This is a genomic window from Actinomadura coerulea, from assembly GCF_014208105.1.
Classification (GTDB): domain Bacteria; phylum Actinomycetota; class Actinomycetes; order Streptosporangiales; family Streptosporangiaceae; genus Spirillospora; species Spirillospora coerulea.
This window is the reverse complement of record NZ_JACHMQ010000001.1, coordinates 6,171,791-6,228,165: the sequence shown is the minus strand read 5'-3', so window position 1 is coordinate 6,228,165 and position 56,375 is coordinate 6,171,791. Positions and strand designations below refer to the sequence as shown.

Sequence of the window (56,375 nt, the reverse complement as noted above, 5' to 3'; positions counted from 1 at the left end):
CGCCCAGTGATCGACATCCGCCGGGGCCGGGAGCTGTGGCGGCGGCTGGACGTCACGGTGCGGGACCTGCCGTTCCCGCTCCTGCTGCTGGCCGGGTCGTTCGTCCCGGCGCTCCAGGCCCACGGGACGCAGGTGGGCGACCTTCCGGCCCGCCCGTTCGACGCGCTGGCCGTCCCGGTGATGCTCCTGACCTGCCTCCCGCTCGCCGTGCGCCGGCGCTGGCCGGCCCTCAGCATCGTGCTCGTGTCGCTCGGGTTCGCCGCCGAGCAGCTCCGCGCCTACCACTCGTTCACGGGCAGCGCCCTGGCGTTCGCGCTGGTGAGCGCGGGCGCCCACCTGGAGCGCCGCCGGTACGCCATCGCGGCGGGCCTCTCCGCGGCGTACGTGCCGCTGGCGGTCGCGCTCGACCGGATCGGCTCCCCCGAAGGCCTGGACGGCTTCGCCACGTTCTACCTGGGCGCCGTCTTCGCGTGGGGCGTCGGGGCGTGGCTGCGCTCCACCCGCGCCGTCGAGTCGGAACGCCGGCGCCGCGTCGCGGAGGCCACCCGGGCGGCCGAACGCACCCGCATCGCCCGCGAGCTCCACGACGTCGTGACCCACCACGTGACGGCGATGGTCGTCCAGGTGGAGGCGGCGAAGTACCTGACCGCCGCCCCCGACCGCCTCGACGAGACCCTGAGCGCGGTCGGCGACACCGGCAGGCGGGCCATCGCCGACCTGCGGCATCTGCTCGACCTGCTCAACCCCGACCACGGGACCGACGCCAGGATGCCGTCCGTCGGGGAGCTTCCCGCGCTCGTGGAGCAGACGCGCCGGGCCGGGCAGCCGATCGAGTTCACCGCGGCGGGCGAGCCGGCGGAGACGGCCGGCAGCGCCGAGGTCGTGGCCTACCGGGTCGTGCAGGAGTCCCTGACGAACGCCCTCAAATACGCCCACGGCAGCCGTACCGTGGTGCGGGTGCAGTACCGCGACAAGGAGATCAGCGTGGAGGTCGGCACCGACGCCTCCGGGGCGCCGGCCGCGTCCCCGGGCGGGAGCGGGCGGGGGCTCGCCGGGCTCCGCGACCGGGTCGGCGCCCTCGGCGGCGACTTCACCGCGGACCCGCGGCCGGACGGCGGCTTCGTCGTGCGGGCCCGCATCCCTTCGGGGAGTCCCTCGTGAGCACGCCGGTCCGGGTCCTGGTCGCCGACGACCAGGCGCTGATCCGCACCGGATTCGCGACGATCATCGACGCGCAGCCCGACCTGGAGGTGGTGGGCGAGTGCGGCGACGGCCGCGCCGCCGTCGACCTCGCCCGCCGGCTCGTCCCGGACATGGTGGTGATGGACGTCCGGATGCCGGTCCTCGACGGCATCGAGGCGACCCGCCTGCTGGCCGGCGCAGGGGTGGCCGACCCCGTCAAGGTGCTCGTGGTGACCACGTTCAACCTGGACGAGTACGTCTACCAGGCGCTGCGCGCGGGAGCGAGCGGCTTCCTGCTCAAGGACGCCCCGCCGGCGCAGCTGCTGCACGGCATCAGGACCGTCGCGGCCGGCGCCGCGCTGCTGGCGCCCGAGGTGACGCGGCAGCTGGTCGGCAGGTACGCGGCGCGGATCCGTCCCGTCGAGGGAACGCCGGCCGACGACGCGCTGACCCCCCGCGAGATGGACGTGCTGCGCCTCATGGCCGACGGCCTGTCCAACAGCGAGATCGCCGCGACTCTCGTACTCAGCCAGGAGACCGTCAAGACGTACGTCTCCCGCATCCTCACCAAACTCGACCTGCGCGACCGCGTCCAAGCGGTGGTCTACGCCTACCGCCGGGGCCTGGTGACCTGACCAGACGCCCCGCCCCTCGGCCCCCGGCGCGGGCGGCCGGTTCGGGAGCCGACGGTGCGGGACGTGGGCTCGGGACGGCGGTGCGCCCGGATCAGGACCGGTAGATCCCTCCCTCGACGGAGGGTAAACGTCAGCACCGTCCTCGCCAAGCTCGGCCTCCGCGACCGCATCCAGGCGGTGATCGCGGCCTATGAGGCGGGCCTGGTGGTGCCGGGCCGCGCGGCGTCTTCGGCGAGTCTGCGGCGGCGGAATTCTCGTGGGGTCTCGCCGTAGCGGCTTTTGAAGGCCGAGGAGAACCAGGTGGGCGTGAGGCCGGCGCGGGAGGCGATGTCGCTGATGCTGAGGCCGCCTTGGGCCGGATCCTGGAGGATGTCCCGGGCGCCGCGCAGCGTTTCCTCAAGGCGCAGGTCGCGGTAGGTGGTGCCGGTCTGGTGAAGGGCGTTGCGCAGGTGGCGCGGCGACCAGCCGAGCGCGCGGGCCGCGGCGGCGAGCGGAAGCTTGCCGGTGCCGAGGTTGTGCCGCACGTATTCGCGGACGAGTCGTGCGACGTCGGTGAGGTGGGCGTCCGGCGGACGCGTCTCCCTGACGGCGATCATGCAGAACAGCTCGGTCATCCGATCGCATACCGCGTGGAATTCGTGGGCGGACAGCGTGTCCTGTTCGGCATGCGTGCTTTCCATCAGGGCGCCGAGGATGCGGCCGAGACCGGTGTTCAGGTCCAGGACGAGACGCAGCGGTGCCGGCGAGTCGAGGTGGTTGTCGAGTTCGGAGCGCGGGACCTGGAACGCGTACGCCTGGGACTGCGGGACGGAGAGCCAGCAGGACTCGTCCATCCCCATGACGGAGGCGCGCCCCGGCGGGGTCCGAGTCTCGTCCTGGCCGTGCCTGACGGTGTAGACGCCCTGCTGCGGCATCACGATCCAGTAGTGCTCGTCGCCAGGGACCCTGCGGACGTGCGACGGCGTCCGGGCGGCGATCCGGTCCCCGCGCTGGTCCCAGCGCATCAGCCGGTAGCTGCCGCTCTCCTGGACGGTGAGGTCCGCGCGCCAGCTCCCCGGGTTCCGGAAGCTGTGGTCCATCGGCAGGATGCTGTTGCTGAGATCGCGCCAGGCGTCGGTGTCGCCGGTGGTCCAGGAGTGGTACCGCATGGGCCTACCTCCGCTGTGAGCCCGCACATGCCCGGTAACCCAACGTCCCCGCACGGTCGCTGTCAAGTCCCTTCCGCCGCCCGCCGGTCCTCTGTTTCCTGACGCCCGACTTCTGGTTCGGGGCAGGATCCGCGCGCGGATCTGGCCGGTGTGTCCGCGCCCGGTGATACTCGGTCCCGCCGCCGAAAGAAGATCCACCGGCGGGTGCGAGACGAAGGGGAATCCGTTGACGATGAGCCTGCCCGCGTTTCCCGCCCTCGACGAGAGCCCGCTCGACACCTGCATCCGGCTCCGGGCAATCGCGCCCGTGGTCGAGGTGCAGTTCCCCGGCGGCGTCCCGGCCTACCTCGCGCTGACCCACAGGGCCGCGCGCGAGATCCTCGCCGGGGACAACAGGACCTTCGCCCGCGACCCGAAGCACTGGCCGGCCCTGCACGACGGTTCGATCCCCGAGGACTGGCCGCTGCGCGCCATCGTCCAGGGCGACCACCTGTCCACCAAGGACGGCGACGACCACCGGAGGCTGCGGGGCCTGGTCGGCCGGGCGTTCACCCCCGGCCGGGTGCGGGGGATGGAACCGCGCATCCAGGAGATCATCGACGGGCTGCTGGACGACGTGGTGGCGGCCGGCGACGGCGTCGACCTGGTGCCCGCCTTCACCGAGGCGCTGCCGATGGCGGTGATCTGCGAGCTCTTCGGCGTGCCGGAGCCGGAGCGGGCACGGCTGCGGAAGTGGACGGCCGCTCTGCTGGCGCACACCACCCCTCCGGAGGAGGCGTTCGAGACCCAGCGGGCGCTCATGGCGTACCTGTACGAACTGGCGGAACGCAAGAGGCTCGAACCGGGTGACGACCTCACCTCGGGCCTGGTCCAGGCCCGGGACCGGGACGACAGGCTCACCACCGACGAACTGGTCGCCGTGCTGTGGCTGATGCTGGTCGCCGGCCACGAGACCACCGTCCACCTGCTGGGGCACGCCGTCGCCGCGCTGTCGGCGCATCCCGACCAGTTGGCGTTGGCCGTGGCCGAGGACCGCTGGGACGACGTGGTCGAGGAGACCCTGCGGTACCGCCACTCGGTGATGATGACCAGCTTCCGCTTCACGCTCACCGACGTGACGATCGCGGACGTGGTGATCCCCGAGGGCAGCGCGGTCGGAGTGGTGTACCAGGCGAGCGGCCTCGATCCGGAGCGGTACGGAGAGACCGCGGACCGGTTCGACATCACCCGCGAGCAGGGCGACGGCATCGGCTTCGGGCATGGTCCCCGCTACTGCATCGGCGCCCCGCTGGCCCGCCTGGAGAGCAGGCTCGCGCTCGCATCGCTGTACCGGCGGCTGCCCGGCCTCACCCTCGCGATCGACCCGGACGACATTCCCTACTCGCCGTCCTTCTTCACCGTCGGCCCGCTTTCGCTCCCCATCAGGCTCGGCGCCGAGGGTCCCTGACCCCTCAGTTGCACCGCGGAACGCCCTACATCAGGCAGGTCGTCAGCTGGAGCTTCCGGCCTGCCCGCCGCCCCATGTCCTTTCGGAGCTCGGTGGACGCCCACACCCTCACCCGTCGGCCAGCGCGATGAGTTCCGACGACTCCCCCCCCATCGACCTTGCAGAGCCTGGAGTGACCTCCGTGAAACCGACTGTGCACCTGTGCGGAAGCGTGCCGCTCGCCGATTCCGAGACCGTGTTCCGCGCGGCCGCGACCGCGCTCAACGGCCGGGTCCGGCGGATCCCGGACGGCGAGCCGGGTGAGCGGGGCAACTGGGTCGTCTGGCAGTTGCCGAAACTCTCCGCGCACCCGGACCTCGAAACGGTGCCGCCGCCCGGCCGGGAGTACGGGCCCACGATGCGGGTGCGGCCGAAGCCCGGCGTCGACCCGGCGTCGGTGACGTTCGAGCCGCTCGGGTACTCGGCGGCCGCACTCGACTCGTGGCAGGTGTTCACCCGCCTGCGCGCGGAGGGAGTCATCCCGCCGGACGTGCGGTTCCAGGTCAGCCTGCCGACACCGGTCGCCGTGGTCGCCGCGTTCGTCGCGGAGCACCACGCGGAGCTCGAGGCCGCCTACGAGGCCCGGCTACTGGCCGAGCTGGAGGAGATCCTGGCGGTGATCCCGCCCGAGGACCTGGCCGTCCAGTGGGACACCGCCGTCGAGTTCGCCGTCTTCGAGGAGGTCTACCCGGCCTGGTACGGCACCGACCATCCGACCCGCCTGGCCGAGACCGTGAAGCGCCTGGTCCGGCTCGGCAACGCGGTACCGGAGGAGGTCGAGCTGGGATACCACCTCTGCTACGGCGACTTCGAGCACACGCATTTCGTCGAGCCCGCCGACACGTCCACACTCGCCGCCGTCGCCGGGGGCATCGCCGAGGGCATCGGGCGGCTCCTGGACTGGGTGCACATGCCCGTGCCGCGCGACCGTGCCGACGAGGCGTACTTCGCGCCGCTGTCGGCCCTGTCGCTACCGGCGGAGACCACTCTGTTCCTCGGGCTCGTCCACGCCACGGACGGACTCGAAGGCGCCCGCGCGAGGATCGACGCGGCGCGCGGGACGGTGAAGAGGTTCGGCATCGCCACCGAATGCGGCATGGGCCGACGCCCGTCCGAACAGATCCCCGCCCTCCTCGCCCTGCACGCGGCGGTGGCCGACCTGCTCTAGCGGACGGCCCGTGATCGAGCCCGACACCAGGTCCCGCCCGGAAATGATCACCGCTCGCCTGCTCGACGGAGAGGGGTGCCGACGCACCCCGCCGGCGATGGCCCAGCCCACCGGGCTGGGCCATCGCTCTCACATGGCGCTCTGCGGGGTCTCACGGTCTCGATGCACGGCGGCCGGGTCAGGGGCGCAGCAGGGTCTTGATGGCACGGCGTTCGTCCATGGCCCGGTAGCCCTCGGCGGCGTCCTCCAAGGGGAGGTCGAGGTCGAACACGCGGCCGGGGTCGATCCGCCGGTCCAGGATGAGCTGGACGAGCTCGGGCAGGAACCGGCGGACGGGAGCCGGCCCGCCGTGCAGGTGGACGCCGGAGAAGAACAGCTCCTCGCCGGGGATGGCCACGCCGTGGGTGACGCCGACGTAGCCGACGTGCCCGCCGGGCCGCGTGGCGCGGACGGCCTGCATCATCGACTGCTGGGTGCCGACCGCCTCGATGGTCGAGTGGGCGCCCAGCCCGCCGGTGAGGTCCTTCAGCACCTTGACGCCCTCGTCGCCGCGTTCGGCGATGACGTCGGTGGCGCCGAACTCGGCGGCGAGCCTCTGCCGGTCGACGTGCCGGCTGAACACCACGATCCTCTCGGCCCCCAGCTGCCGGGCGGCGAGGACGCCGAGCAGGCCGACCGCGCCGTCGCCGACGACCGCGACGGTCTTGCCGGGACCGGCTTCGGCGGCGACCGCGGCGAACCAGCCGGTGCCGAGGACGTCCGAGGCGGCCAGGAGCGAGGGGACCAGGTCCGCGTCAGGGGTTCCGGGGACGGCGACCAGCGTGCCGTCGGCCAGGGGGACCCGAGCGTACTGCGCCTGGGTGCCGCCCACGGGCTCGGCGTTCACGCACCGGGACTGGTAGCCGGCCCGGCAGATCTCGCAGGTGTTGTCGGAGGCGAAGAACGACCCGACGACGAAGTCCCCGACCCTGACGTTCCGCACGTCCGCGCCGGTCTGCTCGACCACCCCGACGTACTCGTGCCCCATCGGCTGGTCGCTCACCTGGTCGGCGCCGCGGTAGGGCCACAGGTCCGACCCGCACACGCAGGCGGCCTCCACCTTGATGACGGCGTCGGTCGGCTTGGTGATCCGCGGGTCCTCCCGGTCCTCGACTCGCACGTCGCCCGGGGCGTGCATCACTACACCACGCATGGGTTCCTTTGCTCCTTCGTTGTCCGTGCAATCCGGATCTGCCATGGGGCCTCGGCCGGGCCTGGGCACCCGGCGATCCGGGACCGCGTCGGCGAGGTGGCCAGTACCCATGAAAAGGGCTGGCCAGCCGGGCTGGAAGGCACTGGTGACAGGTGTACCGGCAGGGCACCCCTCCTCCGAGCGGGGCCGCCTAGCCTGGAGAGCGTGGACAACCGCAGCCAGATCCGTGAGTTCCTGACCTCGCGCCGGGCCAAGATCACACCGGCGGACGCGGGGCTGCCCTCCTACGGCACCCGCCGCGTCCCCGGGCTGCGGCGCACCGAGGTCGCCCAGCTCGCCGGGGTCAGCGTCGAGTACTACTCCCGCCTGGAACGCGGCGACCTGTCAGGAGTCTCCGACCAGGTGCTGGACGCCCTGGCCCGCGCCCTGCGCCTGAACGACGACGACCGCACCCACCTGGAGGACCTCGCTCGCGCCGCCGGCCCCGTCCCGCGCCGCCGGCGCCGCCCCGCCGCCGGGGTACGGCCGAGCGTGCACCGCCTGCTGGACTCCATGACCGGGGCGCCCGCGATCGTGATGAACGGCCGCGGCGACATCCTGGCCGCCAACGCCCTCGGACGCGCCCTGTACGCGCCCATGATCGAGGCCGCCCGCGGCAAGGTCCCCAACCACGCCCGGTTCATCTTCCTGGACGACCGGTCGCGCGACTTCTGGGGCGACTGGGAACACGCCGCGGACACCACCGTCGCCCTCCTGCAAGCCCAGGCCGGCCGCGACCCCTACGACAAGGCCCTCACCGACCTGGTCGGCGAGCTGTCCACCCGCAGTGAGGACTTCCGCATCCGCTGGGCCCGCCACGATGTGCGCCAGTACCACGTCGGCACCAAGCCCTTCCGGCACCCCGTCGTGGGCGTCCTCGACCTCACCTACGAATCCCTCGACCTGCCGGCCGACGACCTCACCCTCGTCGCCTACGGCACCGAACCGGGAAGCGACGCAGAGGACAGGCTCCGGCTCCTCGCCAGCTGGGCCGCCGAAACCCCCGAGCCCCAGCGGGCGCGAACGGACCAGGCGTAACCGTCCCGGCGCATATCGTCGGCATATCGAAAAACCTATACGCCCCGGCAACGCCATGCCACTTTCACTTGTGGCATGTCACCAATACTGCCATCACCGCGAAAAGCACCCCGCAAGCTCTACTGGCTTATCGCGATCGGCCTGGTGGTCGTCATGGCGGCGATCGGCTCGGCCCTCGGCCATCGGACGCGGAATTCCTCGCAATCCTTGTCTCCGTCGTGGGTCTCCTCCCCCGCGTCACCATCTGACGTCCCTCGCCGCGAGCAGCGCGCCGGGCCCGGCGAGAACGCTCCTCGCTCCGGCCCCGGCGGTCGGGTCGGCAGAGGTGACGGCGTCGTCCCGGACGGTGTGACCGTCTTCGACGACGCGTTTCCCGCCGTGGCCAGACTCGATCGGCAACTCCTCGCGGCCCTCCGCCAAGCCGCGACGGACGCCGCGGACGACGGAACAAGGTTCTACGTCAACAGCGGCTGGCGTTCCCCGGCATATCAGAATCGGCTTCTTCGAGACGCGATCTCCAAGTACGGTTCCGAGGAGGAGGCCGCCCGATGGGTGGCCACCCCGTCGACCTCACTTCATGTGAAAGGCAAGGCGGTCGACATCGGGCACTCCGACGCCACGAAATGGCTATCGAAACACGGGGCCGAGTACGGGTTGTGCCAGATCTACAGGAACGAATCCTGGCACTACGAACTACGCACCAGTGCGATCGATCGTGGCTGCCCGCCCCTGTACGCCGACCCCACCCAGGACCCGAGAACCCGGCCGTGACCATCCCGGTTGACGCCCGTCACAGCAAATCGAGCTGGGGGGGTCCGCCCGGGAGGCGTCGTGGTCGAGCGCGGCTTCGCCGCCGCTCCGGGCGTCCGCGGCGGCAAGGCCCCACCAGGGCGGGACGGGTGCCGGTAGGTCACAATGCCGGTGTGACGCGGCTGCTCGATGATGGCGAACTGGCGAGGTCGTCGGTCGTGGCGAACTGCACGATGAACCGCGAGCGGTCGCTCAGCGGCACCAACGGTTACGGCAGAGAACTCGGCATCGACGTCATGGCCGAGATCAGCGCCCGCGCCAGGACCTCGCCGCCCGTGCGGTGGCTGGACCTGTGCTGCGGGAGCGGACGGGCGCCCGCCGAGGCGGCCGCGCTTCTGGCCGATCGCGGTCTGGCCGGACAGGTCGAGATCATCGGTCTCGACCTCGTCGACCATTTCGTCCCGGGCCCCTTCCCCGCGATGCTGCGCCTGGTCGGCGGCTCGGTGGTCGAATGGGTCCCCGACGGCCGCTTCGACCTGATCACGTGCGTGCACGGGCTGCACTACGTGGGCGACAAGCTCGGCGTCCTGCGCCGTATCGCGTCATGGCTCACCGACCAAGGCAGGTTCGTCGCCAACTTCGACGCCCGCTCGGTCCGCCGCGAGGACGGCACCTCCGCCGGCCGTCGCCTCACGGCGCAGTTGCGCGCGCAGGGGTTCGCCTACGACTCCGTCCGCCGCCGCGTCTCCCGCCACGGGTACGGGCAGGTGCGGTTCCCCTACCGCTATCTCGGAGCCGACGATCAAGCCGGCCCGAACTACACCGGCCAGGCCGCCGTCGACTCGGTTTACGAGCCTCTTCGATGAGGCTCCGGGGATGAATCGTCCTACCCGGCTGGTACATCTTCGGGCATGCGTCCTGAGGAGTTCCTGCGCACGGTGCTCGCCTTGCCGGAGGTCACCGAGCGCGAGGCGTTCTCGGATCTGACCGGCTTCCGGGTTCGCGGCAAGGGCTTCTGCTACCTCAACGAGAGCGAGGGCTTCGTCCTGCTCAAGGCCACTCGGGAGGAGCAGGCCGCCCTCATCGCCGAAGACCCGGGCACCTTCGCTCCATCGTGGGCGAGTGGGCGCTTCGCGTGGGTGGAGATCAAGCTCGCCACCGTCGAGCCCGAGGAACTGCGCGAACTGGTCACCGAAGCCTGGCGGCTGTCAGCCCCCAAACGCCTCGCCGCCGCGCTCCCCGCCTGAGCCCGGGGGGCCGCCACGAGTCGCTCACACGGGCGACCGCGTACCGGCCGCAGGCGTCAGTGTCAGCGGCGGGGCCTAGTGTTCTGCCATCTTGTACGCGGTCGCAGCCGGAGGTGTCGTGGTGGAGATCTCAGACGTGTTAGTCGACGAAGCGGCCGGGCCGATCGCCGCGGCCATACCGCTGATCGCCGGTCGGATTCCGGAGACACCGGCCGCCGCGCTCGGCCGGCTGCGGGTCGTCGCCGACGGCGCGGAGCCGCGTCGCCGATCGGCTCCCGGGCCTCGTCCCGCGGCCGGCTCGCACATGCGCGTCCAGCCCGGGCCGGACGGGTCGCCGGCCCTGGAGGCGCTCGGCGAGCTGCCGCCGTTGCTGGTCGAACGCCTGCTCGGCGCGCTGGAGCTGACCGTGCCGGAGCTGGACCTCGCCGGAGTCCCGGACCTGTCCGGCCTCCTCGGGAAGCCCCTGAACGGCGGTTTCGGCATCGGCGTCACGGAAGGGACGAGCGACGCGGTCCGCGGAGCGGCCCTCCTGGAGAGGATCCGGCCGGGCGCGGTGCCGCTCGTCGCCGCGCTGGCCCGCCGGCTGGCCGCGCACCCGCGCGTGGCCGCTCTCCTCGCGGTGGACACCGCGATCACGGGGGAGCGGGAGGTCGCCGCGGCGCATGGCGCGGCACGGCTCGCGCTGGCCGTGTCCGCCGCCGCCGCCGTCGTGCGGCGGGCGGGCGTCCAGCCCCCGGCGGCCGGACCGCCGGCGGTGCTCGGCGTCGCGATCGGCACCGCGGCCCTGCTGCTGCGCGAGGCTCCGATGCCTCCGGGTTACGCCGCCGCCGTCCTCGCCAAGACGCGGGCGGAGTACGTGCTGCCCCTCGGGGCCGGCGGCACGGCGGAGGTCAGGGGGCACCGGTTCGCTCTGCTGGAGGGCGACGGCGCCCCGGACGTCGATTTCGGCGACAACGGGCTGGTCGCGGTGGTCCCGGGCGGCGTGGTGATCCGCACCGGCGTGGAGAGCGGGCACGTGCGGTTCACGCTGCGCGTCCTGGAGGAGCCGCCGCCGGACGTCGCGACCGGCTGGGAGGAGATCGTCGAGGTCAGCTGGCGCGCGGCCGCGGGCGGCGCCTCCGTGGCGGGCGCCTCCGCGGGCGGCTTCGGGCCGGGTGGGCCGCCGCTGCGCGCGATCACTCCGCCCTGGCCCGGCGACTACCGGCTGCGGGTGCACGCGCGCGGTCGCGACGACACCGTCGAAACGGAGAACTACGAGCTGGTGGTGTGGCGGGCGCCCGCCGCACCCGCCGTCGTGCACGCCCGCACCGACCGGCTCGGTCACCGGCTGCGCGGCCAGCCTGAGCCGGTGCGTCACGAACCGCCCGAGGCCGCCTACCGGTGGCTGCGCGGGAGTTCCCTGGAGATGGCCGCGACGGTGACGGTGGTGACCGGGACGGACGTCGCGGACGTGCTGCGCGCCTTCGGTGCGGACCCGGACCGGCCGGAGTCGATGCGGGCCATGAACGAGGACCTGATGGCCCGGCGCTCGACCGATCCGTGGGTCGCGGTCCTGGACCGGGATGGAGCCGTGCTCGCCGTCGAGTACAACGGCTGGCAGGGCTCGACCAGGCCCGTACTGACCCGCGCGTCCGCCGGCGGCCGGGCCGCCAGTATGTACTGGAACGTCAACGCGGTGACCCGGCTGTCGTTCGCCGAGCACGGCGAGGTGCTGCTGTCGGAGGAGCCCTTCGGCGAGCTCGACGCGCCACCGCGGCTCACCGAGGCGCTCGCCGGTCTCGACTTCGCCGACTACCACCGCGACAAGACGATGCTGGGACTGGTCGCGGCAGGGCGATTCACCGGCCATGGCATCACCGCCGAAGACCTGGCCCGCGTGGAGGACGCCGACATCGGTTTCCGGATCGTTCCGCACCTGCCCCCGCTGTACCCGTACCGGGCGCGGTCCGGCGCCCCGCTCGGCACCGTCATCGAGGAACTGGCCGGGCTGCCCGAACCGGCGCTTCGGGACCTGGCCTGGTGGGCGGCGGCGGAGTCGGCCCGCTACGCGGGGCTCGGAGAAGACCCCGACGTCGCCGCCAGCGTCGCCGCTCGGGCCCTGACCGCCGACGCCCACCTGCGCGCCCGCCGCTCCCAGCTCGACGGCGGCGAGCACCCTTGGGTCTGGCGCGCTCTGCACCGCGCGACCAACCCGGACCCGCTCGCCGCGGTCGCGGACGGCGCCGACGCGGCACGCCACGCCGCGGGCCCGCACGCGGCGAACCTGGTCGCCGACTTCCGGACCAGGATCACGGCCCTCGCCAAGCCCTGACGGTCCTTCCGGCAGGGTCCCTTCAAATAGACATTGATGTCTGTTAGCGTGGCCTCTCGTCACGCGCGCCGGCTGAAAGGTCGTCCCGACCATGTCCGCTGAGCGGGCCGGTGTTCCCGGCACCGCCTGACCCCGCTGGAGCACCGATGCCGTCACACCAGAAAGACATGGCCGTTCAGCTGACCTGGGACAGTTCGCGGCGCGCTATAACATTGTCATGCCCAAGACGCCGGCGGGGACGCGCGAGAAGCTGATCGAGGCCGGGATGCGGCTGCTGGAGGAACGGGGGCCGGAGGCGCTGAACGCGCGGGGGCTCGCCGCGGAGGTCGGGGCGTCCACGATGGCCGTCTACACCCACTTCGGCGGGATGGCCGGGATGTACGAGGCGCTCGGCCGGGAGGCGTTCGCGCGCTTCGAGCGGTACCTGCGGCAGGTGCCCGACACCGACGACCCCGTGACCGACCTGCTGGTCCTCGGGCTGGCCTACCGGGCGTTCGCGGCGGCCAGCCCGCAGCGCTACCGGCTGATGTTCGGGCTCGCCTCGCCGGGGGCGCTGCCGTCGTTCGGGCACGACCTCACCGCCGAGGGCACGCCGGCGACCGCCGCCGAGCTGAACGACGCCTTCGCGCTGCTGCCCCGGCAGGTGCGGCGCGCCATGAACGCCGGGCGGATCCGCCGGGACGACCCGGTCCTCGTGGCCGGGCAGATCTGGTGCGTGATCCACGGCTACGTGCTGCTGGAGACCACGGGGGTGTTCGGCCGGGAGGGCCGCGGCGTCCTGCACGTGCTGGGGCCGCATGTGATCAATCTGCTGGTCGGGCTCGGGGACGAGCGCGAGGCCGCCGAGCGCTCCGCCGGGCAGGCGCTGCTGGGCGCCGAGGCGGCCGGGGCCGTCGCCTGCGAGCCGGCGCCCCGCCGGGGCCGGCGGCCGCGGCCCGCGCGGTGACGTGACGATCGCCACGCGGCCGGTCTGAACCAATCGCCGCATCGCGTCATCACATAAGGAACAACTACCCATTACAAAGTTATCCCATGGTCCGCGATGCTCCCCTTCACGCGCGGACCGTCCCTGATCAGCAGTTCGAAGAGATCGGTCTGATGATGGCGATGGCGATGACCTCGGGCACGATGCCGGACCAAGCCCCCCGCCCGCTCGACTTCACCGTGCTGGGCCCGGTCCGGGCCTGGCGCGGCGGTACCCGGCTCGACCTCGGCCCGCTCAGGCAGCAGGCCCTCCTGGCCGCGCTCCTGCTGCGCCCGGACATGACCGTGAGCCGGCGGGAGCTGCTCGACGGCGTCTGGGGCGTCGAGCCGCCCGGCTCCGGCAGCAAGATCGTGCCGGTGTACGTCCATCGGCTGCGCCGCTGCCTGGGCACGCTCGGCGAGCACGCGCAGGAGTCGGTGATCGCCCGGGAGCGGGGCGGCTACCGCTTCGTCAGCCGGGGGACGGCGGTCGACGTGATGCGACTCGACGAGACCGCGGACGGGGCGGCCGCCGCCAGGAGGTCCGGCGACCTGGCGGCCGCGGCGAGCGCCTGCGACGAGGCCCTCGGGCTGTTCCAGGGAGAGCCGCTGGCCGGGCTGCCCGGGCCGTTCGCGGAGGCGGAGCGCCTGCGGCTGGAGGAGCGCAGGCTCACCCTCCTGCAGGAGAAGGTCGAATGCCAGTTCCAGCTCGGCAGGTTCGTGGACGCCGTCGGCGAACTGCACGCCCTGATCCCCAAGCATCCGCACAGCGAGTCCCTGACCTCGCTGCTCATGCGGGCGCTGTACGGGAGCGGCCGCCAGGCCGACGCGCTGGCCGCGTACTCGCACCTGCGCCTCCGGCTGGTGGAGGACCTCGGGGTGGAGCCGGGCGATCGGCTGCGGCGCGTGCACGAGGCGGTGCTGCGCGGTGACGACGCGGCCCTTGACCTCGTTCCGCGCGACGGGGCCCGAGGCGGGGCGCGAGGCGGGGCGCGCGCGCGGGTCGTCCCCGCACGGCGCGTCCCCGACGAACTGCCCGCGGAGGTCGGGGAGCTGGTCGGACGGGAGGACGAGCTGGCGCTGCTCACCGGCCGGGGCGGGCCCGCGGTGGCGGTGGTGGACGGGGTCGCGGGCGCCGGCAAGACCGCGCTCGCGGTGCGCGCCGCGCGGGAGCTGCGCCGCGACCACCCGGACGGCTGCCTGTTCGTGGAGCTGCACGGGCACAGCGGACGGCGGGAGGCGGTGCCCCCGGAACGCGCGCTGCGCCGGCTGCTGCGGGCCGTCGGCGCCGGGCCCGCGTCCGGCGACCTGGACGAGCTCGCGGCGTCCTGGCGGAGCGCCACCGCCGGGCTGCGCCTGCTGCTGGTCCTCGACGACGCCTCCGGCGCCGACCAGGTGCGCCCGCTGCTCCCGGCAGGGGCGGGCAGCCGGGTGCTGGTCACCAGCCGCCGGCGGCTGGTCGGGCTGGACGCGGACCGCCGGGTCTCGCTGGGGGCGCTCACCCGGCAGGCGGCGGAGGCGCTGCTGACCCGGATCGTGGGCGCAGAGCGCGCCGCCGCCGAGCCGGTCGCCGTGCGGGAGCTCGCGGCCATGTGCGACCGGCTGCCCCTGGCGCTGTGCATCGCGGGTGCGCGCATCCAGAGCCGCCCGTCCTGGGCGATCGGGCATCTGGTGCGAAGAATGGCCGATGCTCGGCGGCGCCTGGGCGAGCTGACGGCGGAGGACCGGAGTGTGGAAGGGGCTTTCCGGCTCTCCTACGACCGGCTTCCCGCCGCCGAGCGGCGAGCGTTCCGCGCCTTGGGGGCGGCACCGGACGGCCGATCCGGCCATCGTGCTCTGGCGGCGGCCCTCGGCTGGGCGGCGCAGGGGGCAGAGCAGGCGCTGGAGAACCTGGTGGACGCCAATCTCGTGCAGCAGCCGTCCGTCCACCAGTACCGGCTGAACGGACTGCTCGCACTGTTCGCGCGAGAACTCGCCGCGGAGGAGCCGCAGGCCCTGGGCAGGGCGGGTCTGGTCGCCGTCGCAGGCGCGCCTTCACTCCTTTAGCCGCCGTTCACCTTTCCTTTCTCCGGCAGCACGCGCCGAACGGCCGCAGAGGCGTTCGGCGCGTTTTCGGCATGTCCGCGAAGTGCCGTCGAAAATAACAGGCGAGGCGGCCTCGATATTCGCCTGTCATCGTAATTTAAACGGGTCTCACTAGCGTCGCAGACAAGATCGTCGAATTGTCTGGGAGACCGAATGCGAAGTCGGAAGTTGCTCGTCCGCGCCGGCGCGACGCTGGTCGCGGCGGCCGCCACCGTGACGGCGGTGACGATGGGCGTCCAGGACCGGGAGGCCACGATCGCCTCGGCCGGCGCGAAGACCGAGGCCGGTAACGACGTGCGGGCCGCCGCCCTCCAGGAGCGCGTGGCCAGGCTCCAGTCCGAGCACCACCTGCCCGGGGTTATCGGGATGGTCCGCAGCGGCGCCGACACCCAGTACGCCGCGGCCGGTCACGGCGACATGTTCATGCGCGTGCCGGCCGACCCGAAGGCGAAGGTCCGCATCGGCAGCAACACCAAGGCGTTCGTGTCCACGGTCCTGCTGCAACTGGAGGCCGAGGGCAAGCTGTCGATGAACGACACCGTGGACCGGTGGCTGCCCGGCCTGGTCGCGGCGAACGGCAACGACGGCCGCAAGATCACGATCCGGCAGCTGCTCAACCACACCAGCGGGCTCCCCGACTACATCAACAACCTGCGGATCTCGGGGTCCTACGTCGCCGACATCAACCCCTACGAGAAGTGGGACCCGCGCGTGCTGGTGAAGGCCGCCACGGCCAACAAGCAGCTGTCGGCGCCCGGCACCAAGTTCAACTACTCCAACGCCAACTACGTCCTCGGCGGAATGATCATCCAGGCCGCGACCGGGCACCACCCGGCCGTCGAGGTGACCAACCGGATCATCAAGCCGCTCGGCCTCACCGACACCACGTTCCCCGAGGCCGACCCCAAGCTGTACGGGAACTGGCTGCACGGCTACTTCACCATCCGGGACATCTCGTTCTCCAACGTCCAGATGTTCGGCGCGGCGGGCGCCATGGTCTCCACCCAGGAGGACCTCGCCGACTTCACCCGCGCGCTCGCCTCGGGCCGCCTGCTGCCTCCCGCGCAGCAGCGCGAGCTCCAGCAGACCGTGTCCCCGGAGAAGCCCTACGGCCTCGGTGTGATCATGATGAAGACCCCGTGCGGCACCGCGTACTCGCACAACGGCGCCGTGCTCGGCTACTTCAGCCAGTGGTTGACGAGCCCGGACGGCAAGGACCAGGTCGTCGTGGCCACCAACCGCTACAACATGATCCCCGACAAGGCGGGCACCGCGATCGTCACGGCGGCACAGGACGCCTACTGCGCGCTGAGGGGCGAGTGATGAGCTCCGGACTGCACGCAAGGAAGCCGTTGAGGCGCTACCGCGGACCGGCCGTCGCGGTCGCGGTGGCCGGAGCGGTCGCGGCCGCCGCCGCGGTGCCGCTGCTGAACACGGGCGGGCCGGTCGACGCGGCGCGGACGTCCGAGGCCATGTCCTGCACCCCGATCAAGCTGATCGTCGTGCCCGGGACCTGGGAGACCACGTCGGCCGCCGACCCGAACACGCCCGTCGGCATGCTCCGCGGCGTCACCGAGCCGCTGGAACGGCGGTTCGGGAACCGGATCTCCTCCTACTGGGTCGGCTACAACGCGACCGCGTTCGACCAGGGCAAGACCTACAACGACTCCAAGCAGACCGGGATCGACGCCGCCCGCAAGGCGATGACGGACATCTCCCGGGACTGCCCCGGCACCCGGTTCGTCGGGCTCGGCTTCAGCCAGGGCGCGGACGTCAACGGCGACGTCGCCGCCCAGATCGGGGCCGGGAAGGGACCGGTCCCGGCCGCCTCCTACCTCGCGGGCGGGGGCGTGGCCGACCCCGGCAGGGGGACCAAGGGCGAGGTGAACCTCGGTGACCCGCTCCCCGGCACCCGGGGCCTCGCCGGGCCGCGGCCGGGAGGCTTCGGCGAGCTGTCGGGACGGGTCGCGAACGTGTGCCTCAAGGGCGACCTGTACTGCGCCCTGCCGGAGGAGAACGAGCTCACCGCAACCCTCGGCACCGTGCTGAGCCGTGTCGGCATCGCCAACCTGCAAGGCTCGGCGGAGCGCGAGCTCTCCACCGACCTCGGCACCGTCAACGGCAGGCCCGCCGACCTCACCGCCGTCCCCAACGGCGTGAAGACGCTGACCGGCCAGGCGCGCGGCAAGGACACCACCGGGGCGGCCCGCACGGCCGGCGACCTGGCGAGGCTCGTCGGCCCGCTGCAGGCGCTCACCCGCGCGGTCGCGAACCCCGTCGTGGTGAACACGCTGCTGAACTCCCCACCGGGCTCGCAGAACCAGATCGCGGGCCAGGTGCTCCAGGCGCTGTCCAAGACCGACCTGGTGGGGCTCGCCAACGAGCTCGACGCGGTGCAGGCCGCCGCGAAGGCGGGGGACACGGCCGCGCTGGCGCGGGCGGCCCTCGCCGCCGCCGCCAAGGCCGCGCCGCTGACCGGGCTGCCCGCCGACCAGGTCGCCAAGGTCACCAAGGTCATCCAGGGGCTCCAGCCCGTCGCCCTGCTGGCCCAGGCGAGCAACGTCATCGGCGGGATCAGCCGGATCGACTACCGCGGGATCCAGCGCGCCGCGCGGGCCGTCCCCGTGTACGCCCAGCGGGGCGACACGCGCGGGGTCTACCGTTCGCTCGTCGCGATCGAGGACCGGCTGATGCCGCTGGCCGAGACCGCCAACCGGGTCGACCTCACCCCGCTCGCCGCGCTGCTGGCGATGTGGCCGCCCGGCTCCCCCGAGCGCGCCGTCGGGGAGGCGCTGGCGATCCTCGACCGCGCCGACTGGGTCCGGATCACCCGCGACCTGCGCGCCATCCAGAACATGCTGGACGACTTCGACCCGAAGCGGCCTCCGACCATCGACCCGGCCGACCCGGTCAAGTCGCTCAACGCCTTCTTCGGCGTCGACCTGCTCTCCCTGGTCCCCCAGATCACCGACCTGACCGAGCATGGTCTGGACGTCGCCGGCGTGCCGCTGCCGAAGGGCACGCTCGACCGGCTGCTGAAGACCCGGCTCAACCCGGGCAACCTGGTCAAGGAGGGCCTGGACGCGGCCGTGTTCTACGGAACGCGGCGGCACGTGATGTACGGCACCGAGCCCGTCGACGGGAGCGGGCGCCCCGCGTTGGAGGTCTTGGAGAGCTGGCTCGCCGAGCGCATCGAGGCCGCCTGACCCTCATCGTCCGCACAGCGGTTCCGACCGCCGGCAGGCCGGGTGACGCCCGGCCTGCCGGCGGCGTCATGACACGAGGAGACCGCCCGCGGACAGGGCCACTGCCTCGTCCGCGGGCGGTCGGGCGGAGACGGGCGCCGTCCGGGGACGGCGCCCGGTCCCGCTCAGGAGAGCATGTTGATCTTGAACTGCATGATCCGGTAGTTCCTCGGGTCGTACCACTGGCTGACGATGATGTGGAAGTTGCCGAACGTCGACCCGGGGACGACGAAGCCGCCGTAGGGGCTGGCGACGAGGTTGGCCGCCTCCGCTCCGGGGGCGGACGGCAGGATCATCGTCTGCTCCAGCGTCCGCGTCAGGTCCGAGGTCGGGAGCGGGAAGACCATCGCCCGGATCGACAGCGGGTTCATGTTCAACCAGGTGAGGACGTACTTGCCGTCCATGGCGCGGAAGCAGATCTCGCCCCACTTGCGGACGCCGAAGACCGTGGTCGGAGGCGCCCCCCAGCGCCAGCCGCCGTCCGCGTAGCCCCAGGGCTCGTAGGCGCCCGGGTCGCCGAGCCTCTCCTTGCGCACCCGGTGGAGCAGCATCCCCGAGTCCCGGTCGCGGTTGAAGACCGACGACAGGACGTAGCACCACCCGTCGTCGGCGACCGCGTAGGTCTTCTGCTGGAACTGGCCGCCGTGCAGATCGCCCGGCCACTGGCACAGGTACTCCCACGTCTCGCCGTTGTCGGTCGAGCGCCAGAAGTCCGTGTGGTGGGTGTCGTAGATGACTCCGCGCATGAGGTGCATGTACATGACGCCGTCCACGACGAAGGCGTCGGACGGGATCGCCGTCGTGGCCTTGTCGCCGACGGGGTTGTGCGGCTCGTGGACCAGGGCCCTGGCGTGGCCTCCGCCGACGCTCCCGTCGATGCGCAGGTTGTTCACGTCGCCGTTGCCGGAGCGCAGGCCCACCGGGGCGCGCCAGTCGTCGGCGGGCTCGCCCGGGTTCGGCACGTGGTCGCCGTTGAAGGTGTCGCCGCAGACGAACAGCATGGTGCCGTCCGGGCACCGCACGGGGATCCCGAGGTCGGTCCAGGGCGAGGCGAACGGGCCGGTCTCGACCGGGCCGCTCAGGTTCTTCACCTTGGTCGCGAGCGTCGGGCTGGACGGGTCGCCCGGCCCGCCGGCCGTCATCACCCTGGCCTGCCGCCCGTCCTGGCTGAACCCGACCCATCCCGCGCCGACGGCCCCCGCGCCGAGGGCGGCGCCGGCGCCCATCCGGAGGAGCTTGCGGCGGGAGAGACCGCCGGCGGCCGTGCCCTTGTCGTCCGATGGACGTGTCATCTGGCGATGCCTTTCAGGTCGACTCTCGTGCATGGAGATGCCCTTGGCGCCGCGGCCCTTGGCGAGGATCGGCAGATCCCGGTCGTCCGGCGACAAGCTCAGAAGAACATCAGTGTCTGTTTTACCGTAGGACGAGAAGAGTCGCCAGAGAATCACGATCAGTAATCCGGTCCCTCCGGCGGTCGAGCGGTCCGGCGAAAGACCGCCGCGGGACCGCAGCCCGGTGACCAGGCGAAACGCGTCGGCCCGCCGTCCGCCGGAAAAGTTTTCGAGAAAATCCGGCCGGGCTGTCGAAACCGCGTCTCCCCGTTCGAAGTGTCGGCAGAGGGCCGAGAGGGGCAGCAGGAGCCGGGCCCCCGGCGCGCCGTGCCCGGCCGCGCCTGAACCCCCGACCACCCGTCCGTCCGACACCGTCATCGAAGGAGAGCACCATGCGATACATGATCATCCTCAGGGCCACCGACCTGCCCGGCACGCCGCCGCCCGCCGATCTGATGGAGGCCATCGCCAAGCTCGGCGAGGAGGCGACCCGGTCCGGAGCCCTCCTGGACACCGCCGGGCTGGCGCCCAGTTCGGAGGGGGCACGGATCACCCTCGCCGGGGGCGCGCTGAACGTCATGGACGGCCCGTTCGCCGAGGCCAAGGAGCTGATCAGCTACTCCCTGTTCGAAGTCCGGTCCAAGGAGGAGGCCATGGAGTGGACGTCCCGCTTTCTGAAGGTCCACCGCGACCACTGGAAGGGCTGGGAAGGCGAGGCGGACGTGCTGCGCGTGATGGGCCCGGAGGACTTCGCCGCCCCTGAGTGACCGCGTCCACCGGCTCACCGAGCCGTGCGCCCCCGGCCGGGTTCCGGCCGGGGGCGCACGCGTCGGCGGACGGGTGCGGCGGCGGTCGCCGGGGTGGTTGGATCGGGCCATGACGGGTGGCGACTCGCACCGGACGGTCGAGGCGGTCTGGCGGATCGAGTCCGCGCAGGTGGTCGCGGGTCTGGCCAGGCTGGTCAACGATGTCGGCCTGGCCGAGGAACTGGCTCAGGACGCCCTGGTCAGCGCGCTGGAGCAGTGGCCGCGAACCGGCGTGCCCGACAACCCGGGCGCATGGCTCATGCTCACGGCCAGGCACAAGGCGATCGACCTGATCCGCCGCAACGCCCGGTACGCCGACAAGCTCGCGGAGATCGGCCGCGACCTGGAGGTCCGCCGGGAGTCGGCCGAGGCGGAACTGGACGACGCCCTCGACGACCACATCGGCGACGACCTGCTGCGCCTGCTGTTCACCGCCTGCCATCCCGTGCTGCGGCCCGAGGGGCGGGTGGCGCTGACCCTGCGACTGCTGGGCGGCCTGACGACGCAGGAGATCGCACGGGCCTTCCTCGTCCCGGAGCCGACCGTGGGACAGCGGATCTTCCGGGCCAAGCGCGCCCTCGCCGACGGGCGGGTGCCGATCGAGCTGCCCCCGCCGGACGAACTGCCCGCCCGGCTCGCGTCCGTCCTGGAGGTCGTCTACCTGGTCTTCAACGAGGGCTACTCGGCGACCGCCGGCGACGACTGGACGCGTCCGGCGCTGTGCGAGGAGGCGCTGCGCCTGGGCCGCCTCCTGGCCGGCCTCATGCCCGGCGAGGCCGAGGTGCACGGGCTGGTCGCCCTGATGGAGATCCAGGCGTCCCGGATCCGCGCCAGGACGGGCCCGGACGGCGAGCCCGTCCTGCTCCTCGACCAGGACCGGAGCCGCTGGGACCGCCTGCTCGTCAACCGGGGGCTCGCCGCCCTCGCGCGTGCCGAGGCCCTCGGCACGCTCGGCCCGTACGGGCTGCAGGCCGCGATCGCCGCCTGCCACGCCCGCGCGGCCGCCGCCGAGGACACCGACTGGGAGCGGATGGCCGCCCTGTACCGGGTGCTCGCCCACCTCGCCCCGTCCCCGGTGGTGGAGCTGAACCGCGCGGTCGCGGTGGGCATGGCGTACGGCCCGGCCCGGGGCCTGGAGATCGCGGACGCCCTGCTGGAGGAGCGCTCCCTCGGGAACTATCCGCAGCTGCCCGCCGTGCGCGGCGACCTGCTGGAGAAGCTGGGCCGCCTCGACGAGGCCCGCGAGGAGTTCCGGCGCGCCGCCGGGCTCACCCGCAACGAGCGCGAGCAGGCCCTGTACCTCGCCCGCGCCCAGCGGTGACCGCACCGGGGCCGGTACTCCGATCGCCGGTCACCGGGCGCCCGACCGACCGGAGACCGGAGCTCCCCGTCCGGATCATCGGTGGATGCCGAAAGTGTGCGCGACGTGGGGGGTGTCGACCAGGGTGTGGGGCGCCAGGGCGTGGTAGGCCCAGACGTGCACCCACGCGTTGCCGGTGCGCACGGTCAGCCACGCCTTCACCATGCCGGGGCCGAAGTAGGTGAGCAGCAGGAAGGCGATCGAGACGGCCGCCTCCCGGGGGGAGCCGTACTCCGTCCAGGAGTCGCTCACGTGCAGCGCCGCGTAGGCCAGTCCGCCGAAGATCACGGTGGTCGCGACCGAGCCGGTCAGCCTGGCGAACCGGGGGATGAGGATCGCGTAGACGAAGACCATCGTCGGCAGGACCGTCCCCGCCATGTAGAGGACGAAGGTGAGCGGCGCGCCCAGCAGCAGCTGCCGGGCGCCGAGGCCGAAGATCTCCGGCCGCAGCGCGGCGGTCTGCACGGCCGCCTCGACCAGCAGCACGACGACGATGAGGCGCAGGTCGCCGCGCCGGTCGGCGGAGACGAGGTTGAGCGCCCGGGCGCTGTAGCGGCGCCGGAAGTACACCAGCGGCGCGACCGCGAACACCACCAGGTTGTAACCGGCCCAGGCGATCGCCTCGGCCCGCGTGACGTGGTCGTTCGTCTCGTTCATCGAGCCGGCCAGGTGCAGGCCGAACGGGTGCCAGCCGAACGCCCGTCCCACCGCGAACCCGAGGGCGAGCCCGCCCGCGCCGTAGGCGATGAGCAGCAGAGTCTCGCGGAGCGCGGTGGCGCGCTCGGGGGCGCGGTCCGCCAGGTCGGGCCTGGACCGGCGCCGGGTGAGGAGGAAGACCAGGCCCATGACGAGGAAGACCTCGGCGAGCCGGACGTTGAGGTCGACCAGGTGGGCGGACGTGGTGCGCTCCCCGGCGTCGTGCAGGTCGAGCGGGAGCCTGCGGCCGGCCAGGACCAGCACCAGCGCGTTCACCGCCGCCCATCCCAGGGCGGCCGACCATGCGGCGCGGCTGCGGAGCAGGGACCGGATCGTGCCGCCGCCCGACGACGGGCCTGTGCCGGGCAGGGGTCGCGAGGGGGATCTCAGGCGCATCGGGCGGTCTCCGTTCGACGTTTACTAGTACAACTGTGCTACTTCCCGGCGGATAGTAGCACGACTGTGCTACTAATGGGGGATGCCTCGAGTGGTGGACGGTGAGCAGCGGCGCCTGGACGTGGCTGCGGCGGTGTTGCGGGTGGTCCTGCGCGACGGTCTGGACCGGGCCTCGGTTCGCAACGTGGCGAGCGAGGCCGGGCTGTCGATGGGTTCGCTGCGGCACTACTTCGCCACGCAGTCCGAGCTGCTGGCGTTCACCCTGCGCGCGATCATCGAGCGGATCCAGCGGCGCATGGCGGCGCTGCCCCCCGAACCCGATCAGCGCCGCCGGGCCGAACTGGTGCTCGCCGAACTGCTGCCGATGGACGAGGAGCGGGCCGTCGAGAACCGGGTATGGCTGGCCTTCACCGCCCGCGCGATGGTCGATCCGGAGCTGCGGGCCCTGCAGAGCGAGGGATACGGCCTCCTGCGCGAGGGCTGCCGCTCCCTCGTGCGCTCGCTGGACGTTCCCGAACCCGCCGTGGAGTACGAGACCGACCGGCTGCACGCCCTCGTCGACGGCCTGGCCGTCCACGCCGCGACCCATCCCCACCAGACCACCCCGGCGCGGATGCGCGAGATCATCGCCTCCCACCTCGCCGGGCTCGGCCGTCCCGCCGGGGCCGCCTGACCGGCCGACGGCCCCGCGGGGCGTTTCGGGGTCAGGCCAGGTCCAGGTTCTGGGGGACGTCGCCGGGGGTCAGGTCGCGCCTCAGGCGGACGAAGCGGGCCGCGTGGCGCCAGCGGCCGTGTTCCACGGCGGCGTCCACGCTGATCTCCGCGACGGTGTCCGGGGCGACGCGGGTGTAGTGGACCGGGCCCCTGGTCGCGGGGAGGCCGCCGGCCCAGCCCGCGGGCAGGGGCTCCGGCCAGGGGTGGTCGGCGCCCGCCCGGGAGAGGGCGCCGGCCAGTTCCGCGCGCGCCCGGGGGGTGAGGGGCGCGGTCCGGGCGACCACACGCAGCACCCCGGCGGTCGTGTACCTGCCCAGAAGCAGGGACTCCGGCCGTTCGAGCGTGCCGGTCACGCCGCCGATGAGCGCCTCGGTCGTCGTCCGGTGCTTGATCTTCCACCAGCCGCGCCTCCCCTCCTTGTAGGGGTCGCCCGCGGCCTTCACGACCAGGCCCTCGATGCCCTGGGCGACGAGGATCTCGAACCACAGGCGGGCTTCCCCCACGTCGCGCAGCTGCGGGCAGAGGACGACGCGGGAGCTGCCGGGGAGGTCGCGCAGCAGCCGCTCCAGCTCGGTACGGCGGGCGGAGAGGGGGGCGGAGCGGTGGTCCTTTCCGCCGGTCTCCAGGACGTCGAAGACCACGTAGTGGCACGGCTCGGTGATCGGGGCGCCGGTGCGGCGGGTGACGTGGCGGCGCTGGAGGGCCGAGAAGTCCAGGCGGCCGTCGCTTCCCCAGCGGACGATCTCGCCGTCCACCACCGTGCCGGGCGGGAGGGTTCCGGAGACCGCGGAGACGATCTCGGGGAAGGCCGCGTCCAGCCGCTTGAGACGGCGTGACCAGAGCTGGACATCGCCTTCCTCGTCCACGCGGGCGACGCAGCGGAACCCGTCGAACTTGGGTTCGTAGCGGCAGCCGCCTGAACAGGCTCCCTCCCGCGGGATATGGTCGATCGCGGTCGCGGCCATAGGGGCGACGGGTCCCTGGATGCGCACCCCCACCCCCGATCGCGGTTCCCGTCCGAGGTACCCGCCGGGGGCGCGGCGAGTGCCGTTCCGGACGAGTTTGGGCAGGTCATTGCCTCACGCTGGCCCCCGCCGGTGGCGGGGGTCGCACAAGGCCGAACGAGCTGTAACGTTCTGCGTGATCTCCGCGCTGAATGATCACCGGGGTCGGAACGTGAACGGGGAAGCATGCTCAAGCGCACAGTGATCGGGACGTCGCTCGCCGCCGTGGCGGTGGCGGGAACGGTGGTCTGGACGGTCTCGTCCACGTCGACGGCGACGACCGCGTCCGCGACCCGGCCGGGCCCTGGCCGTGTCCACGCACGCCCGCTGGCGGACCTCGCCACCGCGGCCGCCGCGGGCCAGAAGGCCAAGGGGCTGCCCGCCGCGGAGACCGAGCCCTTCAGCCTGGTCGGCGTCACCTGGAACAAGCCCCGCGAGGAGCTCAGGGGAACCGTCCGGCTCCGCACGCGGGACGCGAAGACCGGCCGCTGGTCGGGGTGGCGCGCCCTGGAGCCCGAACTGGCCGATGCCCCCGACCGGGGCGGACGCGGCGGGACGAACGGGCTGTGGGTCGGCCCGTCCAACGGCGTCGACGTGCGCGTGACCGGGCAGAAGGGCCGCACGCTGCCGGAGGGCCTGCGCGTCGACCTGGTCGACCCGGGCGCCTCCGCGGCCGCGCCGACGCCCCGTGCGGCGGGGCGGGGCGGCGGTACCGGGATGCAGCTGGTGGCGGCGACCACGCCCCTCGCCGGGCCCGTCACCGCTCCGAAGCCGGCCATCGTGGCGCGGGCCGGATGGGGCGCGGACGAATCCCTCGTCAAGGAGCCGCCGGACTACGACGCTTCGGTCAAGGCCGCGTTCGTCCATCACACCGACACGGGCAACGGGTACTCCTGCACCGAGTCGCCGTCGGTGATCCGGTCGGTGTTCCTGTACCACGTGCAGAGCCAGGGCTGGAACGACATCGGCTACAACTTCCTCGTCGACAAGTGCGGCACGGCCTTCGAGGGGCGGGCCGGGGGCGCCGACCGCCCCGTCCACGGCGCCCACACCTACGGGTTCAACACCGACACCACCGGGATCGCCGTCCTCGGCACCTACACGGCCGCGAACGACCCGGACGTCCCCGGCGTCGCGCCCACCAAGGCCGCCCTGGACGGCGTCGCGAAGATCGCCGCGTGGAAGCTCGGGCTGACCGGGGTCGACCCGACGGCGAAGACGACGCTGACGTCGGCCGCCCCCGACGGGACGGGCGGGAAGTACCCCTACGGGCAGAAGGTCGAGTTCAACACGATCTCCGGTCACCGCGACGGGTTCGCGACCGCGTGCCCGGGCGCGCAGCTCTACTCCGCGCTCCCCGCCGTCCGGACGGCCGCCAAGCAGATCACCACTCCCGCCCTGAGCGCCACCGTGACCGGCGCCACCGCCGCGGGGGGCCGCTACTACACCAAGAGCACGGCCACGCTGAACTGGACGCCGGCCGAGGGCGCGACCTACACCGTCAGCGTGGACGGCACGACCGCCGCGACGCCGGCCGCGGGCGCCGCCTCGGCCACGGTGACCCTCGCGCCCGGGACGCACTCGGTCCAGCTGAACGCGGTCCTCGCCGACGGGACGACCTCGGCCTCCCCCGTCTTCACGATCGTCGCCGACACGACGCGGCCCGTCATCTCGTCCGAGGCGCTCTCCCTGCGCAAGGCGACGGTCAACAGCGGCGCGTGGCCCGTCTGGCTCACCTGGAAGGCCAGTGACAACGGCCTTCTCAGCTCGCTGAAGGCCACGTCGCCCGCGGCCAAGACGTTCGCCGCCACCACCACGCAGTGGGCCGCGGTCTCCAAGCCGGGCACGACCCAGACCTGGACGCTGGCCGCCACGGACGCCGCGGGCAACGCCGGAACCTCCAGCCTGAGCCGCTACACCGGCGGCCAGACCGAGGGCGCCGCGCGCCGCACCGGCACCTGGGGCGTCAGCACGACCAGCTCCTACCTGGGCGGTCGCGGCATGTACAGCAAGTACCGGGGCGCGAGCGCGAGCTGGACGTTCACCGGGCGCACCGCGGGCCTGATCTTCAAGCGCGCCTCCTACCTCGGCGCCGTGTACGTCTACGTGGACGGCACCAAGATCGGCACGCTGGACACCCGGGCGTCGACCACGGCCTACCGCCAGCTGATGTGGACGCGCACCTGGAGCACCAGCGGCACGCACACCATCAAGATCGTCGTGGCGGGCACCTCGGGCCGTCCCATGGTCGGCATCGACGGCCTCGTCTACCTCCGCTGACCCCGGCAGGGCGGTCCCGGCCCCGGCGGGCCGGAACCGGGGCCGCCCTAGAGTGTGAGGGGTGACAGACCGGTCGTGGCGTGATCGAGTGATCGCGGAGTGCCTGGCCAAGCCGGGCGCGGTGGAGGACTACCCGTTCGGCGACGAGGTGGCCGTCTTCAAGGTCGCCGGGCGGATGTTCGCGCTGGTGCCGCTGGGCGCGTCGCCGCCCAGCGTCAGCCTCAAGTGCGACCCGGACCTGGCCGAGGAGCTCCGCGCCCGGCACGCCGCGGTCACGCCCGGCTACCACCTCAACAAGCGGCACTGGAACACCGTCGTCCTCGACGGCTCGGTGCCCGGCGAGGAGGTGGGGGAGCTGGTCGACCACTCCTACGACCTCGTGGTCGCGAAGCTCACCCGCGCCCAGCGCTCCGGCCTCTGAGCCATTCCCCGATCAGGGGATCGAATCGGTCTTTACCTGCCGGAGCCTTTGAATGCACAGAGTCCGGTTTTAGGCGACCTTACCATTTTTCCCCATTTATCCGGTTCTTGTGGTTACCGTTTGCAAGGGCCGGACTTATGTTGCGAATTCGCGTAATCCGTGTACGGTATTCCCCGTGGCGATCATCAGACGCCACGCGACAAACCACAGAAGGAAAACCATCATGTCCAAGATCTGGACCCCGGGCGCCAATGCGTCCGGCTTCGACCCCCGCAGCATCAGGCGCGGGCTCGACGAGTACCTCCGCCGGTGCGAGGCGGAGCTGATCGAAATCCGCCGCGACCTCCACGCGCACCCGGAGATCGCGTTCGAGGAATTCCGCACGACCCAGATCATCGTCGACTTCCTGACGGCGATCGGCCTCCGGCCGCGGGTCCTGCCCAACGGCACCGGCGTCATCTGCGACGTCCGCGGAGGCGACGGGCCGATGATCGCGCTGCGCGCGGACATCGACGCACTGCCCCAGCACGACACCAAGCTCGTCCCCTACCGCTCGACGGTGGAGGGCGCGGCGCACAACTGCGGCCACGACGTCCACACCACCATGCTGCTGGGCACGGCGCACTTCCTGGCGATGCTGGCCGAGACCGGTTGGCTCCGCGGCACGGTCAGGCTCATCTTCCAGCCCGCCGAGGAGCTCCCCGGCGGCGCGCGGAGCGTGATCGCCGCCGGCGGTCTGGACGGGGTGCGGCGCATCTTCGCGCTGCACTGCGACCCGGCGCAGGAGGTCGGCTTCCTCGGTCTGCGGACCGGGGCGATCACGGCGTCCTACGACAAGATCCGGGTGGACGTCACCGGGGCCGGCGGGCACACCGCACGGCCGCACCTGACGGGCGATCTGATCACGGCCATGGGGGCCATCCAGGTCGGCCTGCCGGCGGTGCTGGCACGCGAGATCGACTCGCGTTCCGCCCACGTGCTGGCCTGGGGCCGCGTCCAAGCGGGCTCGGCGGCGAACGCGATCCCCACCCAGGGTCTCCTGGAGGGGACGCTCCGCTGCCTGGACCCGCAGGACCGGCGCTTCGCCCTGGCCGAGCTGGAAAGGCTGCTCGGTCATCTGGCGGGGCTCTACAAGGTCGGGGCCGAGCTGGAGAGCTCGATCGACCTGCCGCCCACGATCAACGAGGCGACGAGCGTGGAGATCCTCCGGTACGCCGGGGGTCTGGCGCTCGGCGACGACAAGATCGCCCCCACCGGTCAGAGCATCGGCGGGGAGGACTTCTCCCTCTACGTCGAACAGGTCGACGGCGCCCTCGGGCGCTTCGGCGTGCGCAAGCCCGGCACGCCGAAGTACGACCTGCACCAGGGCGGTTACGACGTCGACGAGGACTGCATCACGCTCGGCGTCGACCTGGAAGTGCACATGGCGCTGGCGGCCCTGGACCACGCGTGGTCTGAGGTCTGACGCACCGAACGGCCGTGATCGACCATGCGTCGGTCACGGCCATGGGGGCCCGGTTCACGCCGGGCCCCTTCACGTTTCCTTCGCAAATTTCTCGTGGCGGACCGATGAATCGGTGAGACCCCCGCGGTACACACCTCGACCGATCCGGTTCGAGAAGGGAATCACGCGATGCACAGCGACGAGACGGCAGTCCGCGAAGTGTTCGAGCGGCTGTACAAGGCTTGGGGCGACGGCGACGCCGACGCGTTCGCCGACTTCTACGTCGAGGACGCGACCGTGGTGATGCCCGGTGTGTTCAACCGGGGCCGCGAGGCGGTTCGCGGCTACATGGCCGCCGCGTTCGACGGGCCGCTCAAGGGGTCACGGGCCGTGGACGAGCCGCAGGACGTCCGCGTGTACGGCGACACCGCGATCGTCGTCAGCAGGGCGGGCATCATCATGGCCGGGGAGCAGGAGTTCCCGCCCGAACGCGAGCGGCTCGCCACCTGGGTGCTGTCGCGCCGGGACGGGCGCTGGCTCGTCGCCGCCTACGCCAACGCGCCCGCCCGCTGACAGGAGGACCACCGTGGACGAGGATCTCGGCGCCTACCGTCGCGAACTGCTGGTGCACTGCTACCGGATGGTCGGCTCGGTGCACGAGGCGGAGGACCTCGTCCAGGAGACGATGCTGCGCGCGTGGCGGTCCCGGGACCGCTACGAGCCGCGCCTGGCGTCCGTCCGCACCTGGCTCTACAAGATCGCGACGAACGTGTGCCTGACGGCGCTGCGGGGGCGGGCCCGGCGCCCGCTCCCGTCCGGGCTCGGGGGGCCGAGCGAGGACCCGGACGCGCCGCTGACCCCGGCGTTCGAGGTGCCGTGGCTGCAGCCGTTCCCGGACGCGCTGCTCGACGACCCCGCATCGCGCGTCGTGCGGCGCGGCAGCCTGCGCCTGGCGCTGGTGGCGGCGATGCAGGCGCTGCCGCCGAGGCAGCGGGCCGTGCTGATCCTGCGGGACGTCCTGGAGTTCGGCGCGGCCGAGGCCGCGGAGCTGCTGGGCACGTCGCCGGCCGCGGTGAACAGCGCCCTGCAGCGCGCCCGGGCGGGGGTGTCGGGCGTCGCGGCGGAGGAGGAGATCACCGAGCCGGACGACGCGGAGGTCGCCGCCGTCCTCGACCGCTACGTGAGGTCGTTCGAGGCCGCCGACGTCGACGGGCTGGTGGCGCTGCTGACCGACGACGCCGTCATGGAGATGCCGCCCGTGCCGCTCTGGTATCGGGGGCGCCGCGACTACGGGCGGTTCATGGCGCGGGTCTTCGCGATGGCCGGCACCGACTGGCGGATGGCGCGGACGTCCGCCAACGGGCAGCCGGCCCTTGTCGCCTACCGGCGGTCCGAGGGCGCGTACCGGCTGCACACCCTGCAGGTCTTCACCGTGACGCCGCGGGGGGTGGCGCGCAACGTCGTCTTCCAGGACGCGCGGGTGTTCGCCGCTTTCGATCTGCCGGAGACCTTCGGCGGGTGATGTCGATTCCGGGGCCGCGGCTTCGACCTCCTTTCAGAAGACCTGGAAGGAGCACATCATGGACCTCGCCCAGACGCTCACCAGCAGCGCCCGCCCGATCTGGCTGACCGGGGCCGCCGCGGCGCTGGCCGGATCCGTCGCCACGGAGCTGTTCGGGCTGGCCGCCCGCGCGGCCGGCGTCCCGATGGAGGCCGGCGGAGTCGGCGCCGACGCCACCGAACCGATCATGGTCGGGATGTTCGCGATGGGGACGGTCATCTGCACGTTCTGGGGGACGGTCCTCGCCATGCTCCTCGCGCGGTTCGCCAGGAGGCCGTCCCGGACGTTCGTGCGGGCCGCCGTTGCGCTGACGGTCCTGTCGTTCACGACGCCCGTCGCCGCGGGCGCCACGGCGACCTCGACGAAGGTGATGCTGTGCGCCGCACACGTCCTGGCCGCGGCGGTCATCATCCCGATGTTCGCCCGCCGCCTCCCGACCGCGCACGACTGAGGTGGCGTGACCGGGAAGTGACCGGGCTGACAGCGCAGAGGGGGAGCGTGGACATGTCCAGGCGGAATGCCGCCTCACATGGGAAGACCCACGCGTCCGGGCATAGGGGCGCTGGCCGTAGCGAAGGGAACTGAGATGCGTCTGACGGGGAAGAGCCGGCGAGCGGCGATCATGATCTCCGCACTCGTGATCGCGGCGGGCGGTCTCACCGAGGGAACGGCTTCGAGCGCACGAGCCGCGTCGTCAGCCTCGGTCGGGGCCCCGGCGAAATCTGCGGCCACAGCAAGGGAGGCCTGCCATGGAGAGGGGTCGGTCCCCCTCGGGGCGGGCTGGATCCACATCAGGGCCAACACAGCCGTCGCGGGACATCCCGGGTACAGGCAGCACTACAAGGGATTCGTCGCGAACGCAGGCAAGGCCACCTCCATCGCCGTTCAGGTCAAGGGATGGGAGGGCAGCGAGCTGAAGTGGTACGGGCTGGGTGCGACGGACAACAAATTCGAGGGGCATGTGCCTTGGGGCTACAGCCTGGCCACACCCGAGATCAGAGTGCTGAACACCGGCTTCAAGGTCGACCCATTCGTTCGGTACAACTGCTGAGGAAGCGTCTGCAAGCACCCCCGCCAATCTGCCCCCTCCCGTCGCTGCCTCCGGAGCGTGAGCGTCTTCGGCAACGCGCTCCGGAGGGACGTCGACGGGCCCCGGGTGCGGCCGGCCGCACGCGCACGGGCCCCGCCGCAGGCGAGCCCGCGGTGGCGCAGTCAGCCCCGCGACGCGGCGTCGGGGATGCGGTCGAGGACGGGCAGCGGGGTCAGGCCGTAGGCGTAGTAGTCGGTCGTGTCGGCGCCGGAGGCGCGGGCGGCGGCGGCCTTGGCGGCCAGGTGGTCGGCCGAGGCCGTGTCGGGACGGCCGGGGCGCAGGACGGCGCGGAGCGTGGTGTCCGGGCCCAGCACGGCCCGGTAGGCGGCCACGTCCTCGGCCACGCGGGCGGTGTCGTGGGCGTAGCAGAGGATGGCGTAGGACGGGACGGCCGAGCCGAGCGCGGCGGGGTCGACGCCGATCCGCCAGGCGGACGCGGCGGCCGGGGCGCCGGTGGGACGTCCGTCCGCGTAGCCGAGGACGGCGCCGGTGAGGTCGAGGAACGCCAGCTGCGAGCCCTCGGCGGCGACGGCCGCGGCGACCTCGGCGGCCAGGGACGTGACGATCGGCGAGCGGGCGCGGGCGTACTCGGTGAGGACCTCAGGGATGTCGGAGGCGGGCGGGCCACCGTCCAGGACGTCCCCGGCCAAGCGGGCCGCGGCGTCGCGGGCCTTCTCGGCGTCCGGGAGAAAGGCCAGGCAATGCCGGCAGAAGCACAGGCCCAAGGCGAACTCGGCGGCAGAGCCGAGTTCGACGAAAGAGCGTTCGTGGTGGTAGCCGTGGCCGAACGTCCCGAAGTGGAGGGATTCCGCGACGACGGAGTCCACGCCTTGGCGGGCGATGGCGCGGCCCAACGCGATGGCATATGCGCGGACGTCCGGGTGGGACGGGCATAGGTCGGCGGGCGCGGCACGGTCACCGAAACAGCTCTCTTGTGTGACGTCCGGGAAGGCCAGGCCGAGCGTGGTGTTGTGCAGGAAAACGCCCCAGCCGTGCAGCGCGACACCAAGGGCGCGGGTCTCGGCCCTGAGCGCCCGTATGGGCTCTTGGTCGGCGCCCCTCTGCACCGGGGGCACCAGCCGAAGCCCGTCGAAGACGTCGCCCAAGGGGAAATGGACGCCGTCGTGGCGGAACGTCACGCGCGTTGCGCCGTGCGGTGTCACGTCACGGGCGCGGTGGTACGCGGCGCCGATCGTGATGGAGGAGGCGCCGTGGGAGAGGATCCGCGCGGCGTCGGCGCCGCGCAGATCCTCCACCATGGTGAAGAGGGACGAGTCCATCAGCTCTTCTTGTAGGCGACGAAGTCGATCTCGACGAGGATGTTCATCAGCTGCGAGCCCACGGTGGTGCGCACCGGGTAGGGCTTGCTGAAGTGCTCCCGGTAGACCTCGTCGTAGGCGGCGAAGTCGCGGTGGAGGTCCTGGAGGTGGACGGTCGACTTCACCACGTCGTCCAGGCCGAGGCCGTGCTCGGCCAGGATCGCGGCCAGGTTGGCGAGGGTCTGCCGGGTCTGCGTGGCGACGTCCGTGCCGACGATCTCGCCGGTCTTCGGGTCGAGCGGCCCCATCCCGGACGTGTACACGAAGTCGCCGACCACGAGCCCCTGCGAGTAGGTGCCGACGGGCGGGGCCGAGTCCGCGCTGCGAATCTCGCGCTTGCTCATATCTGTCTCCTTATCGGGTGACGTCGTTCTCCGCGGTCTTCAAGAGTTCCAGGTCGGCGCGGCCGGGCAGGCCCTCCCAGTCGCCGCGGACGGTGACGGCGTAGGCGCCCGCGGCCGTGGCGGTGGCCAGGCGGTCGGCGACGGGCAGGCCGCGCACGAACTCGGCGAGGTAGCCGGCGGCGAACGCGTCCCCGGCGCCGACCGGGTCCACGACGGGGACCCGGTGGGCGGGCTGGACGTGCAGCCGCCCCTCGCAGAGCGCGACCGCCCCGGCGGCGCCCCGCTTGACGAGGACGTCGCGGGGGCCGAGCGCGGCCAGGGCGGCGGCGAGCGCGGCCGGGTCGTCGCCGGGCACGACGAGGCGGGCCTCCTGCTCGGTCGCGAACACCAGGTCGGCGCGCTTGACCAGGGTGTGCAGGCATTCCCCGGCCTCGGCGGGCGTCCACAGCGCCGACCGGTAGTTGAGGTCGAGGGAGACGGGGACGCCGGCGTCCCGCGCGGTCTCGACGGCGTCGTCCAGGGCCTGGCGGGCGGTGTCGCTGATGGCGGCGGTGATGCCGGTGACGTGCAGGACGCGCGCGGCCCGGATCAGGTCGTGCGGGACGTCGGACGGGCGCAGCCGGGAGCCGGCGCTGCCCGTCCGGTAGTACTGGACGCGGGTGAGCGTGCCCGAGCGGCGCTCCTTGAACAGCAGCGCGGTGGGGGCGGTCCCGTCCACCACCGTGTGGTCGAGCCGGACGCCCTCCCCGGCGAGCGCCGTGGTGATCAGCCGGCCGAACTCGTCGTCGCCGACGCGGCCGAACCATGCCGCGCTGCCGCCGAGCCGCGCCAGCCCGATCGCCGTGTTCGACTCGGCGCCGCCGATGCCGAGGTCGAGGGAGCGGGCGTGCCGCATCGGCCCGACGGCGGGGTTCTCCAGCCGCGCCATGGTCTCGCCGAACGTGACGAGGTCGGGGCTCATCGGGCCGCCACCCCCGGGGCCGCCGCGGCGAGCAGCGCCCGCGCCCGGTCGGCCAGGGCGGTGAGGGAGCCGCCGTCGAGGGCGTCGCCGATGAGGGAGCCCCCGGCGCCGACCGCGACCGCCCCGGCCGCGATGTAGCCGGCGGCGGTGTCCGGGCCGATGCCGCCCGTCGGCAGCAGCCGCACGTCGCGGAACGGCTCGGCGAGGTCGCGCAGGTAGCGCGGCCCGAACGCGTTCGCGGGGAAGATCTTGACGGCGGTGGCGCCGAGGTCCCAGGCGCGGGCGACCTCGTTCGGGGTGAGGGCGCCCGGGTAGTAGCGCAGGCCCCGGTCGCGGGCCGCGCCGGCGACCTCTTCGCGGGTGTCGGGGGCGACGAGGAAGGAGGCGCCGGCGTCCGCCGCGGCCTCCGCCTCCGCGCGGGTGCGGACCGTTCCGGCGCCGATCTCGACGTCCGCGGGCAGCCGGTCGCGGGCCGCGCGCAGGCCGTCCAGCGCGCCCGGGGTGTTGAGGGTGACCTCCAGGCAGCGGACGCCGGCGGCGACCAGCGCGTCCAGGACGTCGGCGACGCGGTCGGCGCGGCGGCCGCGCACGACCGCGACCACGCCGGTCGCGGTCAGCGCGGGTCCCGGCGCCAGACGGGGGATCATGGGGTTCCCTTCTCGGAGGTACCGTCTCAGAAGTACGTGCGGATCAGGTCGACCACCGTGTGGTCGTCGTCCACGACGGGGATGACCTGCCACTTGTCGAAGGCCGTGCAGGGGTGGGAGATCCCGAAGCAGATCAGGTCCCCCGGACGCACGGAGGCGCCGCCCGTCGCGACGTAGGCGTGGTGGTCGTTGGTGTCGGTGACGCGCAAGCCGTCCGCCGGGGTGGTCGTCCCGTCGGCCTTGCGGATCCGCAGCGGGACGGGCAGGCCCGCGTCGTAGGGGGCCTCCCGCTTGCCCATCCCGGCGATCGCGAGGCCGGGTTCGGGGACGGACGTGACCTGCGCCCAGATCTCCAGCGCGGCGTCCAGCGAGCCGGGGACGCGGTTGAACGGCGTCCGCTCGGTGTAGATGCCGTCGTCGTGGGAGACGTAGGCGCCGCTGCGCAGCACCACGGTGAGGTCGTGGCCGGGCAGCCAGTCGCCCGCGAGCGTCTCGGCGACCTGGTCGAAGTAGGCGCTGCCGCCCGCGGTGACGACGACGTCGCGGGGGAGAAGCGGGGACAGCTCGACGGTCGCGTCGCGCAGCGCGCCGAGGTAGGCGCCCGCCGCCGCGACGTCCGGCAGCCCGCCCTCGTACCCGGCGACGCCGGCGAGTTCCGTGCCGGGCGCGCCGGCGACGGCGCGGGCGACGGCGGCCAGTTCCTCGACGGTGCGGCAGCCGGTGCGGCCGTTCGGGTGACCGAGCTCGACGAGCACCCGGAACGGGCGCTCCCCGGCGGCCGCGGAGATCGCCGCGACGCCCTCGGCGGAGTCGGCGTACAGCAGGAACTCCATGCCGCGGTCGATCTCGCCGCCGAGCCAGCGCAGCGCGGTCGGGTCGAGCAGCTCGTTGGCCAGCAGGACGCGGGGGACGCCGAACGTCCGGTAGGCGAGGACCTGGTTGGCGGTCGCGGCGGTGATGCCCCAGGCGCCCGCGTCCAGCTGGGCCTGGGACAGCGTCGGGGCCATGGACGTCTTGCCGTGCGGCGCGAACGCGAGCGCGTGCTCCCGGCAGAACGCGGCGAGCGCCGCGATGTTGTGGTCCAGGGCCGACCGCCGCGCCACCATCAGCGGCCAGGTGAACGGCCCGCCGAACAGCGGGTGCCGGGCGGCGGCGAACTCCTCCAGGGGGACGGGCGGACCGGGCAGCCAGAGGCCCTTGGTCCGCCAGTCGACGTGCTCGCCGGGAATGGTGAGGCTCACGGCTGGTTCCCTTCGTGCGGGTCGTGGCGCGTTCTGTCGGGACGGCGGCGGGACGGACGGGACGAGCCGAGCACGCGGGAGATCTCCAGGCCCGCCCGCTCGACCATGGGCCCGACCTCCCGCACCCGCGCCGGGGTCATCCGGGACGTCAGCCCGGAGACGCTGAGCGCCCCCACGGCCCGGTCGGTGTGGTCGAAGATCGGCGCGGCGACGCAGCGGACCTCGGGCTCGTTCTCCCGGTCGTCCACGGCGTACCCGGAAAGCCGTACCCGCTCCAGCTCGGCGGCGAGCCGCACCGGGTCGGTGATCGTCCGTTCGGTGCGCGCGGGCATCCCGGCCGCGACGACCGTCTGGAAGTCGTCCTCGCCGAGCCAGGCGAGGATGGCCTTGCCGACGGCCGTCCGGTAGGCGGGCATCCGCAGCCCGACCCGGGACGCCATCCGGACGTTGTGCTCGTTCTCCACCTTGTCGATGTAGACGACGTCGGGGGCCTCGTAGACGACGAGGTGGCACGTCTCCCCCACGAGGTGCTGGAGGCGGCGCAGCGGGTCGGCGGCGACCGACCGCATGTCCAGCGTCGACAGGTACGCCTGGCCGAGCCGCAGCGCGCCGTGCCCGAGCCGGAACCAGCCGGACTCGCGGTCGCGGGTGAGCAGGTCGCCGTCGATGAGCGGCTGCGCGAGCCGCAGCACGGTGCTCTTGCTGATGCCGAGGTCGTCGGCGATGCGGGTCAGCGACACCCCGCGCGCGTCGGCGTGGTCGCGGACGTGGTCGAGGACGGCGAGCGCGCGGCGCAGCGACGACGACTGGTTCCTCGGTTTCGCCTGGTCGGTCGTCATGTGGTGCTCCCCGGGAGCAGGCCGCGGCGCAGGACGTCCCGCGCGGCGCGCAGGTGCCGCCCGGCGCGGGCGAGCGAGATCTCGTGGTGGCCCGGCAGCAGCATGTCGACCTCCAGCCCCGCGAGCCGCTCCAGGCTCGCGGCGTAGTCGGGGACGCGCGAGTCGTGCAGGTTCTGCAGCGAGATCCGCCCGCCGGTGAAGACGCAGTCCCCCGAGAACAGCGCGCGGCCCTCGGGCGCGTCGAGCAGGTAGCAGGTGTGCCCGTCGGCGTGCCCGGGGGTGGCGACGGCCTGGAGGGCGACGCCGCCGCCGAGGTCGACGCGCTCCCCGTCCGCGATGGGGCGGACCGCCGGGCACGCCGGGAACGCGTAGCCCTCGGGGTAGACCCCGGCGGCCTTGCCGCGGTCGACGCTGAGCTTCTCCTCGTCGCCCGAGGCGATCCAGTCGCTCGCCGGTGCCCCCGCGCGAACGGCGAGCCCCTCCACGCTCCGGGCGAGCCCGGCGGCGCCGCCCGCGTGGTCGGCGTGCCCGTGGGTGAGCAGCAGGTGCCGCTCCCCCGCCGGCCCCGCCGCCGCGAGCATCCGCCGGGCGAGCAGCCCGGCGGACACCCCGGCGCCCGCGTCGACCAGTGCCGCGCCCCGCGACCCCCGCACGAGGTAGACGTGGCAGTCGAGCGGGTCGGTGAGGTCGAACCCGGCGGCCCCGCTGCCGACGAGCTCGACGTGCTGCGTCAGCCTCATGACCGCCCTCCGCCGAGGGAGCGGACGGTGTCGGCGACGAGGCGGGCGGCGAGATCCACGTCCGCCAGCGCGACCGACTCGTCGGCGGAGTGGGCGTCGCCGATGGAGCCGGGGCCGAAGACGACCGAGGGGATGCCGGCGCGGGCGAGCTTGCTGGCGTCGGTCCCGAACGGCATGCCCTGGACGGTCGCGGGACGTCCCGCCGCCTCCAGGGCGCGGACCAGAGCGGCCGGGACCGGGCTGGTGGCGGGCGTGTCGAGGGCGTAGTCGACGGTGAACGGCTCGTCCACCTCGACGCGGCCCGGGATGAGCGCGGCCAGCTCGGCGCGGTCGCGGCGCCACACGTCGAGGGGGTCCTCGCCGGGCAGGGTGCGGCGGTCGACGTCGATCTCGCAGCGGCCCGGCACGGTGTTCGGGCCCTCGCCGCCCCGGATCCGGGTGACGCAGCGGGTCGCCGTCCCGAGCAGCGGGTGCGGCGGGACGTCCGGCGCCGCCGCGCCGATGTGGTCGATCACGCGGGTCATGAGGGCGACCGCGTTGACGGCCTCGTCCGGCCGGGAGCTGTGCCCGGCCGTCCCCAGCGCGCGGACGGTGTAGCGGACGCAGCCCTTGTGCGCGGTGGCGGGGACGAGCCCGGTCGGCTCCCCCACGACGGCCCCGGCGATCGGCGCGTCCCCGAGGTCGGAGATGAGGCCGAGGACGCCCCGGTAGGCGTGCTCCTCGTCCACGACCCCGGCGAGGACGACCCCGAACGGCGGCGGGTCGCCGGCCGCCAGCTCGGCCGCCGCGAGCATGAACGCGGCGAGCGGCCCCTTGGCGTCGCAGGCGCCGCGCCCGTACAGGCGGCCGTCCCGGACCGTCCCGGCGAACGGGTCGACGGTCATGCCGGTGGTCTCGACCGTGTCGAGGTGCGACTCCAGCAGCACCATGCGGGGATCGCGTCCCGGCACGGTCGCGACGACGTTGGGACGTCCCGGCAGCACCTCCCGGAGTTCCGCCTTCACGCCGCGCGCCTCGAGCCAGCCGCGCACGTACCCGGCGACGGCGGCCTCCCCGAACCCGGGACCGGACCCGGCGCGCGGGTTGACGCTGGCGATGCCGACCATCGCCTTGAGCAGCTCCCCCGAGCGCGTCATCAGGACCGCCGTTCCCGCGCGTAGGCGAGCAGCAGCGCGATGATGAGCAGGCCGAGGACGATCTGCCGGACGCCCTCCGAGACGTTCCACGCGGCCAGCAGCGCGGTCAGCAGCGTCAGCAGCAGCGCGCCCGCGACCGTGCCGAGGACGTGCCCGCGCCCGCCGAGGATGGACGTCCCGCCGAGCACGACCGACGCGATCGACAGCAGCTGGTACGGGTTGCCCATGGTGAGCGAGCTGGTGGAGGTGAACCCGAGCAGCACCAGGCCCGACACCCCGGCGAGCAGCGCGCACGCCCCGTAGGCAATGAACGCGGTGCGGGCGAGCGGGACGCCGGAAGCGCGCGACGCCCGCTCCCCGTTGCCGAGCGCGAAGACCCACCGTCCGGCGCGGGAGGCGTGCAGCAGCCACGCGGCGGCGGCGGTGATGCCGAGCCACAGGACGAACGCGAGCGGGACGCCCACGACGCGGTCGTTGGCGAGGGACGCCAGCATGGGGACCTTCGCCGACTTCGGCGACCCGTTGGTGTAGACCAGCAGCGCGCCGGCGACGATCGTGCCGGTGGCCAGCGTCATCACCATCGGCGGCACCCGCAGCCAGGTCACCCCGGCGGCGTTGGCGAGCCCGACCAGCAGGCTCGCGAGGAGGGCGACGGCGACGCCCGCGGGTCCGCCCGAGCCGGACGCGACCTGCGCGCACACCACCGCCGACAGCGCGACGACGCCCGACACCGACAGGTCGATGCCGCTCATCATGATCACGAGTGTCTGGCCGACGGCGACGATGCCGAGGAACGCGGCGGTCTGCACCAGGTAGCGGACGCTGGAGACGCTGTCGAACCCCTTGGCGAACAGAACCGCGGCGATCCAGGTCACGATCAGCACGCCGAACGCCCAGGCGGCGCGGTTGTCCCGCAGGGCCGCCGCCGGACGGCGGGCGCCCGCGGTGCGCGAGAGCGCTGCCATCAGTCCGTCCTCTCCCTGGTCGCGAAGGTCTTGACCGCGATCGCCACGATCAGCACCGCGCCCTGCATGATCAGTTGGTAGAACGGCGAGAGCCCGGTGAACAGCAGCAGGTTGGTGAGCAGGCCGATGAGCAACGCGGCCAGCACGGTCGCGCGCATCTGCCCGACGCCGCCGAAGAAGCTGACCCCGGCGAGCACCGACGCGGCGATCGAGTTGAGCGTGTACGGGGTGCCGATCGTGGCGTCCCCGGAGCCGGTCTGGATCGCGAGGCCGATGCCCGCGAGGCCGACGAAGACGCCCGCGAGCGCGTAGGCGGAGATCTTCACCTTGCGGGTGCCGATGCCGCTGGCGTAGGCGCCGTGCTCGTTGCCGCCGACCGCGTACAGCGACAGCCCGAACCGGGTCGTCCGCACGAGCTTCCAGGCCAGCAGCACCAGGGCGATCGCCACGAACGGCAGCGCGAGGCCGTTCCAGCCGTTGTTGTAGGCCTTGACCAGGCCGGACGGGACGCTCCCGCCGGGCTGGGGGAGGACCACGAGCGTGACGCCGCCCCACAGGAACGACGCCGCCAGCGTCACGATGATCGGCGGCAGCCCGGCGTAGGCGACGAGCACGCCGTTCGCGGCGCCGGTCGCGGCGGCGGCGGCCAGGGCCAGGCCCGCGGCGACGAGCACGCCGTCCTCGGCGCGCACGGCGAACACCGCCATCGCGAGGGACAGCACCGCGCCGAGCGACAGGTCGATGCCGCCCGCCAGCATGACGGTGCTCTGCCCCATCGCCGCCAGGATCAGCGGCAGGAACTGCGCCGACAGGATCGTGATCGACGCGGGGGTGAACACCTGCGAGTCGTAGTGGCTGTAGACGGCCAGCAGCACGACCAGCAGCGCGCCGAGGCCCGTCACGTCCAGGTTGCCGCGCAGCGCGGCGGTGAGGCGGTCAGGCATGCGCCACCGTCCCGGTGACGGAGGCGCGGACGAGCCGCTCCTCGGTGAGGCCGCCGCCGGAGAGCCGGTCCACGACCGCGCCCTCGTACATGACGGCGACCTCGTCGCACAGGCCGACGAGTTCCATGGTGTCTCCCGAGGTGACGAGGACCGCCACGCCGCTGTCGGCCAGCCGGCGGAGCAGGTGGTAGATCTCTCGCTTGGTGCCGACGTCGATGCCGCGGGTCGGCTCGGCCAGCAGCAGCACCCTCGGCTCCGAGGGCAGCCAGCGGGCCAGGGCGACCTTCTGCTGGTTGCCGCCCGACAGCCGGCGCGCCTCCTGCTCGGGGCCGGTCACCTTGATCCGCATCCGCTCGACGAGGTCGGCGACGAGCCGGTCCTCGGCGCGGCGGTCGACGGTGGTGAGCCTGCGGCCGGGCGTCACGACGCCGAGGTTGGTGAGGGCAAGGTTGGCCCGGACGGTCTGCCCCACGTGCAGGCCCTCGACCTTGCGGTCCTCCGGGACGTAGGCGACGCGGCGGCGGATCGCCTCGCGCGGGGACGCCAGGCGCGCGGGGCGCCCGTCCACCTCGACCCGGCCGGTGTGCCGGACGAGCCCGAACAGGGCGCGCAGCACCGCCCGCTGCCCCTGCCCCTGGAGGCCGCCGAGGCCGATGATCCGGCCGGGTTCGAGGTCGAGGTCGACGCCGGCGCAGGCGCCGGGGACGGTCAGCCCCCGCGCGCTCAGCACCGGCCCGCCCGCGGGGACGGGGGTCGCGTCCCCCGCGGAGCCCTTCGCGACCTGTCGCCCGGCGGCGATCTCCCGCTCGGAGGGGATCGCCGCGGCGTCGCCGCCCGCGGGGGCGGCCCCCGCCCCGGCCTTCGGCGGGAACAGGTCGGACAGCTCCCGGCCGATCATCAGGTGCACGATGTCGTCGTGGCCGGTCTCCGCGCGCTCGCGGGTGGCCATGACCTCGCCGTCCTTGAGGACGGTCAGCCGGTCGGCGACGGCGAACAGCTCGCCCATCCGGTGGCTGACCATGATCACCGACGAGCCGGCCGCGCGCAGCTCGTCCACGACCTTGAACACGCACGCGACCTGGTCGTCGTCCAGGGCGGACGTCGCCTCGTCCAGGATCAGCAGGCGCGGGGACGAGGCGAGCGCCTTGGCCAGCTCGACGAGCTGCTGCTGCCCGAGCGGGAGGCGTCCCGCCCGGGTCAGCGGGTCGGCGTGCAGGCCGACGCGCTCCAGCAGCGGCCGGGCGCGCCGGGCCAGGTCGCGGCGCAGGACGAGCCCGCGCCGCGCCGGCCACTGGCCGAGGAACACGTTCTCGGCGACGGTCTGGTGCGGGTTGAGGCTGAGCTCCTGGTGCACCGAGCCGATCCCGACGGCCCGCGCGCGGTGCGGGGACCAGGCGCCGGCCGGCGCGCCGTCGTAGACCACGCGTCCGGAGTCGGGCGACAGGAGTCCCGTGATCAGCGAGAGCACGGTGCTCTTGCCCGCGCCGTTCTCGCCCACCAGGGCGAGCACCTCACCGGCGCGGACGTCGAAGCTCACCTCGTTCAGCACGCGGTTGCCCGCGAAGGACTTGGAGACCCGCTCGACGGCCAGGAGTGTCATCGCTACTTGCCGATCAGCTTGTCGATCTCGGACTGCGGCAGCGTCTGGATCGGGTAGGAGTCGTCGGGCTGGTCCGCCTTGACGTACTCGTTCAGGTTCTCGTCTGTGATCTTGGGCAGCGGGACCATGATCTGGTTCGGCACCGTCGCGCCGCCGGCCTTGGCGACCGCCGCGCGCAGCGCGATGACGCCGAGGTAGTTCGGCTGGGCGGTGGACAGCGAGGAGAACCCGCCGGCCTTGTTGTCGTTCCAGAGCTTGAGGAACCCGTTGTAGTTCTCACCGGTGATCGGGACGAGCTTCTTCTTCTGCTTGACGAGCGTCTGGAGCGCGGCGGCCGAGAGGGCCCCGCCCTGCGAGAACACGCCGTCGATGTCGGGGTTGGCGGAGTAGGCGGAGGCGAACGCCTGCGCGGCCGGCGCGAGGTTGTACTCGCTGTGCACGTTGGAGACGACCTTGACGCCCGGGTACTGCTTGAGGCCCTCCTGGGCGCCCTGCCAGCGCTCCTCGCTGACCGCGACCCCGGCCGGGCCGTTGAACGCGATGATCTTGCCCTTGCCGCCCAGCTTCTCCCCGAGCCACCGGCCCATCATCCGGCCCCACTCCTTCTGGTCCGTGCCGACGCGCACGACCTTGTCGGAGGTGACCAGGCTGTCGAAGTTGGCGACCGTGATCCCGGCGCCCGCGGCCTGCTCCAGCGCCGGGTTCAGCGCGGTGGACGACCCGGCGTCGACGAGGATCACGTCGTACTTCTGCTGGATCATCGCCCGGATCTGGGCGATCTGCTGGGAGGTGTCGCCGTTGGCGTTGAAGACCTGGTAGTCGGCGACCTTGCCGTCCTTCTTCAGCTGGGCGACGTCGTCCTTGAGCATCTTGTCGGTCTGCTGCATCCACGACGGGGTCAGGTAGATCGTGGACCAGCCCACCTTGAGGGCCTTGGCCTTGCCGGCGGAGGCGGACGACCCGCCGTCGCCGGAATCGACGCCGCACGCTGCGGTGGCGGCCAGCGTGCCCAGCGCCGTGACGGCCACGGCGGCGCGCGTGAACCTACCGATCATGAGGGACTCCTTGTGCTGGTCCGGGCCCGGACGGGCCTCGGCGAACTGGGCGGGGGGTGGCTTGGGGGGTCAGGAGGGGGCGAGGGCCCGTCCCGGCGGTCTCGCCGTCTCGGCGAGGACTCCTCCGGACAGGACCGGGACGCCGTTGACCACGACGTGCTCGACGCCTTCGGCGGGCACCCTGGGTCTTTCGTAGGTGGCGCGGTCGGTGACGGCGGACGGGTCGACGACGGCGAGGTCGGCGGCGCGACCCGTCTCGACGCGGCCCCGGTCGGCGAGCCCGAACCGGTCGGCGGCGCGTCCGGCCAGGTGCACGGCCGCCTGCTCCCACGTCCAGTCGCCGAGCTCGCGGACGTGCCGCCCGAGCAGCCGGGCGAACGCGCCCCAGCCGCGCGGATGCGGGTGCCCGCCCTGGTAGATGGCGTCCGATCCGGTCGTCTGGGCGGGGTGCCGCAGCAGCGCCCGCACCGACTCCTCGCTGTTGGTCGGCGGCTGCCCGAACACGCACCCGGCCTCCAGCCGGGTCGCGACGAGCAGGTCGCAGCAGAACGCCCCGGGAGCCGACCCGGCCCGCTCGGCCGCGTCCGGCAGGCTCATGCCCTCCGCCCACCGGAACTCGTCGGCGGGGACGTGCGAGAGCGTGATCCGGGGCCACACCTCGGGGCGGTGCGCGAACCAGTCGCGCTCCAGCCGCTCCCGGACGGCCGGGTCGGCGAGCGCCTCCAGCGTGCCGTCGAGGTCGGCGATGGGGAGCCAGTCCGGCAGCGTGACGAGCGTCAGCGTGCTGGCCCCCCGCAGGTAGGGGTAGTTGTCGAAGGTCAGGTCGATGCCCTCGGCGCGCGCGCCGTCCACGAGCGCGACCAGCTCGTCGCCGGGGCCGTGGTAGTGCGAGACGTGCGGGGCGACGTTCCCGGCCCGCGCGATCTCCAGGACCTCCGCCATCGCCGCGCCGGCCGCGGACTCGTACCCGCGCATGTGCGTGACGTAGGGCAGCCCCGCCGCGCCGACCGGCGTGCACAGCGCCGCGATCTCGCCGGTGCCGGCGTAGGCGCCGGGCACGTACTCCAGCCCGGTGGACAGCCCGGCCGCCCCCTCGGACAGGCCGCGCTCGACATGCGCCCGCATGGCCGCCAGCTCGGCGGCCTCCGGGGCCCGCCGGGCGGTCCCCATGACGCCGTGCCGGATCGTCCCGTGCGGGAGCAGGTAGACGGTGTTGAGCGGGGTTCGCCGGTCGTAGGAGGCGAGCAGCTCCGCGACGGTCACCGGCCCGCCGTCCAGCCCGGGGTGCGTGCCGTTGACCGGCGCGAAGTAACGGCTCACGTAGCGGAGCGTCTCGGCACTGGCCGGCGCGTAGGAGACCCCGTCCTGGCCGAGGACGAACGTGGTGACGCCCTGCCGCAGCGCGGCGAGCTGGACCTCGGGGTCGAACACGGCCGCGTCGCCGTGGACGTGGGTGTCGATGAAGCCCGGCATGACGTACCGGCCGGTCGCGTCGATCTCGGCGGACGCCCGCGCGCCGGGAAGGACGCCGACCGCGGCGATCCGGCCGGCGGTGACGGCCACGTCCGCGCGGCGCCCGGGAGCCCCGGTGCCGTCCAGCACCGTCCCCCCGCGAACCAGCAGATCGTGCATTGGACCTCATTCACCCCAACGAGCGCGTAACCGGACTTCCGTGCCGGTAATCGTGGAGGTTATGGGGCGCACCAAGCGCGGCACCAGATTTGCAACACATCATTTTGCATTGCACAACCACCCCTTGACCTGCGACGTTACCGACGCCGGAGGGATCGGCGGCGGTGGAGGGGTGAAGCGCGGGCCGCCTACGCCTTGGGGCGGCGCAGCAGGTACGGCCGCACGCGGCCCAGGCCCTGCAGCGGGCGGGGACGCAGACCGGAGGCGTCGTAGGGCCCGGACGGCAGCGCCGAAACCAGGCCGGCGTCGGCCAGGACCGTGCCCGGGTAGGCGGTGGACGTCAGGCGCGCGGCCATGTTGACGGGCGTGCCGAACACGTCGCCCAGCCTCTGGATGACCTCGCCGCAGGCGAGGCCGACACGGACCTTGGGGAAGTCGGGGTCCTCGTTGAACCGCTCCGCGACGCGCAGCCCGATCTCCGCGGCGGGCCCGGCGGCGGGCGCGACGAACAGGACCTCGTCGCCGAGCGTCTTGACCACGCGGCCCCCGCACTCGGCGACGATGTGCGTGACGGCCCACTCGAAGCGCTCGACGAAGCCGGCCAGGGCGTCGCCGTCGAGACTGCGGCTCAGCCGGGTGAACGACACGACGTCGGCGAACCCGACCGCGAGCCGCGCGACCCCCGCGGCGGGGTCGGCCCGCGCGGCGGCGGTGGACGCGGCGGCGCGCATCCCCGCGGCGGTGAGCTGGCGGCGCCAGCCGTGCAGCAGCAGCCGCTCGAACGAGGGCCGCAGCTCCTCGGTGGCGACCAGGGCCGCGGTGACCAGGTCGGACGTCACCGGCTCGTCGGACGGCAGCGCGCCCAGGCGCTGGAGCCACACGTCGCCGAGCCAGCTGGCCAGCCGCCCCATCGTCTGGCCGACCGCGCGGACGAGCTGGAGCACCGTCTCCTCGTCCACCAGCTCGTGCGACAGGACCTCGCGGATCTCGACGAGCGCGGCCACGTCGCCGTCGGTGAAGGCGACCTCGTCGTCCGGCGGGACGGGGAAGCCGAGCGCCTGCCAGATGCGCCGCGCGAAGTCGTCCGAGACGCCCGCCCGGGCCTCGACCTCCCGGCGCGTGTAGCGCAGGGGGCCGCCGAGGAGGGTCTCCTCGATGTCGTCCGCCATGCGGCAACCCTATGTGCCATCGATCGATGTAACAATGAGGTGGGGGTAAGATCACGGCGGTCAGACGACACGAGCCGGCGGACGGGGCATGGCCGAGTACCGAATCGACGAGCTGGCGCGGCTGGCGGGCAGCACGGTGCGCAACATCCGCGCCTACCAGGACCGCGGTCTGCTGCCGCCGCCCCGCCTCGAAGGCCGGGTCGGCATGTACGACGACACGCACCTGGCGCGGCTGCGGCTGATCGGCAAGCTGCTGGCCCGGGGCTACACCTTCGCGATCATCAAGGACCTGCTGGGCGCCTGGGAGACCGGCAAGGACGTCGCCGAGGTGCTCGGGCTGGAGAAGGTCCTCACCGACCCGTGGTCGGACGAGATCCCCGGCACCGCCACCTACGAGGAGCTCGTGGCGAAGTTCGGCTCCGGCCTGGACGACGACGAGGTCGCCCGGACCCTGGAGCGGACGGTCGAGCTCGGCCTGATCGAACCGGACGGCGACACCTACCGGGTGCCGAGCCCGCGGCTGCTGCACGTCGGCGCCGAGCTCGTCGCCGCCGGCATCCCGCTGGACTCCGTCCTCGACATCGCCGGGCAGATCCGCGCCGACTGCGACGTGATCGCCGGGCGGTTCGTGAACCTCGTCCAGGAGCACGTGTTCACGCGGCTGGAGCGCCAGCCCGTCCCGGACGGCGAAGAGGTGGGCGAGGTCGCCGCCGTGGTCCGCCGGATGCGCCCGCTGGTGAAGATGGTCGTCGACCCGTTCATCGCGCGGGCGATGGAGGCCCGCGTCGAGGCGGCGCTCGGCGACCACCTCGAAATGATCAGAAGCCACCCCGGGGAGCGCCCGGCCCCCGGCGGCTGACCCGCTAGAGCAGAGTCGCGCCCCAGACGACCTTCACCTCGTGCGGCGCGCCCTCGGAGTCGGTGAACGTCAGCGTGCCCTGCCCCGGCAGGCCGATGAGCGCCGTCCGCAGCGTGATCGTCAGGCTCGTCGTGCCGTCCTCGGGCATGCCGCCCTGCATCTGCGACAGGATCAGCTGGTTCGATGACGTCATCGCCGTCCAGGACACCGGGCCGCTCTTGGCCGCGAGGCTGACCTGAGCGGTCTTCGTCCCGTACATCTCGACCTTGGCGGGGTTCACCACGAGGACGCCGGGCGGCCTGGGCGAGTTGGACGGCGGCACCGGATGCCGCGGCGTCGGCGTCGGCGCCTCCGGGCTCTCCTGGCTCTTCTCGTGGGTCTGCGGGGCGGGCGGCGGCTGGCCGGGACGGGCCTGCGCCCCACCGCCGGGCCCCTGCGGCGCCTTCCCGCCGCGCCCCTGGCCCTCCGGCCTCTCCTGCGTGATCGACGGCGCCGGATGCGTGCGGAACGGCGGCCACGACAGCGTCCCCCCGCCGATCCCGGGGCCCATCAGGACCGCGACGGCGAGGGCGGCGGCCAGCGCGCCCACCATGCCGCCCCCGGTGAACAGCCACCGGCGCGTGAACGGCGACGGCACGTCCGGCTGGCTCGGCAGGCCGGACGGGGTCAGCGTCCCGCCGCGCGCCGCGATGTCGGCGCGGTAGCCCGCCAGCTCGGGGTCCGTCGCGGTGTGCATGACGCGGTGCCGCAGCGCCGCGGGCAGCACCGGCGCGGGCGCCCGCCCCAGCAGCGCGGCCGCGGTCACCTGGGACCGGGCACGGCAGTCCTCGCAGCCGGCGGCGTGCGCCTCGGTCGCGGGATCGGCCGGGGAGACCTCGCCGCGGCGCCCGAGACGCCACCACGGCGCCCTGCCCGGCTCCGCCGGAGGGGCCTCCTCCGGGCGGTCCGGCGCGCGTGCGGCCAGCACGGGGATCGCCGCGGACCGGGACTCCTCGGCCGCGCTCGCGGCGGCGGCGCACTCCCGTCCCGCGCGGCCGGTCTCCTGCCGCAGGGCGGTGTCGAACTCGGCGCGCGCCCTGCGCTCCCGCGCGGCGGCCCGCCGCGCCGACAGGCCGAGCGCCGCCCCGAGGCGGGCCGGGCGCATGCCGTGCCGGTGCGTCAGGAGCATCACCTCCTGGTCGACGGGCTCCAGCCGGGACAGGCACGCGCGCAGAAGGTCGTGAAGTTCGTCCGACCGCGGCCGGTCCGGCACCGGATCGCCGGTTTCGGCGCGGTCCAGAAACGGCGCGTCGGAGAACTCGCCGTCGCGGTCCCAGAACAGCACCTTGGGGCGGCCGCGGCGGATGCAGCGGCGCCGCGCCGCGCCGTACAGCCAGGAACTCAGATACAGGTGGTCGCGCATTCGGGGAGCGCGGCGGCCGGCGTCGATGAACGCGTCGTGGACGATGTCGGCTGCCGCTTTCCCGTCGCCCGACATCGACAGCGTGTAGTCGTAAAGACGCTCGCCGTACTCGTCGTAGAGCGCGGCCAGGGCCGCCTCGTCACCCTCGTTCAGTCCCTTGACGAGCTTGTGGTCGGCTGTGGGGGCGGAGGTGGACAACCTGGGCATTCACGCTCCCGGCAGCGGAGTGTGGAAGTTGCCCCCATGGGGGCCATCCGGACATTCGGCCCACCTTGCATACACCCCCGAACCCCGCCCGCACCACTTGATCCGCTGAAATCGCCGCGAACGTGACCCGAAGTGATTACTCGCGTCTCTGCGTGACCACCCGATCTGTGACTCCGCGTCAGAATCCAGTAATCGAAGCGGTGTCAATCAGCGCGCCGCACCTCCAGATCACCGTCCGCGTAGCGCCGCCGAAGCACTTTTTTATCGAACTTGCCCACACTGGTCTTCGGGACCTCGGTGAGGAAAGCCCAGCGCTCCGGAACCTGCCACCCGGCGACCCGGCCGGCGAGGAACTCCCGCAGTTCCTCCGCCGTGACCACGGCCCCGTCCCGCACGACGACGGACGCGAGCGGACGCTCCTGCCAGCGGTCGTCGGGCACGCCGACCACCGCCGCCTCCACCACGTCCGGGTGGGCCATGAGGTGGTTCTCCAGCTCCACCGACGAGATCCACTCCCCGCCCGACTTGATGACGTCCTTCGCCCGGTCGGTGAGGACGAGGTACCCGTCCGGCGACAGCGTCCCGACGTCGCCGGTGCGCAGCCAGCCGTCGTGGAACCTCCCCGGGTCCTCGTCCAGGTGGTAGGCGCCGGTGATCCACGGCCCGCGGATCTCGACCTCGCCGACGGCCTCCCCGTCGCTGGGCAGCACCGCGTCGCCGTCCCCCACGATCCGCATCTCCAGCCCGGCGAGGACGCGGCCCTGGCTCACCCGCGCCCGCCACGCCTCCTCGTCCGCCGCCCCGGGCGGCGGGTGCGCGACCGACGCGACGGGCGAGGTCTCCGTCATCCCCCACGCCTGCACGATGCGTACGCCGATCTCCTCGAACCCGCGCATCAGCGACTCCGGCACCGCCGACCCGCCGCACGGCACGAGCCGCAGGGAGGTCAGGTCCGACCCGTGCTCCTTCGCGTACCGCAGCACGTCCGACCAGATCGTCGGCACCGCGCCCGCGACCGTCGGACGCTCGGCCTCGATGAGCCGGACGAGCGGCTCCGCCTGGAGGAACCGGTCCGGCATGACCAGCGGCGCGCCCGCCATCACCGCCGCGTAGGGCAGCCCCCACGCGTTCGCGTGGAACATCGGCACCACCGGCAGGACCACGTCGGACGCGCTCAGCCCCATCGCGTTCCCCGTGCACGTCGACATCGAGTGCAGGTACGCCGACCGGTGCGAGTAGACGACGCCCTTCGGGTTGCCCGTCGTCCCGCTCGTGTAGCACATCGCGGCCGCCGACCGCTCGTCGATCTCCGGCCACGCGAATTCCGCCGGCGCCGCCGCGAGCAGCTCCTCGTAGCCGTGCAGCTCCTTGCCGGCGCCCTCCAGCGGCGCGGTGTCGCCCTCCCCGGCCACCACCACGTGCCGGACGGTCTCGAACCGCGCCAGCACCGGCGCGAGCAGCGGGATCAGCGACGCGTCCACGATGACGACCCGGTCCTCGGCGTGGTTCGCGATGTAGACGAGCTGGTCGGGGAACAGCCGCAGGTTGAGCGTGTGCAGCACGGCGCCCATCGACGGCACCGCCAGGTACGCCTCCAGGTGCTCGGTGTTGTTCCACAGGAAGGTGGCGACCCGCTGGTCCCCGTCCACTCCGAGTCCCCGCAGGGCACCGGCCAGCCGCGCGGCGCGCTCACCCACCTCCGCGTACGTGCGGCGCCGCGTCCCGTCCCCCGTCCACGTGGCGACCTCGGCCTCCCCGAACACCCCGGCCCCGCAGCGCATGATCGTCGTAATGGTCAGCGGAAAGTCCTGCATCGTGCTCCACACGGCAAGCCTCCAGCGCTCGCAGCGGCTCTAGAACCGGATTCTGCCAGCGTCCCCCTCCCCTGGCGACCCCCTAGTACAGCTCCCGGAGGCGGGCCATGGCCCGCGAGACGGTGGACTTGACCGTGCCGACGCTCACGCCCAGGACTTCGGCGATCTCCCGTTCGGACATGTCCTCGTAGTAGCGGAGCATCACGGCGAGGCGCTGGCGTTCGGGGAGGCGGCTGAGGGCGCGGCCCAGGGCGTCGTGCATCTCGCTGCGGTCGGTGTGGTCCTCGACGGGCCGTTCGGGGAGCTGGTCGGTGGGGTAGACGTCCAGCTTGCGGCGGCGCCACCAGGAGATCTGGGTGTTGACCATGGCGCGGCGGACGTAGCCGTCCAGGGCGGAGCGGTCCTCGATGCGGTCCCAGGCGAGGTAGGTCTTGGCGAGGGCGGCCTGGAGGAGGTCCTCGGCCTCGGCGCGGTCGCTGGTGAGCTGCGTGGCGGCCCGGAGCAGGACGGGACCGCGTTCCACAACGTATTCGCGGAACTCCTCGTGCCGCGTCGCGTTCACACCCACCACCGGACCAGGGGTCGGGGAGCCGCACCGACTCCCGGTACGACGACGATCGCATGCGCGGCGTAATTACGGGCCTACTGGAACAATATTTCCGGGTCAACCAGTTTATATTTTTCAACCGAGGTAGATCAAAGTTCCTCCGGCCGTTGACTTATCGCGACAAATCCGTCGACAGCGGGGTCACGGCGCGTGACTCTTGACTCACTGTCCTAACAGCTCTCGCCGTACGTCACGACGATCGATGCCGGAGTGCCGCGATGCCGACGACCCACCTCCGCCGGGCGGCGCACCGCCGGGCGCTGTTCGCGGCCCCCGAACGTCCGGAGGAGGATCCGCCCGCGCGCGCGATCAGCGGGATCGTCCTGGACGCGAGTCCGCATCTGCTGGTGGTGGCCGAGGCGGCGGCGCGGGGGGCCGAGACCCGCATCGCGATGAGCGAGGACACCGCGATCTGGCACGGCGGGCGCGGGGGCCCCGCCGCGCTCCGCCCGGGCCGGCCCGTGGTCGTCCGGCGGACCGCCGGCGGCGGCGCCGAGCGGATCTGGGTGGGCATCGGCCGGGTCAGCGGGACGATCATCGCGTGCGGGCGCGGCACCGTGGAGGTGGACATGGGGCCGCATCGCGGGCGCTCCCACGTGGTGATCCCGCCGTCCGTCCTCGGCCCGGTGCTGGTGCGGCATCCGCGCCTGGAGCCCGGCTACCTGATCGACGTGGTCTGCGTGGGGTCACCCGGCGGCCCGCAGGCGGTGCGCCCGGGCACCTCCCAGCCCGGGTACCGGGTGGCCGACCTCGCCGCCCCGGAGGCGGCCGCGCCGGTGCCGCGGGAACCGCGCGGGACGGCGACCTGGTTCGGCGGCGTGGACGGGGAGTGGCGGGACGGGGCGTCCTACCCGGCGGTCGACTCCGAGGGGGACGCCGGAGGCTGCGCGGACGCCCCGGCCGGATGCGCGCCGCTGCCCTACCTGTCGATCGGCAGTGAGATCACCGTCCGCAACGAGTGCGGGGGGCGGACGGCACCGGTCCGGGTGATCGAGTGCGGCTGCACGGCGGCCCGGTTCTGCGACCGGTGCGTGGAGTGCGACGCGTCGCCGCGGGGGCGGATCGTCGAGCTGACCCCGGCCGCCTTCGCCGGACTCGGCGGCGACCTGGCGGCCGGCTGCTTCAACGCGACCGTCCGGCCGGCCGCGCCCGGCGGGATGGAGGGGCCATGATGACGGCGATCCAGAACACGCAGGTCCTGCTGCTGGCGTCGGTGCTGCTGGTGGCGTGCCTGGCGAAGCTGACGATGCGGGAGCGCGCGGCGGGCGCGCCGGACCACGTGCACGGCGTCCCGGTGCCGGCCAGGCTCGCGCGGCTGTCGGCGCTGCGCCGCAGCCGCGGCATGACGGTCGGGCTCGGCATCGGCGAGGGCGCCCTCGGCCTCGCGCTGCTGGTGACCTCTCACCTGTCGGTGCGGCTGGCGACGACGGTGGCGTTCGCCGCCGCGACCTGGGTGGTCGGGGAACTGCGGGTGCACAGGCCGGACGCCGGTTGCGGCTGCTTCGGCGCGCTGAGCGCCAAGAAGGTGGACCGGCGCAGCGTGCTGCGGGCGATGCTGTTCACGTGCGCGGCGGTCGTCTCGCTCGGCGCGCCGCACGCGGGCGTGGACGTGCTGCGCGACGTCCCCGCGCAGGTCGGGCTCATGTTCGCGATCGAGGTCGCGCTGTTCGTGGCGCTGTCCCCGGAGCTGGCGGAGCTGGCCGGGCGGCACCGGCTGCCGCGTGCCGCCGTCCCGTGCGAGCGGCGCCGCAGCCCGATGCCGGAGACGTACGCGAGGCTGTACGAGAGCCCGGCGTGGGCCGAGCACGAGAACGCGATCGGGAGCGCGGTGCCGCTGGACGTCTGGCGGGAGGGCTGCTGGCGGTTCGTGGCCTTCCCCGGACGGGTGCGCGAGCGGGACGTCGAGATCGTGTTCGCGGTGTCGACGTCGGAGCGGGACCCGGCCGTCCGGTCGGCGGTGGTGGCGGCCGCCGGACGCGCGCAGTAGCCGGTCGCGGGCCCCTGGGCCGCCGGGGCGCCGTCAGAACTGCTGGGCGCCCCCGCGCGAGCGCCGGAAGAGCAGGCGCCGGGTGCGGGCGTGCAGCGCTTCGCGCAGCCGGGCCATGTACCGGTTCTCCGACCCGATCTCCGGCGGGCGGCCGCCCTGGTCCTGGCGCATCGCCGACTCGTCGTAGCCGAGAATCGATGCGGATATGTCGTCCTCGCCCCCGAGTTCGTCGATCTCGTCCTCATCGGGCCGGCGTCGCACTCTCATGTCCACCCCTGGCATCGCCCAGATGCCCGCCGCGGGTCGCCAGAGATCTCCTACCCCGCTGACCTGGCACGACAACACGCGGGACGCCGTCCGCCGGGCCGCCCCGCCCGCATCGCCCGGCGGTGGCCGACCGCTCTCTGCAACTCTCTAGTGCTCTCTACGAAAAAACTTAGAAAGGCTTAGAGAAAGGCAGAGGATGGACGAGCGAAATCTACGGCTCTCTATCTCTGTCGCTAGAGAGCCGGATATTCGTCCGACGAGCCGACTCGATGCGGCCTTCTACCGCTCTCTGGCGTTGGCGCTAGAGAGCCCGATAGGCGGGTAGGTCAGGCGGGCTGGGATCGGAGGAACGTGCCGAAGTGCGGAACGGTGAACGCGACCATGCCGCGTTCGGCGCTGTAGATGAGACCCTTCTTGATGAGCCCGTCGCGGGCGGGCGACAGGCTGGACGGCTTGCGGCCCAGCTCGTCGGCGACCGACGCGGTGGGCACCGGGTCGTCGCCGAGCATGGCCATGGCGCGCATGTAGTCGCGCTCGGCGGGGGTGGCGCGCTCGTAGCGGCTGCCGAAGAAGCCGACGGCGAGCTCGCTCTCCGCCTCCGGCGCGGCGACCTTGATGTCGTCGACGGTGATGGGGCTGTCGGGCGCGACGTCCCACACGACCTTGGCGTAGGCCTGGACGAAGTAGGGGTAGCCGTCGGCCGCGCCGTACAGCGCGTCGAGGGCCTCCGGAGTGAAGGTGACGTCCTCGCGCTCGGCGGGGGCCAGCAGCGCGACGTCGGCCGACTCGCGGTCGAGCCGGTCGATGCGGGCATACCGGAAGAGCCGCTCGGAGTAGGACTTGCTCGCCGACAGGACGGCCGGCAGGTGCGGCAGGCCCGCGCCCACCACGATCAGCGGGCCGCCGACCTGCGACAGCTCGTGGCACGCGGCGCACAGCGCGGACACGTCGTCGGCCGGGATGTCCTGCATCTCGTCGACGAACAGGGCGATGCCGACGCCGACGTCGGTCGCGACGGAGGCGGCGTCGACGAACAGCTCGGTGAGGTCGATCTCCAGGTCGCCGGAGTCGGCGCGGCCGCGCGCGGCGGGCACGTCGATGCCGGGCTGCCAGCGGTGCGCCCTGGCCTTGGTCTTGCCCGCGGGCTCGGGGCCCGCCTGCGCGAACGCCTTGAGCACGCCGAGGAACTCCTCGATGCGATCGGGCGCGCGGTGCCGGGGCGCCAGCTCCCGGACGGCCCGGTGCAGCGCGGACGCCACCGGGCGGCGGATCGACTGGTCGGGCCGGGCCTCGATCTTCCCCGTCCCCCACAGCCGCTGGATCGCCTGCGACCGGAAGGCGTTGAGCAGCACGGTCTTGCCCACCCCGCGCAGCCCGGTGACGATCATGCTGCGCTCGGGACGGCCGCGGGCCACCCGTTCGAGCACCACCTCGAACTGCCGGAGCTCGCGGTCGCGGCCGGCCAGCTCGGGCGGGCGCTGCCCGGCGCCGGGGGCATAGGGGTTCCGCACGGGGTCCACGCTCTCGGACTCTATGAGGCGATATAGCTGCGGCCGTAGATTTGCGTAGAGAACGCCGCGGCGTGTCGCGTGGTCACGCCGCCGCCCGCAGCGCGCGGAGCCGTCGGGCCCCCGTGCGGCCATGGTCGCCACCATGTCGCCTCCCGGGCGAGCGCGTTCGAACAGGGCGGTCGAACTTCTGTTCGACCATTCGAACACAGTAGCGCATGGCGTCCCCGCCGTCCCGTGGAACACGGAAGAGGACCCCGGCCGCGGGCACCACCCCCGCGGCCGGGGAGCTTTCAGGCCGGACCGGCGGTCAGGCCAGGGGTTCGTCCGCCTCGGACCGGTGGGGGACCTTCTCGGCGGGGACGGTGCCCATGCGCCCGGCCTGGAAGTCCTCGAACGCCTGGACGATCTCGTCGCGGGTGTTCATCACGAAGGGACCGTACCGGGCGATCGGCTCCCGGATCGGCAGTCCGCCGAGGACGAGGATCTCCCAGCCCGCCGCACCGGCGGCCGGCTGGGTGTCGGCCGCGCGCACGACGAGGCCGTCCGTCTCGCCCTTGTGGTGCGAGCCGGCGAACACCGCGAGCTGCCCCTCGTCCAGCGCGACCTCCTCGACCCCGGCCGTCCCGCGGCCCGACAGGACGTACACCAGCGCGTTGAAGTCGCGCGGCCAGGGCAGCGTCAGGCGCGCCCCGGGCGCGACGGTCGCGTGCAGGTAGTTGATCGGCGTGTAGGTGGTGCCGGGGCCGTCGTGACCGGCGAGCGACCCGGCGATGACGCGCACCAGGGACGAGCCGTCGTCCGCAGCGAGCAGCTTGACGTCGCGGGCCTCGATGTCCTGGTAGCGCGGCGGCACCCACTTCTGGGCGCGCGGCAGGTTGACCCAGAGCTGCACGCCGTGGAACAGGCCGCCCTTGGCGACCAGCTCGGGCGGCGGCTGCTCGATGTGCTGGATGCCGGACGCGGCCGTCATCCACTGCGTGGCGCCGTCGGAGATCAGGCCGCCGCCACCGGTGGTGTCCTGGTGCTGGAACGCTCCGTCGATGATGTAGGTGACGGTCTCGAACCCACGGTGGGGGTGCCACGGGGTGCCCTTCGCCTCGCCCGGCGCGTACTCGACGGCGCCCATGTGGTCGAGGAGCAGGAACGGGTCGGCCAGGGACAGGTCGATGCCCGGGAAGGGGCGCCTGACCTGGAAGCCCTCGCCCTCCAGGTGGCGCTTGGCGGTCACGACCTTCGCGACGCGGCGCCAGTCGGTGCCCTCCTGCGGCAGCCGCGGCAGGCGGGGCAGGCTCAGCGGGTCGGCCATCACGGCAGGCATCGGGTTCTCCCTCGTCCGGGTGTCCGTCCGCGATCCGGGCGGTGCACTGGTCCCTGCAACATAGTTGATGCTTCAACTATTTCCTCCGGACGGAGAGACCGTCCTGCTAGGCTGAAGATAGGGGAAGTTAGTTGAATCTTCAACATATGGGCTATACTGGCGGCATGACCGAACCTCGCTGGCTCGACGCCGCCCAGCAGCGCGACTGGCGGGCATACG

General features: G+C 73.1%; 53 protein-coding genes (2 of these 53 running past the window's edge). 28 read left to right on the top strand and 25 right to left on the bottom strand.

Annotated features, from left to right (window positions below):
* The 3 genes in view from BKA00_RS28790 to BKA00_RS28780 are tightly spaced (each overlapping or abutting the next) and all read left to right on the top strand, a layout consistent with a single transcriptional unit that may run on beyond the window.
* On the top strand, positions 1-10 hold the 3' end of the coding sequence (locus tag BKA00_RS28790) for a CPBP family intramembrane glutamic endopeptidase (RefSeq protein WP_185030161.1). The gene continues 824 nt to the left of window position 1, outside the view; 10 of the gene's 834 nt are visible here — the last part of the coding sequence; its start codon lies off the left edge, out of view; it ends in the stop codon at positions 8-10.
* Complete coding sequence (locus tag BKA00_RS28785) at positions 7-1,161, top strand: histidine kinase (protein WP_185030160.1); 1,155 nt, start codon at positions 7-9, stop codon at positions 1,159-1,161. The genes BKA00_RS28790 and BKA00_RS28785 overlap by 4 nt, the downstream gene beginning before the upstream one ends.
* Positions 1,158-1,817, top strand: coding sequence for a response regulator (locus BKA00_RS28780; protein WP_185030159.1), 660 nt, complete (start codon positions 1,158-1,160; stop codon positions 1,815-1,817). The genes BKA00_RS28785 and BKA00_RS28780 overlap by 4 nt, the downstream gene beginning before the upstream one ends.
* A gap of 188 nt (positions 1,818-2,005) precedes the next feature.
* Here the strand turns inward: BKA00_RS28780 and BKA00_RS28775 are convergent, their stop codons facing one another.
* Positions 2,006-2,965 (bottom strand): AraC family transcriptional regulator, encoded by a 960-nt coding sequence (locus BKA00_RS28775; protein ID WP_185030158.1) that lies wholly within the window; start codon positions 2,963-2,965, stop codon positions 2,006-2,008.
* A 232-nt stretch (positions 2,966-3,197) separates the two neighbouring features.
* Here BKA00_RS28775 and BKA00_RS28770 point away from each other — a divergent pair, with 232 nt between their 5' ends.
* Positions 3,198-4,412, top strand: a complete 1,215-nt coding sequence (locus tag BKA00_RS28770) for a cytochrome P450 family protein (protein WP_230298639.1) — start codon at positions 3,198-3,200, stop codon at positions 4,410-4,412.
* Positions 4,413-4,593: 181 nt separating this feature from the next.
* A complete protein-coding gene (locus BKA00_RS28765) occupies positions 4,594-5,619 on the top strand; it encodes a uroporphyrinogen decarboxylase/cobalamine-independent methonine synthase family protein (protein WP_185030156.1) in 1,026 nt (341 codons plus the stop codon).
* Positions 5,620-5,797: 178 nt separating this feature from the next.
* Here the strand turns inward: BKA00_RS28765 and BKA00_RS28760 are convergent, their stop codons facing one another.
* Positions 5,798-6,811 (bottom strand): zinc-dependent alcohol dehydrogenase family protein, encoded by a 1,014-nt coding sequence (locus BKA00_RS28760; protein ID WP_185030155.1) that lies wholly within the window; start codon positions 6,809-6,811, stop codon positions 5,798-5,800.
* 204 nt (positions 6,812-7,015) lie between these two features.
* On the opposite strand from BKA00_RS28760, the gene BKA00_RS28755 reads away from it, so the two are divergent.
* From BKA00_RS28755 to BKA00_RS28715, 9 genes are all read left to right on the top strand, one after another.
* Complete coding sequence (locus BKA00_RS28755; protein WP_185030154.1) at positions 7,016-7,888, top strand: helix-turn-helix domain-containing protein; 873 nt, start codon at positions 7,016-7,018, stop codon at positions 7,886-7,888.
* 75 nt (positions 7,889-7,963) lie between these two features.
* A complete protein-coding gene (locus BKA00_RS28750) occupies positions 7,964-8,659 on the top strand; it encodes a M15 family metallopeptidase (protein ID WP_185030153.1) in 696 nt (231 codons plus the stop codon).
* A gap of 152 nt (positions 8,660-8,811) precedes the next feature.
* A complete protein-coding gene (locus BKA00_RS28745) occupies positions 8,812-9,504 on the top strand; it encodes a methyltransferase domain-containing protein (RefSeq protein ID WP_230298599.1) in 693 nt (230 codons plus the stop codon).
* Between the two features lie 45 nt (positions 9,505-9,549).
* Positions 9,550-9,885, top strand: a complete 336-nt coding sequence (locus BKA00_RS28740; protein ID WP_185030151.1) for an MmcQ/YjbR family DNA-binding protein — start codon at positions 9,550-9,552, stop codon at positions 9,883-9,885.
* A 136-nt stretch (positions 9,886-10,021) separates the two neighbouring features.
* A complete protein-coding gene (locus BKA00_RS40085; protein WP_221493325.1) occupies positions 10,022-12,196 on the top strand; it encodes a DUF6461 domain-containing protein in 2,175 nt (724 codons plus the stop codon).
* A gap of 217 nt (positions 12,197-12,413) precedes the next feature.
* Positions 12,414-13,142, top strand: a complete 729-nt coding sequence (locus tag BKA00_RS28730; RefSeq protein ID WP_185030148.1) for a TetR/AcrR family transcriptional regulator — start codon at positions 12,414-12,416, stop codon at positions 13,140-13,142.
* Positions 13,143-13,228: 86 nt separating this feature from the next.
* On the top strand, positions 13,229-15,205 hold the full coding sequence (locus BKA00_RS28725) for an AfsR/SARP family transcriptional regulator (RefSeq protein ID WP_221493324.1): 1,977 nt from the start codon (positions 13,229-13,231) through the stop codon (positions 15,203-15,205).
* Positions 15,206-15,397: 192 nt separating this feature from the next.
* Entirely contained in the window at positions 15,398-16,567 is a 1,170-nt protein-coding gene (locus BKA00_RS28720) for a serine hydrolase domain-containing protein (RefSeq protein ID WP_185030146.1), read from the top strand.
* 29 nt (positions 16,568-16,596) lie between these two features.
* Positions 16,597-18,450, top strand: a complete 1,854-nt coding sequence (locus tag BKA00_RS28715; protein WP_185030144.1) for a cutinase family protein — start codon at positions 16,597-16,599, stop codon at positions 18,448-18,450.
* 164 nt (positions 18,451-18,614) lie between these two features.
* Here BKA00_RS28715 and BKA00_RS28710 read toward each other — a convergent pair whose 3' ends face one another.
* Positions 18,615-19,781: a DUF4185 domain-containing protein gene (locus BKA00_RS28710; protein WP_185030142.1), complete on the bottom strand. Its 1,167-nt coding sequence runs from the start codon at positions 19,779-19,781 to the stop codon at positions 18,615-18,617.
* A 431-nt stretch (positions 19,782-20,212) separates the two neighbouring features.
* Between BKA00_RS28710 and BKA00_RS28705 the strand changes: the two genes are divergently transcribed.
* Together BKA00_RS28705 and BKA00_RS28700 are read left to right on the top strand one after the other, a co-directional pair.
* Entirely contained in the window at positions 20,213-20,587 is a 375-nt protein-coding gene (locus tag BKA00_RS28705; RefSeq protein WP_185030140.1) for a YciI family protein, read from the top strand.
* Between the two features lie 109 nt (positions 20,588-20,696).
* Complete coding sequence (locus BKA00_RS28700) at positions 20,697-21,947, top strand: RNA polymerase sigma factor (protein ID WP_185030138.1); 1,251 nt, start codon at positions 20,697-20,699, stop codon at positions 21,945-21,947.
* Between the two features lie 75 nt (positions 21,948-22,022).
* Here BKA00_RS28700 and BKA00_RS28695 read toward each other — a convergent pair whose 3' ends face one another.
* Positions 22,023-23,078, bottom strand: coding sequence for a hypothetical protein (locus tag BKA00_RS28695; RefSeq protein WP_221493323.1), 1,056 nt, complete (start codon positions 23,076-23,078; stop codon positions 22,023-22,025).
* Between the two features lie 82 nt (positions 23,079-23,160).
* Here BKA00_RS28695 and BKA00_RS28690 point away from each other — a divergent pair, with 82 nt between their 5' ends.
* On the top strand, positions 23,161-23,751 hold the full coding sequence (locus BKA00_RS28690; RefSeq protein ID WP_185030136.1) for a TetR/AcrR family transcriptional regulator: 591 nt from the start codon (positions 23,161-23,163) through the stop codon (positions 23,749-23,751).
* Positions 23,752-23,782: 31 nt separating this feature from the next.
* Here BKA00_RS28690 and BKA00_RS28685 read toward each other — a convergent pair whose 3' ends face one another.
* The gene (locus BKA00_RS28685; RefSeq protein ID WP_185030134.1) at positions 23,783-24,757 is read right to left on the bottom strand and encodes an ATP-dependent DNA ligase; all 975 of its coding nucleotides are present in this window, start codon (positions 24,755-24,757) and stop codon (positions 23,783-23,785) included.
* A gap of 225 nt (positions 24,758-24,982) precedes the next feature.
* Between BKA00_RS28685 and BKA00_RS28680 the strand changes: the two genes are divergently transcribed.
* The 7 genes from BKA00_RS28680 to BKA00_RS28650 all read left to right on the top strand — a co-directional run bounded on the left by BKA00_RS28680 (position 24,983) and on the right by BKA00_RS28650 (position 31,553).
* The gene (locus BKA00_RS28680; protein WP_185030132.1) at positions 24,983-27,076 is read left to right on the top strand and encodes a peptidoglycan recognition protein family protein; all 2,094 of its coding nucleotides are present in this window, start codon (positions 24,983-24,985) and stop codon (positions 27,074-27,076) included.
* Positions 27,077-27,137: 61 nt separating this feature from the next.
* Positions 27,138-27,497 (top strand): MmcQ/YjbR family DNA-binding protein, encoded by a 360-nt coding sequence (locus BKA00_RS28675; protein ID WP_185030130.1) that lies wholly within the window; start codon positions 27,138-27,140, stop codon positions 27,495-27,497.
* Positions 27,498-27,720: 223 nt separating this feature from the next.
* Positions 27,721-28,962 (top strand): amidohydrolase, encoded by a 1,242-nt coding sequence (locus BKA00_RS28670; protein WP_185030128.1) that lies wholly within the window; start codon positions 27,721-27,723, stop codon positions 28,960-28,962.
* 168 nt (positions 28,963-29,130) lie between these two features.
* Positions 29,131-29,514 carry an SgcJ/EcaC family oxidoreductase gene (locus BKA00_RS28665; protein ID WP_185030126.1) on the top strand — a complete coding sequence of 128 codons (384 nt, stop codon included), beginning with the start codon at positions 29,131-29,133 and terminating at the stop codon, positions 29,512-29,514.
* A 13-nt stretch (positions 29,515-29,527) separates the two neighbouring features.
* Complete coding sequence (locus BKA00_RS28660) at positions 29,528-30,463, top strand: sigma-70 family RNA polymerase sigma factor (RefSeq protein WP_185030115.1); 936 nt, start codon at positions 29,528-29,530, stop codon at positions 30,461-30,463.
* Between the two features lie 58 nt (positions 30,464-30,521).
* Positions 30,522-30,953 (top strand): DUF6069 family protein, encoded by a 432-nt coding sequence (locus BKA00_RS28655; RefSeq protein ID WP_185030114.1) that lies wholly within the window; start codon positions 30,522-30,524, stop codon positions 30,951-30,953.
* 135 nt (positions 30,954-31,088) lie between these two features.
* Positions 31,089-31,553: a hypothetical protein gene (locus BKA00_RS28650; RefSeq protein WP_185030112.1), complete on the top strand. Its 465-nt coding sequence runs from the start codon at positions 31,089-31,091 to the stop codon at positions 31,551-31,553.
* A gap of 161 nt (positions 31,554-31,714) precedes the next feature.
* Here BKA00_RS28650 and BKA00_RS28645 read toward each other — a convergent pair whose 3' ends face one another.
* The 14 genes from BKA00_RS28645 to BKA00_RS28580 form a co-directional block, all read right to left on the bottom strand.
* Positions 31,715-32,872 (bottom strand): hypothetical protein, encoded by a 1,158-nt coding sequence (locus BKA00_RS28645; protein WP_185030110.1) that lies wholly within the window; start codon positions 32,870-32,872, stop codon positions 31,715-31,717.
* Positions 32,872-33,255 (bottom strand): RidA family protein, encoded by a 384-nt coding sequence (locus tag BKA00_RS28640; RefSeq protein WP_185030108.1) that lies wholly within the window; start codon positions 33,253-33,255, stop codon positions 32,872-32,874. Before BKA00_RS28640 ends, BKA00_RS28645 begins: the two co-directional genes overlap by 1 nt.
* 10 nt (positions 33,256-33,265) lie before the next feature.
* Positions 33,266-34,216: a sugar kinase gene (locus tag BKA00_RS28635; RefSeq protein ID WP_185030106.1), complete on the bottom strand. Its 951-nt coding sequence runs from the start codon at positions 34,214-34,216 to the stop codon at positions 33,266-33,268.
* The gene (locus BKA00_RS28630) at positions 34,213-34,863 is read right to left on the bottom strand and encodes a bifunctional 4-hydroxy-2-oxoglutarate aldolase/2-dehydro-3-deoxy-phosphogluconate aldolase (protein WP_185030104.1); all 651 of its coding nucleotides are present in this window, start codon (positions 34,861-34,863) and stop codon (positions 34,213-34,215) included. Before BKA00_RS28630 ends, BKA00_RS28635 begins: the two co-directional genes overlap by 4 nt.
* A gap of 26 nt (positions 34,864-34,889) precedes the next feature.
* Positions 34,890-36,104, bottom strand: coding sequence for an alanine racemase (locus tag BKA00_RS28625; protein WP_185030102.1), 1,215 nt, complete (start codon positions 36,102-36,104; stop codon positions 34,890-34,892).
* On the bottom strand, positions 36,101-36,943 hold the full coding sequence (locus BKA00_RS28620; RefSeq protein WP_185030100.1) for an IclR family transcriptional regulator: 843 nt from the start codon (positions 36,941-36,943) through the stop codon (positions 36,101-36,103). Before BKA00_RS28620 ends, BKA00_RS28625 begins: the two co-directional genes overlap by 4 nt.
* Positions 36,940-37,683 carry an MBL fold metallo-hydrolase gene (locus tag BKA00_RS28615; protein ID WP_185030098.1) on the bottom strand — a complete coding sequence of 248 codons (744 nt, stop codon included), beginning with the start codon at positions 37,681-37,683 and terminating at the stop codon, positions 36,940-36,942. The genes BKA00_RS28620 and BKA00_RS28615 overlap by 4 nt, the downstream gene beginning before the upstream one ends.
* Complete coding sequence (locus BKA00_RS28610; RefSeq protein ID WP_185030096.1) at positions 37,680-38,819, bottom strand: M20 family metallopeptidase; 1,140 nt, start codon at positions 38,817-38,819, stop codon at positions 37,680-37,682. Before BKA00_RS28610 ends, BKA00_RS28615 begins: the two co-directional genes overlap by 4 nt.
* Entirely contained in the window at positions 38,819-39,784 is a 966-nt protein-coding gene (locus BKA00_RS28605) for an ABC transporter permease (protein WP_185030094.1), read from the bottom strand. The genes BKA00_RS28610 and BKA00_RS28605 overlap by 1 nt, the downstream gene beginning before the upstream one ends.
* Positions 39,784-40,728 (bottom strand): ABC transporter permease, encoded by a 945-nt coding sequence (locus BKA00_RS28600; RefSeq protein WP_185030091.1) that lies wholly within the window; start codon positions 40,726-40,728, stop codon positions 39,784-39,786. The genes BKA00_RS28605 and BKA00_RS28600 overlap by 1 nt, the downstream gene beginning before the upstream one ends.
* Positions 40,721-42,328 (bottom strand): sugar ABC transporter ATP-binding protein, encoded by a 1,608-nt coding sequence (locus BKA00_RS28595; protein ID WP_185030088.1) that lies wholly within the window; start codon positions 42,326-42,328, stop codon positions 40,721-40,723. The genes BKA00_RS28600 and BKA00_RS28595 overlap by 8 nt, the downstream gene beginning before the upstream one ends.
* A 2-nt stretch (positions 42,329-42,330) precedes the next feature.
* On the bottom strand, positions 42,331-43,383 hold the full coding sequence (locus BKA00_RS28590) for an ABC transporter substrate-binding protein (protein WP_185030086.1): 1,053 nt from the start codon (positions 43,381-43,383) through the stop codon (positions 42,331-42,333).
* A gap of 69 nt (positions 43,384-43,452) precedes the next feature.
* A complete protein-coding gene (locus BKA00_RS28585) occupies positions 43,453-45,015 on the bottom strand; it encodes an N-acyl-D-amino-acid deacylase family protein (protein ID WP_185030084.1) in 1,563 nt (520 codons plus the stop codon).
* A gap of 188 nt (positions 45,016-45,203) precedes the next feature.
* Positions 45,204-46,184, bottom strand: a complete 981-nt coding sequence (locus tag BKA00_RS28580; protein ID WP_185030082.1) for an adenylate/guanylate cyclase domain-containing protein — start codon at positions 46,182-46,184, stop codon at positions 45,204-45,206.
* Positions 46,185-46,272: 88 nt separating this feature from the next.
* Here BKA00_RS28580 and BKA00_RS28575 point away from each other — a divergent pair, with 88 nt between their 5' ends.
* Positions 46,273-47,043, top strand: coding sequence for a MerR family transcriptional regulator (locus tag BKA00_RS28575; RefSeq protein ID WP_185030080.1), 771 nt, complete (start codon positions 46,273-46,275; stop codon positions 47,041-47,043).
* Between the two features lie 4 nt (positions 47,044-47,047).
* Here BKA00_RS28575 and BKA00_RS28570 read toward each other — a convergent pair whose 3' ends face one another.
* The 3 genes from BKA00_RS28570 to BKA00_RS28560 form a co-directional block, all read right to left on the bottom strand.
* Positions 47,048-48,652, bottom strand: a complete 1,605-nt coding sequence (locus tag BKA00_RS28570) for an RNA polymerase sigma factor (protein ID WP_185030078.1) — start codon at positions 48,650-48,652, stop codon at positions 47,048-47,050.
* 203 nt (positions 48,653-48,855) lie between these two features.
* Positions 48,856-50,466, bottom strand: coding sequence for a long-chain fatty acid--CoA ligase (locus tag BKA00_RS28565; protein ID WP_221493322.1), 1,611 nt, complete (start codon positions 50,464-50,466; stop codon positions 48,856-48,858).
* An 82-nt stretch (positions 50,467-50,548) separates the two neighbouring features.
* Entirely contained in the window at positions 50,549-51,037 is a 489-nt protein-coding gene (locus BKA00_RS28560) for a SigE family RNA polymerase sigma factor (protein ID WP_420829698.1), read from the bottom strand.
* Between the two features lie 254 nt (positions 51,038-51,291).
* Between BKA00_RS28560 and BKA00_RS28555 the strand changes: the two genes are divergently transcribed.
* Both BKA00_RS28555 and BKA00_RS28550 read left to right on the top strand, forming a co-directional pair.
* On the top strand, positions 51,292-52,245 hold the full coding sequence (locus BKA00_RS28555) for a hypothetical protein (protein WP_230298600.1): 954 nt from the start codon (positions 51,292-51,294) through the stop codon (positions 52,243-52,245).
* A complete protein-coding gene (locus BKA00_RS28550; protein ID WP_185030071.1) occupies positions 52,242-53,060 on the top strand; it encodes a MauE/DoxX family redox-associated membrane protein in 819 nt (272 codons plus the stop codon). The genes BKA00_RS28555 and BKA00_RS28550 overlap by 4 nt, the downstream gene beginning before the upstream one ends.
* Before the next feature lie 33 nt (positions 53,061-53,093).
* Here the strand turns inward: BKA00_RS28550 and BKA00_RS28545 are convergent, their stop codons facing one another.
* From BKA00_RS28545 to BKA00_RS28535, 3 genes are all read right to left on the bottom strand, one after another.
* Entirely contained in the window at positions 53,094-53,327 is a 234-nt protein-coding gene (locus BKA00_RS28545) for a hypothetical protein (protein ID WP_185030069.1), read from the bottom strand.
* A 326-nt stretch (positions 53,328-53,653) separates the two neighbouring features.
* Positions 53,654-54,838: an ATP-binding protein gene (locus BKA00_RS28540; protein WP_476692267.1), complete on the bottom strand. Its 1,185-nt coding sequence runs from the start codon at positions 54,836-54,838 to the stop codon at positions 53,654-53,656.
* Between the two features lie 307 nt (positions 54,839-55,145).
* Positions 55,146-56,156 (bottom strand): pirin family protein, encoded by a 1,011-nt coding sequence (locus tag BKA00_RS28535; RefSeq protein WP_185030066.1) that lies wholly within the window; start codon positions 56,154-56,156, stop codon positions 55,146-55,148.
* A 164-nt stretch (positions 56,157-56,320) separates the two neighbouring features.
* Here BKA00_RS28535 and BKA00_RS28530 point away from each other — a divergent pair, with 164 nt between their 5' ends.
* On the top strand, positions 56,321-56,375 hold the 5' portion of the coding sequence (locus BKA00_RS28530; RefSeq protein WP_185030063.1) for a MarR family winged helix-turn-helix transcriptional regulator. It continues 407 nt past the right edge of the window; 55 of the gene's 462 nt are visible here — the first part of the coding sequence; the start codon lies at positions 56,321-56,323; its stop codon lies beyond the right edge, outside the window.

Coding starts and splice junctions, on each gene's coding strand:
- BKA00_RS28775 (WP_185030158.1), bottom strand. CDS start 2,965: ATGCGGTACCACTCCTGGACCACCGGCGACACCGACGCCTGGCGCGAT.
- BKA00_RS28770 (WP_230298639.1), top strand. CDS start 3,198: ATGAGCCTGCCCGCGTTTCCCGCCCTCGACGAGAGCCCGCTCGACACC.
- BKA00_RS28760 (WP_185030155.1), bottom strand. CDS start 6,811: ATGCGTGGTGTAGTGATGCACGCCCCGGGCGACGTGCGAGTCGAGGAC.
- BKA00_RS28750 (WP_185030153.1), top strand. CDS start 7,964: ATGTCACCAATACTGCCATCACCGCGAAAAGCACCCCGCAAGCTCTAC.
- BKA00_RS28740 (WP_185030151.1), top strand. CDS start 9,550: ATGCGTCCTGAGGAGTTCCTGCGCACGGTGCTCGCCTTGCCGGAGGTC.
- BKA00_RS28730 (WP_185030148.1), top strand. CDS start 12,414: ATGCCCAAGACGCCGGCGGGGACGCGCGAGAAGCTGATCGAGGCCGGG.
- BKA00_RS28725 (WP_221493324.1), top strand. CDS start 13,229: ATGGTCCGCGATGCTCCCCTTCACGCGCGGACCGTCCCTGATCAGCAG.
- BKA00_RS28720 (WP_185030146.1), top strand. CDS start 15,398: ATGCGAAGTCGGAAGTTGCTCGTCCGCGCCGGCGCGACGCTGGTCGCG.
- BKA00_RS28710 (WP_185030142.1), bottom strand. CDS start 19,781: ATGACACGTCCATCGGACGACAAGGGCACGGCCGCCGGCGGTCTCTCC.
- BKA00_RS28705 (WP_185030140.1), top strand. CDS start 20,213: ATGCGATACATGATCATCCTCAGGGCCACCGACCTGCCCGGCACGCCG.
- BKA00_RS28700 (WP_185030138.1), top strand. CDS start 20,697: ATGACGGGTGGCGACTCGCACCGGACGGTCGAGGCGGTCTGGCGGATC.
- BKA00_RS28695 (WP_221493323.1), bottom strand. CDS start 23,078: ATGCGCCTGAGATCCCCCTCGCGACCCCTGCCCGGCACAGGCCCGTCG.
- BKA00_RS28690 (WP_185030136.1), top strand. CDS start 23,161: ATGCCTCGAGTGGTGGACGGTGAGCAGCGGCGCCTGGACGTGGCTGCG.
- BKA00_RS28685 (WP_185030134.1), bottom strand. CDS start 24,757: ATGGCCGCGACCGCGATCGACCATATCCCGCGGGAGGGAGCCTGTTCA.
- BKA00_RS28680 (WP_185030132.1), top strand. CDS start 24,983: ATGCTCAAGCGCACAGTGATCGGGACGTCGCTCGCCGCCGTGGCGGTG.
- BKA00_RS28670 (WP_185030128.1), top strand. CDS start 27,721: ATGTCCAAGATCTGGACCCCGGGCGCCAATGCGTCCGGCTTCGACCCC.
- BKA00_RS28665 (WP_185030126.1), top strand. CDS start 29,131: ATGCACAGCGACGAGACGGCAGTCCGCGAAGTGTTCGAGCGGCTGTAC.
- BKA00_RS28655 (WP_185030114.1), top strand. CDS start 30,522: ATGGACCTCGCCCAGACGCTCACCAGCAGCGCCCGCCCGATCTGGCTG.
- BKA00_RS28650 (WP_185030112.1), top strand. CDS start 31,089: ATGCGTCTGACGGGGAAGAGCCGGCGAGCGGCGATCATGATCTCCGCA.
- BKA00_RS28645 (WP_185030110.1), bottom strand. CDS start 32,872: ATGGACTCGTCCCTCTTCACCATGGTGGAGGATCTGCGCGGCGCCGAC.
- BKA00_RS28640 (WP_185030108.1), bottom strand. CDS start 33,255: ATGAGCAAGCGCGAGATTCGCAGCGCGGACTCGGCCCCGCCCGTCGGC.
- BKA00_RS28635 (WP_185030106.1), bottom strand. CDS start 34,216: ATGAGCCCCGACCTCGTCACGTTCGGCGAGACCATGGCGCGGCTGGAG.
- BKA00_RS28630 (WP_185030104.1), bottom strand. CDS start 34,863: ATGATCCCCCGTCTGGCGCCGGGACCCGCGCTGACCGCGACCGGCGTG.
- BKA00_RS28620 (WP_185030100.1), bottom strand. CDS start 36,943: ATGACGACCGACCAGGCGAAACCGAGGAACCAGTCGTCGTCGCTGCGC.
- BKA00_RS28615 (WP_185030098.1), bottom strand. CDS start 37,683: ATGAGGCTGACGCAGCACGTCGAGCTCGTCGGCAGCGGGGCCGCCGGG.
- BKA00_RS28610 (WP_185030096.1), bottom strand. CDS start 38,819: ATGACGCGCTCGGGGGAGCTGCTCAAGGCGATGGTCGGCATCGCCAGC.
- BKA00_RS28605 (WP_185030094.1), bottom strand. CDS start 39,784: ATGGCAGCGCTCTCGCGCACCGCGGGCGCCCGCCGTCCGGCGGCGGCC.
- BKA00_RS28600 (WP_185030091.1), bottom strand. CDS start 40,728: ATGCCTGACCGCCTCACCGCCGCGCTGCGCGGCAACCTGGACGTGACG.
- BKA00_RS28595 (WP_185030088.1), bottom strand. CDS start 42,328: ATGACACTCCTGGCCGTCGAGCGGGTCTCCAAGTCCTTCGCGGGCAAC.
- BKA00_RS28590 (WP_185030086.1), bottom strand. CDS start 43,383: ATGATCGGTAGGTTCACGCGCGCCGCCGTGGCCGTCACGGCGCTGGGC.
- BKA00_RS28585 (WP_185030084.1), bottom strand. CDS start 45,015: ATGCACGATCTGCTGGTTCGCGGGGGGACGGTGCTGGACGGCACCGGG.
- BKA00_RS28580 (WP_185030082.1), bottom strand. CDS start 46,184: ATGGCGGACGACATCGAGGAGACCCTCCTCGGCGGCCCCCTGCGCTAC.
- BKA00_RS28575 (WP_185030080.1), top strand. CDS start 46,273: ATGGCCGAGTACCGAATCGACGAGCTGGCGCGGCTGGCGGGCAGCACG.
- BKA00_RS28570 (WP_185030078.1), bottom strand. CDS start 48,652: ATGCCCAGGTTGTCCACCTCCGCCCCCACAGCCGACCACAAGCTCGTC.
- BKA00_RS28565 (WP_221493322.1), bottom strand. CDS start 50,466: ATGCAGGACTTTCCGCTGACCATTACGACGATCATGCGCTGCGGGGCC.
- BKA00_RS28555 (WP_230298600.1), top strand. CDS start 51,292: ATGCCGACGACCCACCTCCGCCGGGCGGCGCACCGCCGGGCGCTGTTC.
- BKA00_RS28550 (WP_185030071.1), top strand. CDS start 52,242: ATGATGACGGCGATCCAGAACACGCAGGTCCTGCTGCTGGCGTCGGTG.
- BKA00_RS28545 (WP_185030069.1), bottom strand. CDS start 53,327: ATGAGAGTGCGACGCCGGCCCGATGAGGACGAGATCGACGAACTCGGG.
- BKA00_RS28535 (WP_185030066.1), bottom strand. CDS start 56,156: ATGCCTGCCGTGATGGCCGACCCGCTGAGCCTGCCCCGCCTGCCGCGG.